We start from the raw sequence: 56779 nt of genomic DNA on the forward strand, positions 1-56779 counted from the left end.
TCTCACGGATGAGAGAGACAACCTCAATTTCGAGTTCGGCCGCCTGCAGCTCGAGCAGGCGACCGCAGCCGAGAACAATCGAATAGAACAGGTCGCCCGCGGGCGCCTCGGCATGGTCTCGCCGAGCGCCGCGGAGATGATCGTCAAGCGACATTGAAAACGGCAGTGAGGGGGAAACCCACAGCCATGAACGCAGGTCCGGCCGTACAGGCCGCGTCCGCGGCCCCGGTCCGACCGGGGCGTCGAAAAGCCTGCGCAGCCGCGCAGGCTTTCGCGTGCCCGCGCGCCGGAGTGACGCCATGAACACGCGCGGCAAGCCGGCCAACCTGCGCGGGCGCCTGTACGTCGTGCTGATGGTGCTCGCGCTGTCGTCGACGCTGCTCGCCGCGCGTGCGTTCGAGCTGCAGGTGGTCAGCAAGGAGTTCTACCAGGAGCAGGGCGACGCGCGTTACCTGCGCGACATCCCGATCCCGGTCTCGCGCGGCACGATCTTCGACCGCAACGGCGAGCCGCTCGCGGTGTCGACGCCGGTCGAGTCGATCTGGGGCAATCCCAAGGAGCTGCTCGCCAACCCGGATCGCCTGCCCGAGCTCGCCGAGGCGCTCGGCGTGACCACCGATGCGCTGACCGAGCGCCTCTTGCAGCGCAAGGACAAGGAGTTCCTCTACCTCAAGCGCCCTGTCGATCCGGATGCCGCGCAGCAGCTGCTCGCGCTGCAGATCCCCGGCGTGGCCAGCGAGCGTGCGTTCCGCCGCTACTACCCGAGCGGCGAGATCCTCGCCCACACGCTCGGCTTCACGAACATCGACGACCGCGGCCAGGAAGGCCTCGAGCTCGCGTTCGACGAATGGCTGGCCGGCAAGCCCGGCGTCAAGCGCGTGATCCGCGATCGCCTCGGCCACGTCATCGAGAACGTCGAGCTGCTGCGCGAGGCGCAGCCGGGCCGCGACCTCACGCTGTCGATCGACCGCCGCATCCAGTACCTCGCCTATCGCGAGCTCAAGGCCGCGATCCTCGAGCAGAAGGCCACCTCGGGCTCGATGGTGATCCTCGACGCGTCCAGTGGCGAAGTGCTCGCGATGGTCAACCAGCCGTCGTTCAATCCCAACTCGCGTGCGACCAGCGAGCCCGCTTACCGGCGCAACCGTGGCGTGACCGACGTCGTCGAGCCGGGCTCGACGATGAAGCCGTTCACGGTCGCGGCCGCGCTCGAGAGCGGCAAGTGGAAGCCCGAGACGCCGATCGACACGACGCCGGGCAAGATGATGCTGCCGGGCGGCTACACGATCGGCGACATCCGCAACTACGGCCTCATCGACGTCACCCACGTCATCACCAAGTCGAGCAACGTCGGCTCGGCCAAGATGGCGATGACGATGAGCGCCGACCACATGCGCGACGTGTTCCAGCGCTTCGGCCTCGGCGAGGTCACCGGCTGCGGCTTCCCTGGCGAATCGCCGGGCTACCTGCCGATCGCCAAGGCCTGGGGGCCGACCGAGAAGGCGACGATGTCGTACGGCTACGGCCTCAGCGTGACGCCGATGCAGCTCGCGCAGGCGTACTCGGTGTTCGCCAACCACGGCCGCCTGCGCCAGCCGACGTTCGTGAAGGGCGCGAGCAACCCCGACAGCGCGGTCATCGACCCGCAGATCGCCGACCAGGTCGTGAAGATGCTCGAGACCGTCGTGTCGCCGGGCGGCGGCGGCCTCAAGGCGGCGGTCGCCAACTACCGCGTCGCCGGCAAGACCGGCACCTCGCGCCGCGCCGTCGGCGGCGGCTACGAGAAGCGCTACGCTTCGCTGTTCGCGGGCATGGTGCCGGCGAGCAACCCGCGCCTGGTCGGCGTCGTCGTGATCCACGATCCGCACGGCGGTCACGGCGTGTACTACGGCGGCCTCATCGCCGCGCCGGTGTTCGGCAAGGTCATGGACGGCGCATTGCGCCTGCTCGACATCCCGCCCGACAACGTGCAGCGCTGGTACGCCGGCGCCGCCGCGGTGAACCAGGGCATCGGGCCGATGAGCCCGCCGCCGGACTATCCGCCGGACCAGCCGAACTACGAGGAGGCGATCCCCGAATGAGCGCCTCGATGCGCCTCGGCGACCTGCTCGACGGCCATGCCGACGCCGGCATGGCCGCGGACGTTCGCGTGCACGGCCTCGGCCTCGATTCGCGCGCGCTCGACGCGGGCGACGTGTTCGTCGCGCTGCGCGGCGGCAGCGACCACGGCATCCGCTTCGTGCCCGCCGCGGCCGCACGCGGCGCCGTCGCGGTGCTCGCAGAGGCGCCGGCGACGGATGCCGCGACGGCCTTGCCGACCGTGTGGGTCGACGGCCTGCGCGATCGCGTCGGCGCGATCGCGTCGCGTTTCCACGGCGATCCGTCGCGCACGCTGCGCGTGGTCGGCGTGACCGGCACCAACGGCAAGACCTCGACCGTGCAACTGCTCGCGCAGGCGCTCGAGACGCTCGGCCGTCGCGCCGCGACGATCGGCACGCTCGGCGCAGGCCTGCGCGGCGCGCTCGAATCCGGCGAGCGCACCACGCCCGATGCGATCAGCGTGCAGCGCCTGCTCGCGGCGTTCCGCGATGCCGGTGCGACCGATGTCGCGATGGAAGTGTCCTCGCACGCGCTCGAGCAGGGTCGCGTCAACGCGGTGCACTTCACGCTCGCGGTGTTCACCAACCTCACGCGCGACCACCTCGACTACCACGGCACGATGGAAGCCTACGGCGAGGCCAAGCGACGCCTGTTCGCATGGCCCGGACTCGACGTCGCCGTGGTCAATCGCGACGACGCGTTCGGCGACACCATCGCGCGCGGCCTCGCGCCCGGCGTGCGCCTGGTCGGCTACGGCGTCGACTCGGCCGATGCCGACGTGCGCGCGACGCGCATCGTGTCGCACGCGCGTGGTCTCGGTTTCCACCTGCACACGCCATGGGGCGAGGGCGAGGTCGAATCGCGACTGCTCGGCCGCTTCAACGTGTCCAACCTGCTCGCGGTCGCCGCGAGCCTCGGCGCCCTCGGCGCGGGCTTCGACGCGATCCGCGAGGCGCTCGCCGGCCTCGATCCCGTGGTCGGCCGCATGAGCCGCCTCGGTGGCGACGGCCACCAGCCGCTCGTGGTCGTCGACTACGCGCACACGCCCGACGCGCTCGAGCAGGCCCTTTCGAGCGTGCGTGCGCACTGTGCCGGCGTGCTCGTCTGCGTGTTCGGCTGCGGCGGCGAACGCGACGCCGGCAAGCGCCCGCAGATGGCCGCGATCGCCGAGCGCCTTGCCGACCACGTGATCGTCACCGACGACAACCCGCGTGGCGAGGACGGCGATGCGATCGTCGCCGACATCGTCGCGGGCTTCGAAGCGGTCGAGCACGTCACGATCGAACGTGACCGCGCGCGTGCGATCGCGCGCGCCGTGCGCGCCGCCGACGTCAACGACGTCGTGCTCGTCGCCGGCAAGGGCCACGAGGCCTATCAGGAGATCGCCGGCGTGCGCCATGCATTCGACGATCTCGCCGTGGCCGCCGCCGCGCTCTCGAGGCGCCCATGCTGAACCTGCGCCTCGACGACGTCGCACGCGCCACGGGCGGCCGCCGCGTCGGACCCGACGTGGCGATCGACAGCGTGTCGACCGACACCCGCGCGATCGCGTCGGGCGCGCTGTTCGTCGCGCTGCGCGGCGAGCGCCACGACGCCCATGATTTCGTGCCTGCGGCGCGCGATGCCGGCGCGGCCGCCGCGCTCGTCGCACGCGAGCTGCCGCTCGACCTGCCGCAAGTCGTCGTCGTCGACACCCAGGTCGCGCTCGGCGCGCTCGCGCGCGAGGTACGTACGCGCCGCGACGTGCGCGTGGCCGGCATCACGGGCAGCAACGGCAAGACCACGGTCAAGACGCTGCTCGCGGCCATCCTTTCGCGCCATGCGCCGACCCATGTCAACGCGGGCAACTTCAACAACGAGATCGGCCTGCCGCTGACCGTGCTCGCGATGCCGGCCTCGGCCGAGTTCGTCGTGCTCGAGATGGGTGCGGGCCAGCCCGGCGACATCGCCTGGCTCGCCGGCATCGGCCAGCCGCGCGTCGCCCTCGTCAACAACGTCGCGCCTGCGCATCTCGAGCGCATGGGCAGCCTCGAGGGTGTCGCCGAGACCAAGGGGGCGATCCACGCGGCGCTTCCGGTCGACGGCACGGCCGTGATCAATGCCGACGATGCCTTCGCCGACTACTTCGCGGGACTCGCCGCACCGCGCCGCGTGCTGCGTTTCGGTCTCGCCGCGGCGACGGTCGACGTCGGCGCGCGCGACGTCGAGACCACCGCGAACGGTTCGCGCTTCGTGCTCGTCACGCCCGCCGGCGAGGCCACCGTCACGCTCGGGCTGCCGGGCCGCCACAACGTGCTCAACGCGCTCGCCGCGGGCACGCTCGCGTTCGCGCTCGACGTGCCGCTCGCGACGATCGTCGCCGGTCTCGAGTCGGCCGATCCGGTCGCGGGCCGCAGCACGCGGCATCGCCTCGCCAACGGCGCGCGGCTCGTCGACGACAGCTACAACGCCAACCCGGGTTCGTTCGCCGCGGCGATCGCCGTGCTCGCGGCCGAGGCCGGCACGCGCATCCTCGTGATGGGCGACATGCGCGAGCTCGGCGCCGATGCCGAACGCCTTCACGCCGACACCGGCGCGCTCGCGCGCAAGGCCGGCATCGATCGCCTGTTCGCGGTCGGCGCGTTCAGCGCAGCCGCGGTGTGCGCGTTCGGCGACGGCGCCATCCACTTCAACGACCAGGCCGGTCTCGTCGAAGCGCTTCGCGCCTCGCTGCCGGCCGATGCGGTCGTGCTCGTCAAGGGTTCGCGCGGCTCCGCGATGGACCGTGTCGTGCGCGCGCTGCTCGGCACCTCCGACGCCTCGGGAGGGCGACATGCTGCTTGAACTCGCCGACCTGCTGCGCAGCTGGTACAGCGGCTTCCACCTGTTCCAGTACCTCACGTTCCGCACGATCATGAGCACGCTGACCGCGCTCGCGGTGTCGCTGCTGATCGGTCCCGCGGTGATCCGCAAGCTCGCCGACCTCAAGGCCGGCCAGGTCGTGCGCAGCGACGGCCCGCAGACGCATCTGGTCAAGGCCGGCACGCCGACCATGGGCGGCACGCTGATCCTGCTCGCGATCGTCATCGCCACCCTGTTGTGGATGGATCTGTCCAACCGCTACGTGTGGATGGTGCTCGGCGTGACGATGGCGTTCGGCGCGATCGGCTTCTACGACGACTACAAGAAGCTCGTGCTGCGCGACAGCCGCGGCCTCGCCGCGCGCTGGAAGTACTTCTGGCAGTCGGTGTTCGGCCTCGGCGTCGCGATCGGCCTCTACGTGACCGCCGACACGCCGGCCGAGACCGCGCTCTACCTGCCCGTGTTCAAGACGGTCGCGATCCCGCTCGGCATCCTGTTCGTGCCGCTCGCCTACTTCATGATCGTCGGCTTCTCGAATGCGGTGAACCTCACCGACGGCCTCGACGGTCTCGCGATCATGCCGAGCGTGCTCGTCGTGACCGCACTCGGCGCGTTCGCCTACCTCGCCGGCAACGCGGTGTTCTCGAACTACCTGCAGATCCCGTCGATCCCGGGCGCGGGCGAGCTTGCGATCTTCTGCGGCGCGATGGCCGGCGCGGGGCTCGGCTTCCTGTGGTTCAACACGTATCCCGCGCAGGTGTTCATGGGCGACATCGGCGCGCTCGCGATGGGCGCCGCGCTCGGCACGATCGCCGTCATCGTGCGCCAGGAAGTCGTGCTCATCATCATGGGCGGCGTGTTCGTCATGGAAACGGTGTCGGTGATGCTGCAGGTGGCGAGCTTCAAGCTCACCGGCCGGCGCATCTTCCGCATGGCGCCGATCCATCATCACTTCGAGCTCAAGGGCTGGCCGGAACCGCGCGTGATCGTGCGCTTCTGGATCATCTCGGTGGTGCTCGTCCTCGTCGGCCTCGCCACGCTGAAGGTGCGCTGATGTTCGGCATGACCTCCCAGGCCACGCGACGCACCGGACCCCAGGGGCGCTACGACCTCGGCATCGTGCTGGCCGCGTTCGCCTTGGTCAGCGTCGGCGTGATCATGGTCGCGTCGAGTTCGATCGCGGTGGCCGACAACCAGCGCATCGGTCCGTTCTACTACCTGTTCAGGCACCTCCTGTTCCTCGGCCTCGGCATCGGCCTCGCCGTGGTGATCGCGCGCATCGAGCTCGCCTGGATCGAGAAGCACGCCGTGCTGCTGCTGCTCGGCGGCATCGGCCTGCTGCTGCTCGTGTTCGTGCCCGGCATCGGCATGCGCGTGAATGGCGCGCGACGCTGGATCCACGTCGGCATCTCGGGCTTCCAGTCGGTCGAGGTCGTCAAGCTCGTGCTGATCACCTACCTCGCGAGCTACCTCGTGCGCCATCGCGACAGCGTGCAGAGCAGCCTCGTCGGCGTGATCAAGCCGCTCGGCATCGCCGGCCTGCTCGTGGGCCTGCTGCTGCTGCAGCCGGACTTCGGTAGCGCCGTGCTGCTCATGGCGGTCACGCTCGGCATGATCTGGCTCGGTGGCGCGCGCCTGCGCAATCTCGCGCTGCTCGGCTGTGTGGCGACGCCCGCTATCGCGTGGGCGGCGATCTTCGAGGAGTACCGCTTCAAGCGCCTCAAGACCTTCCTCGATCCGTGGGTCGATCCATTCAACGACGGCTTCCAGCTGACCCAGGCGCTCATCGCGATCGGCCGCGGCGAGTGGTTCGGCGTCGGCCTGGGCGCGAGCGTGCAGAAGATGTTCTACCTGCCCGAAGCACATACCGACTTCATCCTCGCGGTGATCGCCGAGGAACTCGGCTTCTTCGGCATCGTGATCGTGCTCGCGCTGTTCGCGTGGCTGGTCGGGCGCGGCCTGCGCACGGGCATGCGCGCGGTCGAGGGTGGCCAGCGCTTCGCGGGCTTCTGCGCATTCGGCGTGTCGCTGATGATCGCGCTGCAGGCGCTGGTGTCGATCGGCGTGAACCTCGGCGTGCTGCCGACCAAGGGCCTGACCCTGCCGCTGATCAGCTCGGGCGGTTCGAGCCTGCTCATGACCTGCGCGGCGGTCGGCCTGCTCGCGCGTGCGAGCTACGAGCTCTCGCGGGCCGAAAGTGCGGCCGCGCAGGCGATGCCGAACGTCCCCGCGGAGGCCGTGCGCGCATGACCGCGACATCCGCCAGCGCGCCGGTCGTGATCATGGCCGGCGGTACCGGAGGCCACATCTTCCCGGGCATCGCGGTCGCGCGAGAGCTCGTCGCGCGCGGCGTGCCGGTCGTGTGGCTCGGGGGCGCCGGCGGCCTCGAGGCGACGCTCGTGCCGAAGGCCGGTTTCCCGCTCGAGACGCTGGCATTCTCGGGCGTGCGCGGCAAGGGTGTCCTGACGCTGCTGCTCGCGCCGTGGCGCCTGCTGCGCGCGGTGTTCGCGGCGCGCGCGATCCTGCGCCGGACCGCGCCGCGCAGCGTGCTGTCGATGGGCGGCTACGCGGCCGCGCCGGGCGGACTCGCCGCGCGCATGCTCGCGTTGCCGCTGCTCGTGCACGAGCAGAACCGCGTCGCCGGTTTCACCAACCGCCTGCTTGCCCGCGTCGCGCGCGTCGTCCTCGGGGGTTTCGACGGCGTGCTGCCCGGTGCCGAGTGGGTCGGCAATCCGGTGCGTGCCGAGATCGCCGCACTCCCCGCGCCGCGCGAACGCATGAACGATCGCGAAGGTCCGCTGCGCATCCTCGTGCTCGGCGGCAGCCAGGGCGCGCTCGCACTCAACACGCAGCTGCCGCTCGTTTTCCAGCGCCGTGGCGACGCGGTCGGCTTCACGATCCGCCACCAGTGCGGCGCGCGTCATCTCGACAAGACCTTGGCCGCCTATGCCGCCGCCGACGTCGAGGCGAGCGTCGACGCGTTCATCGACGACATGGCCGGAGCCTATGCCTGGGCCGACCTCGTGATCTGCCGCGCCGGCGCGCTGACGCTCGCCGAGCTCTGCGCGGCCGGCGTCGGCGCGCTGCTTGTGCCCTATCCGGCCGCGGTGGACGACCACCAGACCCGCAACGCCGAGGTGCTCGTCGAGGCCGGCGCGGCACGCCTCGTCGCGCAGGGCGACGACTTCGTCAAGCGCGTCGGCGGCGAACTCGACGCGATCGGCCGCGAGCGCTTTCGCCTCGTGCAGATGGCGACCGCAGCGCGTGCGCTCGCGCGCCCCGACGCGGCGGCGCGCATCGCCGACCGTTGCCTGTCGGAGGCCGCATGACCCCGCAACGCCTGCCACGCCACGGCGACATCATGCAGGACTTCCGCCGCGTGCATTTCGTCGGCATCGGCGGCGTCGGCATGAGCGGCATCGCCGAAGTGCTGCACAATCTCGGCTACACGGTGTCGGGTTCGGACCGCAGCACGTCGGCGACGACACGCCGGCTCGAAGGCCTCGGCATCGAGGTGCGTCCCGGCCATGCCGCCGCGCACGTCGCCGACGTCGACGCGATCGTCGTCTCGAGCGCGATCCGCGAGGACAATCCCGAGCTCATGGCCGCGCGCGAGCGTCGCATCCCGGTCGTACCGCGCGCCGAGATGCTCGGCGAGCTCATGCGTTTCCGCCGCGGCATCGCCGTCGCCGGCACGCACGGCAAGACGACGACCACGAGCCTTACCGCGAGCGTGCTCGCCGAAGCCGGCCTCGATCCGACCTTCGTGATCGGCGGCCAGCTCACCGCGGCCGGTGCGAATGCGCGCCTGGGCACGGGCGAGTACCTCGTCGCCGAAGCCGACGAATCCGACGGCTCGTTCCTCATGCTGTCGCCGGTCGTCGCGATCGTCACCAACATCGACGCCGACCATCTCGAGAACTACGACGGCGACTTCGGCCGCGTGAAGAAGGCCTTCGAGGACTTCCTGCACCGCCTGCCGTTCTACGGCCTCGCCGTACTGTGCGTCGACGATGCCGAAGTCGCCGAGCTCGCCGCGGCGACGCCGCGCCGCGTGCTGACCTACGGCATCGACCAGCCGGCCGACCTGCGCGCGAGCAACGTGCGCCAGGATGGACCGCGCATGCACTTCGACCTGCACGTGCCCGACGACGACACCACGGTGCCGGTCACGCTGAACCTGCCGGGCCGCCACAACGTGCTCAACGCGCTCGCCGCGTGCGCGGTCGGCTGGCAGCTCGGCGTGCCCGCCTCTGCGATGCAGGCCGCACTGTCCGGTTTCCAGGGGGTCGGCCGCCGTTTCACGCTGCGTGGCGAACTCGCGCTCGACGAGGGCAGCGCACTGCTCGTCGACGACTACGGCCACCATCCGAGCGAACTCGCCGCGGTGTTCGCGGCCGCGCGCGGCGGCTGGCCCGAGCGCCGCCTCGTGGTCGCTTTCCAGCCGCACCGCTACTCGCGCACGCGCGATCTGCTCGACGACTTCGCGCGCGTGCTCGCCGACGTCGACGTGCTCGTGCTGACCGAGATCTACCCGGCAGGCGAGGCGCCGATCGCGAACGCCGACGGCCGTGCGCTCGCGCGTTCGGTGCGCGCGCGCGGCAAGGTCGATCCGGTCCTCGTCGACCATCCGCGCGAACTCGCCGGCGTGCTGCCGGCGCTGCTGCGCGACGGCGACCTTCTTCTGCTGCTCGGCGCCGGCGACATCGGCGCGGCCGCCAACGAGCTCGCCGCGCTCGGCGACCTCAGGAGTCCCGCATGACGTCCCGCACCACCGATCCGCGCCGCTTCGGCCGCGTCGCCGTCGCCCTCGGCGGCACCTCGGCCGAGCGCGAGGTCTCGCTCGATTCCGGCCGCAACGTGCTCGAGGCGCTGCGCGCGCGCGGCGTCGACGCGCATCCGGTCGACGGCATTCCCGCGCTGCTCGACGCGCTGCGCGCCGGCCATTACGCGCGCGTGTTCAACATCCTGCACGGTCGCGGTGGCGAGGACGGCATGCTGCAGGGCGCGCTCGACGCGCTGCGCGTGCCGTACACGGGCAGCGGCGTGCTCGGTTCCGCGCTGGCGATGGACAAGGTGCGCACCAAGCAGGTCTGGCAGGCGGTCGGCCTGCCGACGCCGCGCTACGCGAAGGTGTCGGCCGACGACGACATCGCCGCGGCGATCGCCGGCATCGGCTTCCCGGCGATCGTCAAGCCGTCGCACGAAGGCTCCAGCGTCGGCATCACGCGCGTGTTCGCGCAGGCCGACGTCGCCGCGGCCGTCGAGCATGCCGCGCGCTACGACGGCGAACTGCTGATCGAGCAGCTCATCGAGGGCGACGAGCTCACGGTCGGCGTGCTCGAGGGCGAGGCGCTGCCGTCGATCCGCATCGTGCCGAAGGGCGCGTTCTACGACTACCACGCCAAGTACGTCGCCGAGGACACGCAGTACCTGTGCCCGGGTCTCGACGGCGAAGCCGAAGCGGCGATCCGTGCGCTCGCGGTGAAGGCGTTCGAGGCGGCCGGATGCTCGGGCTGGGGTCGCGTCGACGTCATGCGCGACCGCTCGGGCGCGAACTTCCTGCTCGAGGTCAACACGACGCCGGGCATGACCAGCCATTCGCTGGTGCCGAAGGCCGCGCGTGCGGTCGGCATCGCGTTCGAGGACCTGTGCTGGCGCATCCTCGAGACGAGCTTCGCGCGCGAGGACGGCGCCGCATGAGGACGCCGCTGCCGCTCAAGCTGCTGGCCTGGGGCATCGCGCTGACGCTCGTCGCGCTGCCCATCGTCGGCGTGCTCAACGGCTGGTTCGCGTCGGACCGCTGGCCGGTGCGCAAGATCGAGTTGCGCGCCGAGTACAACCACGTCAGTGCGGAGCAGATCCGCGCGGCGGTGCAGGGCGAGCTCGGCACGGGCTTCTTCGCGATGGAGCTCGGCGAGGTCCAGCAGGCCGTCATGGGCCTGCCATGGGTCGAGCGCGTCGAGGCGCGCAAGCAGTGGCCCGACACCTTGCAGGTGACCGTCTACGAGCGCCAGCCGTATGCGCGCTGGGGCGAAAAGCGCCTCATCAGCCGCACCGGCGACATCTTCTCGGTGCCCGGCGCCGACGGCATGCAGGGTCTGCCCGCGCTGTCGGGTCCGGACGAGCGTCTCGCCGACGTGCTCGCGTTCTATGCCGAATGCCTGCGCGAGTTCGCCGGCAGCGGCCTCGGCGTGCGCGCGGTCGACCTCAGCGCGCGCGGCAGCTGGCGCCTCACGCTGGCCAGCGGTGCGCTGATCGAGCTCGGCCGCGTCGAGCCGCGCCAGCGCCTCAAGCGCTTCCTCGATGCGTGGCCGCAGCTCGCGTCCGGTGCTGCCGGGCCGCCCGTCTACGTCGACCTGCGCTACGAGAACGGCTTCGCGCTGCGCTGGGCGCTGCCGACGCCGGGCGCACCGAACACTCCTCCCGCGTCCCCGCATCCCACCCCCGGCACGACGCCGGCCGGACAGGCCTGACGATGAATCGCAAGTCGGAAAAGAACCTCATCGTCGGGCTCGACATCGGCACGTCGAAGATCGTCGCGATCGTCGGCGAGCACGAGCCCGGCCAGCCGGTCGAGATCATCGGCATCGGCTCGCACGCGTCGCACGGGCTCAAGCGCGGCGTCGTCGTCGACATCGAGTCGACCGTGCAGTCGATCCAGCGCGCGATCGAGGAGGCCGAGCTCATGGCCGGCTGCGAGATCCGCTCGGTCTACGCGGGCATCGCGGGCAGCCACATCCGCTGCCTCAACTCGCACGGCATCGTGCCGATCCGCGACCGCGAGGTGACCGAGGCCGATCGCGAGCACGTCATCGAGGCCGCTCGCGCGGTGGCGATCCCGGCCGACCAGGAGCGCCTCTACGTCGAGCCGCAGGATTACGTGATCGACGGCCAAGAAGGCATCCGCCATCCGATCGGCATGAGCGGCGTGCGCCTGGAGTCGCGCGTGCATCTCGTCACCGGCGCGATGAGCGCGGCGGCGAACATCCGCAAGTGCGTGTCGCGCTGCGGCCTGCGCGTCGACGACCTCGTGCCGCAGCAGATCGCGTCGAGCTTCGCGGTGCTGACCCAGGACGAGCGCGAGCTCGGCGTCTGCCTCGTCGACATCGGCGCGGGCACGACCGACATCGCGATCTTCACGCAGGGCGCGATCCGCCACACGGCATCGCTGCCGATCGCGGGCGACCAGGTCACCAACGACATCGCCGTCGCGCTGCGCACGCCGACCGCCCACGCGGAGGAGATCAAGGTCAAGTACGCCTGCGCGCTCGCCCAGCTCGCGCATGCCGAGGAGACGATCCAGGTGCCCAGCGTCGGCGACCGTGCGCCGCGCCGCCTCGCGCGTCAGACGCTGGCCGAGGTCGTGCAGCCGCGCTACGAGGAGCTGTTCTCGCTGGCCCAGGCCGAACTGCGCCGCTCGGGCTACGAGAGCCTCGTCGCGGCCGGCATCGTGCTGACCGGCGGCGCCGCGAAGATGGAAGGCGCGAGCGAACTCGCCGAGGAGATCTTCCACATGCCGGTGCGCCTCGGCACGCCGCAGCACGTGACCGGCCTCGCCGACGTGGTGTCCAACCAGGTGCACGCGACCGGCGTCGGTCTGCTGCTGTACGGCAGCCGCCAGCAGGCGCGCATGCCGGGCGGCCGCGGCGTCGAGGCGGTCGGCGGCATGTGGGACAAGGTTTCGAAGTGGTTCAAGGGCAATTTCTGAGCCGTGCAAGGGCACGGTGCGGGACGTTCCACGTTTCGCGCAGGACGCGCGGGACGGCGACCGAAACGGTCGCGAAGCGGGCGGCGCGCCAGCCGCCCGTCGGACGTTCGCCGGCCAGGAGGCCGCGCGGGTGGCAACACACACAAATCAAGTACGGCTCGAGCCGACGGAGGACGGGAACATGTTTGAACTGATCGAGAAGATGGCACCGAACGCGGTGATCAAGGTCATCGGCGTAGGCGGCGGCGGCGGCAATGCCGTCAGCCACATGGTCAATGCGCACGTCGACGGCGTGGAGTTCGTCTGCGCCAACACCGATGCGCAGGCGCTCAAGAACAGCGGTGCCAAGCACACGCTGCAGCTCGGTGCGAACGTGACCAAGGGTCTCGGCGCCGGTGCCAACCCCGAGGTCGGCCGCCAGGCCGCGCTCGAGGATCGCGAGCGCATCGTCGAGCTGCTCAACGGCGCCGACATGGCGTTCATCACCTGCGGCATGGGCGGCGGCACGGGTACCGGCGCCGCGCCGGTGGTCGCGCAGCTCGCCAAGGAGATGGGCATCCTCACTGTCGCGGTCGTGACCAAGCCGTTCCCGTTCGAAGGCCGCCGCCGCATGCAGGTCGCGCTCAAGGGCATCGAGGACCTGAGCCAGCACGTCGACTCGCTGATCACGGTGCCGAACGAGAAGCTGCTGACCGTGCTCGGCCGCGACGTCACCCTGCTCAGCGCGTTCAAGCAGGCCAACGACGTGCTGCTCGGCGCGGTGCAGGGCATCGCCGACCTCATCACGCGCCCGGGCCTGATCAACGTCGACTTCGCCGACGTGCGCACGGTCATGGCCGAGATGGGCATGGCGATGATGGGCAGCGGTTCGGCGCGTGGCGACGACCGTGCGGTCGCGGCAGCGGAAGCGGCGATCAACAACCCGCTGCTCGAGGACGTCAACCTCGCCGGCGCCTGCGGCATCCTCGTCAACGTGACGGCGGGCCAGAACCTCACGATGCGCGAGTTCGACGAGATCGGCCAGGTCATCCACGAGTTCGCGAGCGAGGATGCCACGGTCGTCGTCGGCACCGCGCTCGATCCAGAGCTGCAGGACGAGGTGCGCGTGACGGTCGTCGCGACGGGCCTCAACCGTGGCGCCGCGCGCCAGCCGGTGCGTGTGCCGGAGCGCGAGGTCATGACCGCGCCGCGTCCGCCGATGCGCGTCGTGCGCAACGCGACCACGGGCGAGATCGACTACGCGGGCATCCCGCGCATGAGCGCCTCGCGCGCCCAGGCGGCCCCGGAAGCGGCCGCCGTGCCCCAGGCGAGCAGTGCGGCAGACTCGCAGATCGACTACCTCGACATCCCGGCCTTCCTGCGCCGCCAGGCCGACTGAGGAGAGATCGAGGACTTTACGCCCGTCCCGAGGTCCACGCCCGCGCCGGACGCGCGGGCCGAGGGCTTTCGCACGACACCCGCCGATCCGGCGAGTGCCGTTGCGTCCCCGGAACACCGCCGCGTGGCGTCGCGGCGGTGACGTCCACGCACCGCGCCCGTCCGTCTCCGTCCGGACGGGCGCGGTGCGCCCCCGACCGTGGATCTCCCCATTTGTTGCACATTCGCAACAGGTGTTGGCTCGGCGCGTCGACTTAACTTCTACTGACTGGAACCGTGTGCTAGCATCGAGCGGCCAACGATGCTCCTGCCCCAAGGGACGCACACAAAAGAAATGATCAGACAACGCACGCTCAAGAACGTCATCCGGGCGACGGGCGTAGGTCTCCACACGGGCGACAAGGTCTACATGACGCTTCGCCCCGCCGCCGTCGACACGGGTATCGTGTTCCGGCGCGTGGACCTCCCCGAACCGGTCGAAATCCGCTCCTCCTGCGAAAACGTCGGCGACACGCGTCTCTCCACGACGCTGGTCAAGGACGATGTCCGCATCTCGACGATCGAGCACCTGCTCTCGGCGATCGCGGGCTTGGGCATCGACAATGCCTATGTCGACCTGTCGGCACCCGAAGTGCCGATCATGGACGGCAGCGCCGGTCCCTTCGTGTTCCTGCTGCAGTCGGCGGGCATCGAGGAGCAGGCCAAGGCCAAGCGCTTCGTGCGCATCAAGAAGTCCGTGACCGTGCGTGACGGCGACAAGTGGGCGCGATTCGAGCCGTTCGACGGCTTCAAGGTCGGCTTCTCGATCGACTTCGACCATCCGATGTTCGCCAAGCGCACCTCGACCAGCGAGATCGACTTCTCGACGACCTCGTTCGTCAAGGAAGTCAGCCGCGCGCGCACGTTCGGCTTCATGCGCGACATCGAGATGCTGCGCGAGCGCAACCTCGCGCTCGGCGGCTCGATGGACAACTCGATCGTGCTCGACGACTACCGAGTCCTCAACGAGGACGGCCTGCGTTACGAGGACGAGTTCGTCAAGCACAAGATCCTCGATGCGATCGGTGACCTGTACCTGCTCGGGCACAGCCTCATCGGCGCGTTCTACGGCTACAAGTCCGGTCACGCGCTCAACAACACACTGCTGCGCGCGTTGCTCGCGGACAAGACCGCGTGGGAAGAAGTGAGCTTCGAGGACGAGAGCAAGGCACCGATCTCGTACGCCCATCCGGCGCACGCGATCTGACCACGAGGTAGCAGTACGGACGCCCGGCCCCGGGCGTCCTGGGGAAAACTCCGCATGGGAACGAGAGGAGCCTTCAGGCTCCCGCGGGTGGATTGTCGTCGGCGAGGGACGCCAGATTGAGGCAGAGGGCCCGCAGTTCGGGGTCCGAGAGGTGTTGTGCCGCCGTCCGCAGATGCATCGCGGCGGTTGCGGAAAGAGGCTTCCGTCTTGCCGGTTCCCTGGGAACGGGCGGCAGGGCTGCCACTTTCACAACGACGTGCCCGACCGTGTCGCTGCAGGCGACGCGGGCTTCCGCCAGCAGCGCTGCCTGATGCAGCCGCAGGCGGGTCGCCCAGGCCGGGCTCGTCGCGAGAAAGACGAGGCGTCCGTCACGAAGGTCCGCGAGCCGACATTCGCGAGCCAGAGGGGCGGGCAACAGGTGGCGCAAGCGACCATCCAGCGCATCCAGTGCGCGCGCCCTCGCGGCGAGCGACTGGAGGTCGACGCACTGCGTGACGGGCACGGGCCCGCTGCGGGGTGCTCGGGAAGGTGGAATCTTGCGCTGCAAGGCGGAACCCCATCGGCAAAGACGGCATGAACATCATTCTAGTCGCGAAATCCCATTCGACCCCGCGCTGCCTCGACCTCGGCTGCCGCCGCGGCAAGCTCATCGCGATCGCCGCCGCAGGCGTCGCCTTCCTCGCCTGTGCGACCGTCGGCTTCGGCGCGGCGCTGCTGACGATCAACCCTCGCGATGCCGCGATGAGCGATCTCATGACGCTGCGCGAGGCGCTCGCAGACCAGCGCGCGGCGCTCGGTGTGGTCGAATCCGACTCGCGTCGCGACCTCGACGCGCTCGCCTTGCAGCTCGGCCAGCTGCGTGCGCAGGCCATGCGCCTCAACGCGCTCGGCGACCGCCTGACCCAGGTCGGCAAGCTCGAGGGCGGCGAGTTCGATTTCGCCGAGGAACCCGCGCTCGGCGGTCCCGAAGAACCTCTCGGCGCGACCACCGCGCCGCAGGCACTCGGTGCCGGCATCGACGGCCTGCGCGCGGAGTTCCTGCGCCAGGAGGCGCAGCTCGGCATGCTCGAGAACCTGCTGCTGGACCGCAAGGTCGAGAACGCGCTGCTGCCTGCGGGCATGCCGGTCGCTCAAGGCTACATGGTGTCCGGATTCGGTCGCCGCACCGATCCGATCAACGGCCGTCAGGCCCAGCACCTCGGCGTCGACTTCGACGTTCCCCTCGGCAGCGACATCCTCGCCGTCGCCGAAGGCGTGGTCACCTACTCGGGCGTGCGCTCGGGTTACGGCAATACGGTCGAGGTCGACCACGGCAACGGCTACATGACGCGCTACGCGCACAACCAGAGCAACCTCGTCGAGGTCGGCTCGCGCGTGCGCATCGGCGAGAAGATCGCCAAGGTCGGCTCGTCGGGACGTTCGACGGGCCCGCACTGCCATTTCGAGGTGTGGCTCAACGGCCGCCCCGTCAACCCGATGGTCTACGTGCGCCAGGCACGTACGACGCGTACCTGAGTACCACCCGCCCCGGCGCCGCGCGGCGTGGCCCCATGGCCCGCTGCATGGCTTGAATCCGCCGCGGCGGGACCCAGCTGCTTGGTGTTCCGCCGCCCGCCGCCGTATCATCGGCGGCTTTCGCTTTTCTGACGGACCCGCCGACGCGGTCCGGCACCTTCATACGGACGACCTCGACCGATGTTCCAGCGTTTCCTGACGGGCATTTTCGGCAGCCGCAACGAGCGCATCCTGCGCACGCTCAACAAGACCGTGGCGAAGATCAACGCGCTCGAGCCGCGCTTCGAGGCGCTCGACGACGACGCGCTCAAGGGCATGACGGTCGCGTTCCGCGAACGCATCGCCAAGGGCGAGTCGCTCGATGCGATCCTGCCCGAGGCGTTCGCGGTGGTGCGCGAGGCGGCCAAGCGCGTCATCGGCCTGCGCCACTACGACGAGCAGCTCATCGGCGGCATGGTGCTGCACTCGGGCAAGATCGCCGAGATGCGCACGGGTGAAGGCAAGACGCTGGTCGGCACGCTGCCGGTCTACCTCAACGCGCTCGCCGGCAAGGGCGTGCACGTGGTCACCGTCAACGACTACCTCGCGCGCCGCGACTCGGGCTGGATGGGCCGCGTCTACAATTTCCTCGGCATGAGCGTGGGTGTGGTCTACCCGGGCATGGACCACGGCGACAAGCGTGGCGCCTACGAGGCCGACATCACCTACGGCACCAACAACGAGTTCGGCTTCGACTACCTGCGCGACAACATGGCGCTCTCCAAGGAGCAGCGCTACCAGCGCCCGCTGTTCTTCGCGATCGTCGACGAGGTCGACTCGATCCTCATCGACGAGGCGCGTACGCCGCTCATCATCTCGGGCCCGGCCGACGATTCGCCGGCGCTCTACGTCAAGGTCAACCGCATCGTCCCGAAGCTCGACCGCCAGGCCAAGGAAGACGCCGAGGGCGACTACTGGGTCGACGAGAAGCAGAAGCAGGTCCACCTCTCCGAAGCCGGCATGGAGCACGCCGAAGAGCTGCTGCGCCGTGACGGCATCATCGGCGAGGGCGAGAGCCTCTACGATTCCAAGCACCTCGCGGTCGTGCACCACCTCAACGCCGCGCTGCGCGCCAATGCGCTGTACCAGCGCGACGTCGACTACATCGTGCGCGACGGCGAAGTCGTCATCGTCGACGAGTTCACGGGCCGCACGCTGCCGGGCCGCCGCTGGTCCGACGGCCTGCACCAGGCGGTCGAGGCCAAGGAGAACGTGCCGATCCAGCGCGAGAACCAGACCCTCGGCTCGATCACGTTCCAGAACTACTTCCGCCTCTACAAGAAGCTCGCCGGCATGACCGGCACGGCCGATACCGAGGCCTACGAGTTCCAGTCGATCTACGGCCTCGAGGTCGTCGTGATCCCGACGCACCGCCCGATGGTGCGCAAGGACGAGGCCGACGTCGTCTTCCTCAAGGCCAAGAACAAGTACGACGCGATCATCGACGACATCAAGGAGTGCTACGAACGCCGCCAGCCGGTGCTCGTCGGCACGACCTCGATCGAGACGTCGGAGTACCTGTCGAACCTGCTCAACCAGTCGAACGTGCCGCACGAGGTGCTCAACGCCAAGCAGCACGAGCGCGAGGCGATCATCGTCGCGCAGGCAGGCCGTCCGGGCGCGGTTACGATCGCGACGAACATGGCCGGCCGCGGTACCGACATCGTGCTCGGCGGCAACCTCGAGTCCGAGCTTTCGCTGCTGCCGGCCGACGCGCCAGCGGGCGAGCGCGAACGCGCCGAAACCGCGTGGAAGGCACGCCAGGACGAGGTCAAGGCCTCGGGCGGCCTGCGCATCATCGGCACCGAGCGCCACGAGTCGCGCCGCATCGACAACCAGCTGCGTGGCCGCTCGGGCCGCCAGGGCGATCCGGGTTCGAGCCGCTTCTACCTGTCGCTCGAGGACAACCTGCTGCGCATCTTCATGGGCGAGCGCGTCGCCGGCCTCATGCGCATGTTCGGCATGAAGGAAGAGGACGCGATCCAGGACCGCATGGTCAGCAAGCAGATCCTCAACGCGCAGCGCAAGGTCGAGGCGCAGAACTTCGACTACCGCAAGAACGTGCTCGAGTTCGACGACGTCGCCAACGACCAGCGCAAGGTGATCTACGACCAGCGCAACGAACTGCTCGAGAGCGAGGGCATCGGCGAGACCGTCGACGGCATCCGTCACGACGTGTTCGCCGAACTCGTGCGTCGCTTCGTGCCGCCGAACTCGATCGACGAGCAGTGGGACATCGCCGGCCTCGAGCGCGAGCTCGAAGCGGAGTACGGCCTGCAGCTCGACCTCAAGGGCTGGATCGCCGAACAGGAAGAGACCGACCCGACCGGCATCCAGCGCCGCGTCGACGAGGCGTCGGCGCGCCTGCTGCGCGAGAAGGAAGCGCTGCTCGGTACCGACACCATGCGCTCGCTCGAGAAGCACGTGATGCTCTCGGTCGTCGACAACTGCTGGAAGGAGCATCTTTCCAGCATGGATTACCTGCGCCAGGGCATCTACCTGCGCGGTTATGCGCAGAAGCAGCCCAAGCAGGAGTTCAAGCGCGAAGCGTTCCTGCTGTTCGAGCAGATGCTCGAGCGCATCAAGCACGAGGTCGTGCAGCTGCTCTCGCGCGTGCGCATCCGCAGCGAGGAAGAGGTCGCCGCACTCGAGGCGCAGCAGCGTGCGCAAGCCGAGGCACAGGCGCGCTCGATGCAGTTCCAGCACGCCGAGCCGGCCGGCTTCGGTGTCGATCCGGAAGGCCAGCCCGCGCAGCTTCCGGCCGTGCAGGCGACGGCCGCCACCGTGCAGCGCGACGCGCCCAAGGTCGGTCGCAACGATGCTTGCCCGTGCGGCTCGGGCAAGAAGTACAAGCACTGCCACGGCGCGCTGACCTGACCGGTCGCGCGCATGCCGGCACCCCGTGAGACGATCCACGTCGTCGCCGGCGTCCTGCGCGACGCACGCGGCCGCGTGCTGCTGACCGAACGCCCGCCCGGCAAGTCGCTGGCGGGCATGTGGGAGTTCCCCGGCGGCAAGGTCGAGCGTGGCGAGTCGGCCCGCGACGCGCTCGCGCGCGAGCTCGACGAGGAACTCGGCGTCGCGGTGCAGTCCGCACGCCCGCTGATCCAGGTTCCGAACGGTCGCATCGTGCTCGACGTGTGGGAGGTCGATGCCTGGGCCGGCACGCCGACCTCGCGCGAAGGACAGGCCCTGGCCTGGATCGACGCCGACGGCATCGATCCGTCGACGATGCCGCCGGCCGATCGACCCGTGGTCACCGCCTTGCGGCTGCCGGACCGTTACCTCGTGACGCCCGAGCCCACGGGCGCCGCCGACGACGTCCTGGTTTCGCGTGTCGAACGTGCGCTCGAACGCGGCGTGCGGCTCGTGCAGCTGCGCGCCAAGGCGCTGCCGCGGGCGGCCCTCGCGACGCTCGCGCGCCGCCTGCGCGAAACCTGCCATGCGCACGACGCACGCCTGCTGCTCAACGGCGACTGGGCGCTCGCCGAGGTGCTCGGTCTCGACGGCGTACACCTGCCCGCGGCAGTGGCCGCGACGCTCGCGCAGCGCCCCTTGCCGTCGCACCGCCTCGTCGTCGTGTCCTGCCACGACGAGGCCGAGCTCGTGCACGCCGAAAGGATCGGCGCCGACGCGGTCACGCTTTCACCCGTGCGCGATACGCCGAGCCATCCGGGCACGCACCCGCTCGGCTGGGCGCGCGCGGCCATGCTCGTCGCGCGTACGCCGTTGCCGGTCTACCTGCTCGGCGGCCTCGGTGCAGACGACCTCGCCCAGGCGCGCGAGAGCGGCGCGCAGGGCATCGCCGCGGTGCGCGCGTTCCTCGACTGACACCCCGCCCCAATGGGGTCAGGTTCATTTTCCCGACAGGGACACGAGCCTAGGGATGGTGCGCAGGAAAATGAACCTGACCCCATTCCACGAGATCATTCACGGGTAGGGCGGAACCGCCACAGGCGATTCCGCCGTGCATCGAGGCACCTTTTCGGCGTGCGCGCCACATGACGTCGATGCCCTATCTCGCAATGGGGGCAGGTTCATTTCCCGGCAGGGACACGAGCCTCGGGATGGTGTGCAAGAAAATGAACCTGACCCCATTGCACGCTCGCTTCGCGAGCGCGTGGATCGGTCAGCGGCTGGCGTTTGCCGCTGCGAGGTAACCCGCATGCAGCGCGTCGATGCGTGCATCGAGCGCCTCGAGCGGTCCGCTGTTGTCGACGACGTCGTCGGCGATCGCGAGGCGCTGCGCGCGCGTCGCCTGTGCGGCCACCATCGACTCGGCGAGCGCGGCGTCGATGCCGTCGCGCGCGACGAGGCGCCGGATCTGGATCTCGCGCGGCACGTCGACCACGAGCACGCGATCGGCCCACGCATAGTGGGCATGCGATTCGACCAGCAGCGGGATGTCGAGCACGACGTAAGGCGTGGTCGCGGCGAGCGCGCGTTCGCGCATCGTCGTGCGGATGCGAGGGTGCAGGATCGCTTCGAGGCGCACGCGCTCGGCCGGATCGGCGAACACGCGTGCGCGCAGCGCGGCACGGTCGAGGCGACCGTCGGTGCCGATCATGCCGCTGCCGAACGTCGCGGCGATCTCGGCGAGCGCGGGCATGCCGGGTTCGACGAGTTCGCGCGAGACGCGGTCGGCGTCGACGAGTGCCGCGCCGCGCGCGACGAAGCGGCGTGCGACCTCGCTCTTGCCCGAGGCGATGCCGCCGGTGAGTGCGACCGTGTACACGCCAGGCGTCGTCAGCGGAACGCGTTGATCGCGTCGCGCATGCGGATCGCCTCGGCGCGCGCGGCGGCGGCGTAGTCCTCGCCGCTGCTCGCGTAGAGGATCGCGCGCGACGAGCTGACGAGCAGACCCGTGCCGTCGGCGCTGCGGCCGTTGCGCACGACCGCCTCGACGTCGCCGCCCTGCGCGCCGATGCCGGGCACGAGCAGTGGCATGTCGCCGACGAGGCCGCGCACGGCGGCGAGCTCGGCGGGATAGGTGGCGCCGGTCACGAGCAGGCAGTTGCCGTTCGCGTTCCATTCCGAGGCCACGAGCGCGGCGACGTGCTGGTACAGCGGTCGGCCGCCGACGTCGAGGTCCTGCAGGTCGCGTGCGCCGGGATTCGACGTGCGGCACAGGATCACGACGCCCTTGTCGGCGCGGTCGAGGTAAGGCTGCGCCGAATCGCGGCCGAGGTAGGGGTTCACGGTGACCGCGTCGGCGCCGTAGCGCTCGAAGGCCTCGTGCGCGTAGTGCTGCGCGGTCGATCCGATGTCGCCGCGCTTGGCGTCGAGGATCACCGGCACGCCGGGCTGGTGCGCGTGGATGTGCGTGATGAGGCGCTCGAGTGCTTCTTCCGCGCCGATCGCGGCGAAATGCGCGATCTGCGGCTTGAAGCAGCAGGCGACATCGGCGGTCGCATCGACGATGTCGCGGCAGAACGCGAACACCGCGTCGGGATCGTCGCGGAAGGCCGCGGGGAAGCGTGCGGGTTCGGGATCGAGGCCGACGCAGACGAGCGAACCGCTGCGCTGCCAGGCCTGGTGCAGCGAGTGCATGAACGACATCGTGGTCTCCTCGCGCCGCAGGCGCGGGACCGGCGCGTGCCGGCCCCGCGCGGGCGTGGTCAGGCGAGCTTCTTGTAACGCAGGCGGTGCGGCTTGGAGGCTTCCTCGCCGAGGCGGCGCTTCTTGTCCTCCTCGTACTCGCGGTAGTTGCCCTGGAAGAACTCGACGTGCGAGTCGCCTTCGAACGCGAGGATGTGCGTCGCGATGCGGTCGAGGAACCAGCGGTCGTGCGAGATCACGAACGTGTTGCCCGGGAACTCGAGCAGTGCGTCCTCGAGCGCACGCAGGGTCTCGATGTCGAGGTCGTTCGAGGGCTCGTCGAGCAGCAGCACGTTGCCGCCCTGCAGCAGGGTCTTGGCGAGGTGAAGGCGGCCGCGTTCACCGCCCGACAGCGTGCCGACGAGCTTCTGCTGGTCCGGACCCTTGAAGTTGAAGCGGCCGATGTAGGCGCGCGACTGGATCTCGATGCCGTTGATGTTGAGGATGTCGGCGCCGCCCGAGACTTCCTGGAAGACGTTGTGGTTGCCTTCGAGCTTGTCGCGGCTCTGGTCGACGTAGGCGATGTTGACGGTCTGGCCCTTGTGGATCTCGCCCTTGTCCGGCGTTTCCTGGCCCGTGATCATCTTGAACAGCGTCGACTTGCCGGCGCCGTTCGGGCCGATGATGCCGACGATCGCGCCACCCGGGACGACGAAGCTGAGGTCGTCGATGAGCACGCGGTCGCCGAACGACTTGGTCACGTTGCGGAACTCGATGACCGAGTTGCCGAGGCGCTCGCCGGGCGGGATGAAGATCTCGTTGGTCTCCTGGCGGCGCTGGTAGTCGACCGACTGCAGCTCCTCGATGCGTGCGAGGCGCGCCTTGCCCTTGCTGCGGCCGCCCTTGGCGTTGCTGCGCGCCCACTCGAGCTCGCGCTGGATCGCCTTCTGGCGCGCCTTCTCCTGGTTCTCTTCCTGCTTGAGGCGCTCGTCCTTCTGCTCGAGCCAGGAGGAGTAGTTGCCCTTCCACGGGATGCCGCGGCCGCGGTCGAGCTCGAGGATCCACTCGGCGGCGTTGTCGAGGAAGTAGCGGTCATGGGTGACCGCGACGACCGTGCCCGGGAAGTCGGCGAGGAAGTTCTCGAGCCACTCGACCGATTCGGCATCGAGGTGGTTGGTCGGTTCGTCGAGCAGCAGCATGTCCGGCTTGGACAGCAGCAGGCGGCACAGCGCGACGCGGCGCTTCTCGCCACCCGACAGGTTGCCGACCTTCGCGTCCCACGGCGGCAGGCGCAGCGCGTCGGCGGCGACCTCGAGCTGGCGCTCGAGTGCGTGCGCATCGTTGGCGGCGAGCAGGTTCTCGAGACGCTGCTGTTCGGCGGCGAGCTTGTCGAAGTCCGCGCCTTCCTCGGCGTAGGCCGCGTAGACCTCGTCGAGGCGCTTCTGCGCGTTGATCACGTCGGACACGCCTTCCTCGACCGACTCGCGCACGGTCGCCTCGGGATCCAGGCGCGGCTCCTGCTCGAGGTAGCCGATCTTGGTGCCCGGGTTCGGACGCGCCTCGCCCTGGAAGTCGGTGTCGACGCCGGCCATGATGCGCAGCACGGTCGACTTGCCCGCGCCGTTGAGGCCGAGCAGGCCGATCTTGGCGCCCGGAAAGAAGGACAGCGAGATGTCCTTGATGATCTGGCGCTTCGGGGGGACGATCTTGCTGACCCCGATCATCGTGTAGATGTATTGCATCGCGAGCTCGAGCCGGTGGATTGGGAAGCCGGCGATTATCCCCGAGCGGCGCCACGGCGTCACGTTCGGGACGGGCGCAGACCGCTGTAGATTCGAGCGTCGACTGCGAGCCCGATCGCGGTGTCGTGGCGGGCGAGGGATTAGCCTTCCGGGCTTCCGGGGGGAAGCCGAGGGCCGTGCATCGTCACGGAGCGTGATCCCATGGAATCCGGAACCTTCCTTCGGCGCCCGTCGTGCGCCCTCGTCGTGCTGCTCGCCGCGGGTGCCGCTGCCCCGGTCGCCGCACAAGACCTGCCGCAGCGCCTCAACGACACCGGGCAGGTCACCTGCTACGCGGGCAGCGGGGGCGGCAGCACGCCGATCCCGTGCAACGGGTCGACGGTCGCCAGCGCGCAGGACGCGAACGCCGGACGCGACGATGCCGCTTCCGGCGGCACGCTGGTCAAGATCGGCGCGGGTGCGGCCGGCTTCGATTTCACGAAGCTCGCCGCGGATGGCGTGGTGCTGCCGGCCGGGGCGGAGGCGCCGCAATGGCGCTGCACCCGTGACAACGTGACGGGCCTGGTCTGGCGCGCCGACGTCGACCTCGTGGCCGGCTGGGAGGCCGCGCGTGCAGTCGCCTCGAGCTTCTCGGCAACGGCGCTGTGCGGGCGTCGGGACTGGCGCCTGCCGGACACCGCGGAGCTGCTCGGCCTGGTCCACTTCGACGAACAGGGGCCAGCCGTCGATACCGGCTACTTCCCCGCGACGCCGCCCGGCGCGCACTGGAGCGCGCAGCGCGATCGCCAACCGGAGGCGATCGCCACGCGTGCCTGGAGCGTCGACTTCGGCGCCGGGTTCGCGACGACGGCGCCCCGTTCGGGCACCGCTGCCGTGCGTGCAGTCGCCGGTGGTGGCGCCGGTGCGGTACTCGTCGATCACGGCGACGGCACCGTGAGCGATATGCAGCACGGGCTCATGTGGACTCGTTGTGCGCTCGGCCAGTCCGGAGCCGGTTGCGCGGGATCCGCCGAGAAGCATGGCTGGTCGCAGGCGATGGACGCTGCGCGGTCGCGCAACGCGGCGAACTGGCTCGGCCATGCGGACTGGCGCGTGCCGAACGCCAAGGAGCTGGCGACGCTCGTCGACCGCGCGCACGCCCAGCCGGCGATCGACGCGACGATGTTCCCGGGCACCGCGCCTGCCGCGCACTGGACGACGACGAGCTACGCCCCCGATGCCCACGCGGCCTGGGCGGTGTTCTTCGGCAGTGGCGACCTGCTCGCCTACGACAAGCGGGCTCCGGCGCGCGTGCGCCTGGTGCGTACCGTCCCGGCCGCCGCGACGGCGCTGCCGCGTGACGCGCTGTTCGAGGCGGGCTTCGACCTCCCTGCCGATCCCCCGCCGCCCGCGACGACGCTGCCGCAGGTCGTCATCGCGACCGATGGCGGCGTGCCGATCACGTCGACCGAGACCTACGTCAACGCCTCGATGACGATCACGCTCGCCGATGGGAGCGCGAGCTACGCCGGCACGCTGCGCATCCGCGGGCGCGGCAATTCGACCTGGGGCATGCCGAAAAAGCCGTACCGTCTCAAGCTGGACCAGCGCGCCGGCCTGCTCGGCATGCCGGCCCACAAGGACTGGAACCTGCTCGCCAACTACGCCGACAAGAGCCTGCTGCGCACCGCGACGGCGTTCCAGCTCGGCGAGCGGCTCGGCATGGCGTGGACGCCGCGCACGCGCATGGTCACGCTGCGGCTCAACGGCGACGAGGTCGGCACGTACCAGCTGGTCGAGAAGATCGAGGTCGATCCGGCGCGTGTGGCGATCGACGAACTCGACGATGACGACATCTCTCTGGAGGTCGTCAGCGGGGGCTACCTGCTCGAGATCGACAGCCGACGTGACTGCGAGGTGCTCTTCGAGACGCCGCGCGACGTTCCCGTCTGCGTGCAGGCCCCGGGACACGTGCCGGCGGTCCCGCAGCAGCTGGACTACATCGCGGGCTACCTGCGCGACACCGAGGACGCTATCCACTCGGCCACGTTCGCCGATCCTGCCACCGGCTATGCGGCGTGGATCGACGTCGACAGCTTCATCGACTGGTTCCTCGTCAACGAGTTGTTCCGCAATCAGGACGCGGCCTCGTTCTCGAGCATCTGGCAGTACAAGCCGCGCGGCGGGAAGCTCTTCCGCGGGCCGCTGTGGGACTTCGACCTGACTGCCGGCAACGTCGACTACGGCGTCGGTCCCGATCCGGAGGGCTGGCACGTCCGCAACGGCATCTGGTACGCGCGTCTTTTCCAGGATCCGGCGTTCGCGTCTCGCGTGCGCACGCGCTGGCAGGCCGTGCGCGCACAGCACGTCGATACGCTGCCGGCGTGGATCGAGGCATCCGCCGCGGGTCTCGGCAGCGCTCCGGATGCCAACTTCGCACGCTGGCCGATCCTCGACCGCTACGTCTGGCCGAACCCGGTGGTCGCGGGCTCTCACGCGGGCGAGGTCGGCTTCGTCAAGGACTGGCTGCGCCAGCGCATCGCCTGGCTCGACGCCAACCTGTGAGGCTGCCGCGGGTGGCTTTGGGGCCGCCCGCCCGAACGCGGTAACATGGGCGTCTTTCCCCTGTCGCAAGGCTGGTCACACGATGTTTCCGAGGGATTCGCGTATCGAAGGCTTCGACCCTGAACTGGCCGGCGCGATCGCCGCGGAGGCGCAGCGTCAGGAAGACCACGTCGAGCTCATCGCCTCGGAGAACTACTGCAGCCCGCGCGTGCTCGAGGCGCAGGGTAGCCAGCTCACCAACAAGTACGCCGAGGGCTATCCCGGCAAACGCTACTACGGCGGCTGCGAGTACGTCGACGTCGCCGAGCGCCTCGCCATCGAGCGCGTCAAGCAGCTCTACGGCGCCGACTACGCCAACGTGCAGCCGCACTCGGGTTCGCAGGCCAACCAGGCGGTCTACTTCGCGCTGCTGCAGCCCGGCGACACGATCCTCGGCATGAGCCTCGCCCACGGCGGCCATCTCACCCACGGCGCCAAGGTCAACGCCTCGGGCAAGCTGTTCAACGCGGTGCAGTACGGTGTCAACGGCGCCGGCCTGATCGACTACGACGAGGTCGAGCGCCTCGCCGTCGAGCACAAGCCCAAGATGGTCGTCGCGGGTTTCTCGGCGTATTCGCAGATCGTGGACTGGGCGCGCTTCCGCGCGATCGCCGACAAGGTCGGTGCCTACCTGTTCGTGGACATGGCGCACGTCGCCGGCCTCGTCGCCGCGGGCGTCTACCCGAACCCGGTGCCGCACGCGCACGTCGTCACCTCGACCACGCACAAGACGCTGCGCGGTCCGCGCGGCGGCATCATCGTCGCCAGGGGCGCCGGCGAGGAGATCGAGAAGAAGCTGCAGTCGATCGTGTTCCCGGGCATCCAGGGCGGTCCGCTCATGCACGTGATCGCGGCCAAGGCGGTCGCGTTCAAGGAGGCGCTGGAACCCGCGTTCACGACCTACCAGCAGCAGGTCGTCAAGAATGCGAAGGCGATGGCCAAGGTCATCATCGAGCGCGGCTACCGCATCGTCTCGGGCGGCACCGAGAACCACCTCATGCTGGTCGACATGATCGGCAAGGACGTCAGCGGCAAGGACGCGGAAGAGGCGCTCGGCAAGGCCCACATCACGGTCAACAAGAACTCGGTGCCGAACGATCCGCGCAAGCCGTTCGTGACTTCGGGCCTGCGCATCGGCACGCCGGCCGTCACCACGCGCGGCTACACCGAGGCCGACTGCACCGAGCTCGCGCAGTGGATCTGCGACGTGCTCGACGCGCCGAACGACGACGCGGTGATCGCCGACGTGCGCGCCAAGGTCACGGCGCAGTGCAAGCGTCATCCGGTGTATGGCTGATACGGTCGCCCGCGACCTCGACACTCCGTCGTCCGCGGTGACGCGGACGACCGCCGCAGCGGAGGCGGCACGCTGATGCATTGCCCGTTCTGCACGCACGAGGACACGCGCGTGATCGATTCGCGCGTCTCCGACGACGGCGCGACGATCCGCCGTCGCCGCGAGTGCCCGCAGTGCGGCGAGCGCTTCAACACGTTCGAGACGGCCGAGATCAAGCTGCCGGCCGTGGTCAAGACCGACGACCGCCGCGAGGCCTTCGACGAGCACAAGCTGCGCACGAGCTTCTACCGCGCGCTGCAGAAGCGCCCGGTCGCGAGCGACCGCGTCGATGTCGCGGTGCGCGCGGTGATCGACGACCTGCGCCGCAGCGGCGAACGCGAGGTGCCGTCGCTGCGCGTCGGCGAACTCGTCATGCGCGAGCTCAAGAAGCTCGACCAGGTCGCCTACGTGCGCTTCGCCTCGGTCTACCGCAGCTTCGAGGACGTGCAGGCGTTCCGCGAGGAGATCGAGCGCCTCGAGCGCGACCTGCCGGTCATCGAAGGCCTGCAGCTGCCGCTGCTTGCCGAAGCGGTCGCGGCGCGCAAGCGCAAGTCCTGAGCCGGCGATGGCGGGCCCGTTCTCCGCGCTCGACCACGCGCACATGGCGCATGCGCTTCGCCTCGCCGCACGCGGCCTGCATTCCACGGCTCCGAATCCGCGCGTCGGCTGCGTGATCGCGCACGCCGACATGGTCGTCGGCACGGGTTGGCACCGCCGCGCCGGCGAAGCGCATGCGGAAGTGCACGCGCTGCGCGACGCCGGTGAACGCGCGCGCGGCGCGACCGTGTACGTCACGCTCGAACCCTGCGGCTTGCACGGGCGCACGCCGCCGTGCGCCGACGCGCTGGTCGCCGCCGGCATCGCGCGCGTCGTCGTCGCCGCGCGCGATGCGTTCCAGCGCGAAGGCGGTGCGCTCGACCGCCTGCGCGCGGCCGGCATCGTCGTCGAGTACGGGCTAATGGAGCGCGAAGCACGCGAGCTCAACCGCGGCTTCTTCTCGCGTGTCGAGCGTGGTCGGCCGTGGGTGCGCGTCAAGCTCGGCGCGAGCCTCGATGCACGCACCGCACTCGCCGACGGCCGCTCGCAATGGATCACCGGCGAGGCCGCGCGTGCCGACGTGCAGCGCTGGCGCGCGCGCAGCTCGGTGCTGCTGACCGGTCGTGGGACCGTGCTCGCCGACGATCCGCGCCTGACCCTGCGCCTCGACGGCATCGACACGCCCGGCGTCGACGCCGCGGCCGGCACGGTCGCGCCGCTGCGCGTCGTGCTCGATGCCGACCTCGCCACGCCCGCCGGCGCACACGTGCTCGACGGCCACGCGCCGACGCTGTTCGTGCACCGCGACGGCCTCGCGGTCGACGGGCGTTTCGCCGCGGTCGAGCGCGCGACGGTTGAAATGCGCTCGGGCCGGCTCGATCTGCAGGCGGTCATGGCGCTGCTCGCGGCACGCGGCGCCAACGAGGTCCAGGTCGAGGCCGGTGCGACGCTGTCGGGCGCGCTGTTCGCAGCGGGCCTCGTCGACGAGGTGCTCGTCTACGTCGCGCCGGTGCTGCTCGGCGATACGGCGCGCGGCCTGCTCGCGCTGCCGGCGCTTGCCGACATGGCCGACCGTCCGCGCCTGCGCGTCGTCGACCGGCGCCAGGTCGGCCACGACGAACGCCTGCTGCTGCGCCCCGAGGAATGAGGTCCACCATGTTCACCGGCATCATCCAGGCCCTCGGCCACATCGCGATGAGCGAGCCGCGTGGCGGCGACCGCCGCCTCATCGTCGAGGCCGCGGCGCTCGGCCTCGACGACGTGCGCGAAGGCGACAGCATCGCGGTCGCCGGCGTCTGCCTGACCGCGCTCGACGTCACCGCGGCGACGTTCGCGGCCGACGTGTCGGTCGAGACGCTCGAGCACACGACGCTCGGCGCTCTGCAGGTCGGCGACACGGTCAACCTCGAGAAGGCGCTGCGGTTGAGCGACCGCCTCGGCGGGCACCTCGTCTCGGGCCACGTCGACGGCCTCGCGACGGTCGTCGCCGTGCACGACGACGCGCGCTCGCAGCGCTGGACCTTCGAGGTGCCGGCCGCACTTGCGCGCTACATCGCCGCGAAGGGTTCGGTCTGCCTCGACGGCGTCAGCCTCACGGTCAACGAAGTCGACGGTACGCGCTTCGGCGTCAACCTGATCCCGCACACGCAGGCCGTGACGACGTTCGGCGCACGCCGCGCCGGCGACCGCGTCAACCTCGAGGTCGACCTCATGGCGCGCTACGCCGAGCGCCTCGCCTCGATCCCCGCGGACACCCGCGACTGACCTTTCCGCGCGCCATGCATGGCGCGTCGCACCGGATGCCACGCATGAGCTTCGACACGATCCCCGACATCCTCGACGACATCCGCGCCGGGCGCATGGTCGTCATCCTCGACGACGAGGATCGCGAGAACGAGGGCGACCTCGTCATGGCCGCGGGCAAGGTGCGGCCCGAGGACATCAACTTCATGGTGCGCGAAGCGCGCGGCCTCGTCTGCCTGTCGCTGACCGCCGCACGCTGCCGCCAGCTCGGCCTCAAGCCGATGGTGCTCGACAACACCTCACCGCACCACACCAACTTCACCGTGTCGATCGAGGCCGCCGAAGGCGTCACCACGGGCATCTCGGCCTACGACCGCGCGCACACGATCCGCACAGCGGTCGCACCCGACGCACGTCCCGAGCATCTCTCGCAGCCCGGCCACATCTTCCCGCTCACCGCGCAGCCCGGTGGCGTGCTCGTGCGCGCGGGCCACACCGAGGCCGCCTGCGACCTCGCCGCGATGGCCGGCCTCGAGCCGGCCGGCGTGCTCGTCGAAGTGCTCGCCGAGGACGGCACGATGGCGCGACGTCCCGCGCTCGAGGCGTTCGCGAAGCGCCACGGCCTGCGCATCGGCACGATCGCCGACCTGATCCGCTACCGCCTGCAGACCGAGAAGACCGTCGAGCGCGTGCGCGATGCCGCGGTCGATACCGAGTTCGGCGCGTTCCGCCTCGTCGTCTACCGCGACGTCGTGCAGCGCACGCTGCATTTCGCGCTCGTGCGCGGCACGGTCGACGACGGCACGCCCGTGCTCACGCGCGTGCACGTGCGCAACACGCTGTCGGACGTGCTGCACGTGCAGCGCGACGATCTCGGCATGACCGTGACATCTGCCTTGCGCCGCGTCGCCGACGAAGGACGCGGCGTGGTCGTCGTGCTCAGCGAGGCGGGCGAGAGCGAGGCCCTGCTCGACGGCCTCGCCGGCATCGTGCCGACGGCGGCCGATCCGGCACGCGAATGGCGCCGCCACGGGCTCGGCGCGCAGATCCTCTGCGACCTCGGCGTGCGCCACCTGCGCGTGCTCGGTACGCCGCGCAAGCTGGTCGGCCTCGCCGGTTTCGATCTCGACGTGGTCGGTTACGAGGACGCGACGCTGCGCTGAGGCGGCGTGCCGCGGGGTCCGCGATAGGCCACGCGCAGGCTCGCGACGAGCATTGCGAGCGACAGCGCCGACCACAGCAGCGCCCACAGGATCGCCGGCAGGCCGCTCAGTTCGGCCAGCGTGCGTGCATCGGTGTGCACGCTCGCGTCGCCCGCGAGCATCACGAGATCGAGCAGGCTGTTGAAGCCGTCGAGCACGAGCTGCACGGCGAGCACGAGCAGGAACGCGTCGCGCCAGCCCGCGGCGAGCCGCCAGCCGGCGAGCACGAGCGCAGCAGCCAAGGCGAGCCCTGTCGCGAGTCCGAACGCGTTGCGCACGAACACGAGGCAGGCCAGCGCGAGCGCGAGGCCGATCACGACGAGCAGGCCGCGTGAGGACACGCGCCGCGCCGCGAGCACGATCAGCACGTTGCCCGCGAGCGCGCAGCCGACGTAGCCCGCGCTCGCGACGATCCAGCGGATGCCGCCGGCCGACCACGCCGTGCCCGAAAGGTCTGCATGCACGAGGAAGCGTTCGAAGCGCCCGCCCGTCGCGACCGCGGCGAGGCCATGCGAGAGCTCGTGCACGAACGTCGCGAACAGCCGGAACGGATACGCGACGACTTCGGCATAAGGCAGTCGCCACGCGACGAGGATCAGCACGCCGAGCGCGACCGTCGTCAGCAGCTCGCCCCAGCGCCAGCCGTGGGCGAAGTCACCGCGTGGGGCGTGCATGGCGGGTGCGAGGAGAGGCCGACAGAGCGGCTGTGGGCTGCATTGTCCCCGCGCACTGCGTCGCACCGTCAGCGGATCTTTCGCACGGTGTTTCCTGGCTCTCGCTGTCGCGCGACTTCACACGCGCGACGCGTCCTTCCGGCGTCGCATTGCGCTCGAGCCCCTCTCCCTCCGGGAGAGGGGTTGGGGAGAGGGTGCGGGATCGTGACGACGCCCGAGCATCGTCGCGATCCCGGACCCTCATCCGGCCCTGCGGGCCACCTTCTCCCGGAGGGAGAAGGGAACAACGCACGCGATGCCGTGTTGTCGCGAAACGCGTCGGCATCCGTGCACTCATCGTCCGAAGCCTGATGCGGTAGCACTTTCCGCTGCTCGCTTCGAACGTTCTGCGGACAGCGGTGGATGGGGAAGGACGCCGCAGCTCCACGTCACGGCACGCGGGCGTTCGTCAGCTGACGGGAGAGTCGAAGCGTGCGGCGCATGCTTCAGCGCACATCGCCGAGCGCGCGGCACGACTGTTGCGCGACGCGCGTCGATCACGTCTCTACTTCGCCGCGAGCTCGCCCGCGACCTCGCGCAGTGCATCGGTATTGCCGATGCGCGAGATCTGCTGGATGAGGTGGTCGGCGATGCCTTCCTCGATCGCGGCGAGCTCATCGGGCGAGGCGCCGATGGCCTTGGCGATGCCGGCGACCGCGTCGCGTTCGCCAGCCGTGTACCTGCCGTCGGCGTGCGCGAGCAGCACGCACGACTGCAGCAGCACGGCCTTGCGCTCGGCCGAATCGAACGCGCGTGCGGCGTCGTCATCGAACGGCGTCGCGACGAGATCCTCGAACGAGGCGAGCGCGCCGGCGTCCTGCTGGCAGCTCTCGTAGAAGCCGCGCAGCATGACGAGTTCGGTCGCGTGCACGCCGTCACTCTGGGCCACGGTGTGCATCGCGCGCACGATCGCCTGGACGTGGTGCAGCTCGATCGAAGGGGGCAGGGACGTCATCGCATTCTCCTCGTGTCGGGGTGGGCCGGCGCCGCGTGTGGCGGCGCGCCGGCGTCAGCGGATCCTGAGCTCGCGCTGCAGCTCGCGCAGGCGCGCGTGCAGCACGTCGGGGGTGACGTCGCGGAAGCGCACCGGCAGCATGCTCTTGCGCGAGGTCTCGAACACCGCGAGCGTCTCCATGTACTCGAGCATGGCCGCGTCGCGCGCGGGCACGTAATCCTCGACGGCACGTGCGAACGCGTCGGCGTCGACCGCGCGCGCGTCGCCCGCGAACTCGAGCGCGAGCAGGGTGACGGCCTCGAGGTCGGCATTCGAGTAGCCGACCAGGCGCGCCGAGGTGCGCTCGCGTTCGGCGTCCCAGTCGATCGCGTTGCCGAGCTTGTAGCGCGCGAACAGCGCCTTGAGCACGGCTTCGACGTCGGCGGCGTTGTCGGGATAGAAGAACGGGATCTTGCGGTCGATGCGGCCGGCGCGCTTGATGTCGATGTCGAGCTTGTCCGGGCGGTTCGTCATGAGGATGAAAAGCACGTTGCCGCGGTTGTCCGGATCGCTCATGAACTCCTTGAGGCGCGCGATCACGCGCGACGAGGTGCCGCCGTCGCCGTCGCCCGAATCGCCGCCGAAGCTGCGGTCGCCCTCGTCGATGATGAGGATGATCGGGCCGAGCGCGCGGACCATGCCGAGCACCTTCTCGAGGTTGGCCTCGGTCGAGCCGACCCACTTGGAGCGGAAGTTCTTGAGCGTGACCGCCGACAGGCCCGAGTCCTTGACGAAGCACTTGGCGACGAAGGTCTTGCCGGTGCCCATCGGGCCGACGAACAGCAGGCCCATCGGCACGCGGTTGCGGTCGCCGGCGCGGATCGCGCGCGCGATCTGCATGAGCTCGTCCTTGATCGGCGCGTTGCCGCCGACCGCCTCGAGGCCGAGGCGCGCGTCGACGAACTCGATCAGGCCCGCGCATTCCTTCTCGATGATCTCGCGCTTGCGGCGGTGCACGAGTTCGATGACTTCGGCGTACGGATCGCTGGCGTCGGTCCCGGGCAGCGGGTGCGCGGGATTGATGAGGCGGCGGATCTCGTCGGTGTCCATGCCGCGCGTGATCGCGGCGAACTTGGTCGCGCGCTCGGCCGCGTCGGCGCTGTCGCCGAGCAGACGGCGGATCAGCGCGAGGCGTTCGCCGTCGGCGAGGCCCGCGTTCGTGCGCGGCGTCAGCATCTGCGCGAGCTGCACGGCGCGCAGGCCGGCGCTGTGCTCGGCGAGGCGCTCGACATGCGCGGCGTCGATCGAGGCATCCGCGTGGCGGATCACCGCGGCGCGCGCCTCGCGGTCGGGCAGCGGCACCTCGACGGCGGCGACGCGCGGATTCGCGACGAGCCGCGGGTGCAGCTCGGGCAGCGACTCGACGAGCAGGAACACCACGTTGTCCTTGTTCGCGAGCTGCGTGCTCAGCGACCAGCGGTGCAGGCGGATCGCCGCGATGCGGTCGGGCAGCGACAGGAAGCTCTCGTCACCGGGCGGCGCGACGCTGCCCGCGTACGGGATGATCAGCGCCGCGCTGTTGCGGAGCAGGATCTCCTGCTCGATCGCCGCGAGCGCTTCCTCGGGCGGCTTGTTCGCGCCGAGCGGCTCGGCCCCGGCCGCGCTCGTGCGTTTCGCGTAGCGCACGCCGCTGGACGGGTCGTAGACGAGGATCGTGTCCTTGTTGTCGCGCAGCAGCACCTCGACGAGGAAGTCGACGAGCGTGTACGTGCGCCCGCCGTGCAGGATCTCGTCGAAGACGTTGTTGTGCAGCACGAACACGGTGGCCTCGCCACCGACGTACTTGCGGCGGACCGTCTCGGCCCAGCGTGGCAGCGGCGTCGCGTCGGTGGCGGCGTCCATCGTGCTCACATCTGGCGGTTGGCGGCCTGCGCCTGCGCGGCGCGCTGGCGCTTGAGTTCGTCGAGCTGCGCGCGTGCGGTGACGCTGCCGCTGCTCTGGCGCAGCTTGTCGAGGCGCACGTCGAGGTCGGAATCGCGCAGTTCCTTGCCGAGGTTGGCTTCGGCGATCGTCGTCTTGATGTGGTCGCGCACCTTGTCGAGCGCCTGCACGTCGGCCTCGACGCTGAGGCCGTCGAGCTGCGACTGGATCTGGATGCGCGCCTGCGCGCTCTGCATCTTGGCGAGCATGCGGTCGCGCTCGGCCTTGAGCTTGCCGATCTCGGTCTTGACCGAGAGCAGCGCGCTCTTGGCGTCGTCGGCGTCGACCTTGGCCTGCTCGGCCTCGACGCCGATCGCGGCGAGCTCGGCTTCGACCGCCGACTTCTTCTGCAGCAGGATCAGCGCGAGGTCGTCCTGGTTGGTGGCGAGCGCGGTCTCGAGGTCGGCGTTGACCTGCTCGAGCGCACGCGTCTCGCTGGCCACGCGCGCGTCGATGTCCTCGCGGCGGCGGATGATCGCCGCGGTGGCGCTCTTCAGGCGCGTGTACTTGCTGACCATGCTGTTGATCGCGTTCTCGTAGGCGATCTCGGGATGGTTCTTCTCGACGTCGGCGATCCACAGCGACACGAAGCCCTTCCAGAGGTTGCCGAGTCGCGCGAAGAAATTGATGCTGGCCATGGAGCTCTCCTGGGAAAACGGTGGCGGTGGCGCGCTCAGTCCTCGGACGCGTTGACGCGCTGGAAGAAGCGGCGGTGGTCGCGCGCGAAGGCCTCGAAGCCCTGCTGCAGCTGGCCGGTCAGGGCGGCATGGTGGGCCGGCGCGACGAAGCGGAACGCGAGGCGCGCGCCCTGCGTCGCCCATTCGAAATGATCGGCTTCCGCACCGCCGCCGTGGCCCGAATGGATCGCGATCCAGTAGTAGGCGATGTGGTCCTGGCCGGCGACGTTGACCGTCGTCGTGAGCAGGTGCTCGACGAGCTCGGGCGCCTCGGTGCGAAGCGTGGCGTCGATGATTGAGAACTCGGCGTCGGCGAGCAGCTCGGAGCCGAGGTGGTAGCCGATCGCCGAGAAGATCGGCGCGAGCTCGTCGGCGCTGCCGGCACCGTATCCGTGCGCGACCTTGGCGTTGAGCTCGGTCAGCCAGGCCGGGTCGTCGAGCAGCGTGTTGAGCGCGCGTGCGTCGGCCATGCCCTCGGCGCCGTGCGAAGCCTCGTAGTCGACCAGGCCCTTGAGCGTGGACTGGGCGAGGCAGCGATGGGTGTCGCGGTGCACGGTGTCGTGGTCGTCGAATTCGTCGCGCGCGGCGTCGAAGAAGTAGCTCGCGACATAGACGCTGCGGTCGGCGAGCGCACGAACCGGCTGCTCGGGATCGAGGAACAGGCCGCGCGAACGGCCGATCTTGCCGGCCAGCGTCGCGACGCCCGAGCCGAAGAAGCCGTTCCAGCTCGCGTAGCGGCCGAGGAAGCGCACGCGCTGGCGAGGGTCGGCGAGCGCCTGGCGCACGGCGTTCTCGACCATGGCCTGGTGTGCGGCGAAGTCGCAGAGTCCCTCGAGCATCTCGCGCGTGATCGTCGTCATCGTCGGTCCTTCAGTGGCGATTCGCGGCAAGCATACGGGATGCGGATTTCGGGACAAGTTCGCTGACCTCGCTGCCGTACGAGGACTCCAGTTCCTCCTCCAGGCGCAGGCGGTCGATCGCCTCCTGCAGGCGCGTGCCGCCCGAACCCGAGGCCGGCGTCGACACGACGGCCTGGTAGATCTCCTCGACCGTGTCGGGCAGCGACAGCAGTGCTGCCTCGACGGCGACGAGGCGGCTCGCGGTGCGGCGCTGGCGCAGCAGCAGTTCCTCGAGGTCGGCGCGCGCCTTGCGCAGGCTGCGCGCCTCGGGTGCGCCCGCGTCGATGCGCGCGCCGAGTTCGGCGATGCGCTTCTCGAGGCTCTTCTCGTCGACCGCCTTGAGGCGCTCGACCATCGACAGCTCGGCCAGCCAGAGGCCGAGGAAGTCGAGTCCGCTGTCCTCGACGCGCTCGATGTCGCGCTCGGTCAGCGAGTTGCGCGTGTGGCGACCCATCTCGCGCAGCGAGTCGACGCGCGCACGCATGCGCTTCCACGTGCGCCAGCGCGGATGGTCGGCGACCACGCGCCGCTCGATCTCGCCGAACAGGTGGGCCGCGGCGCGGTCGTTGCGCTTCTTGCGGTGGGCGCGGTCGACGCGGTTGCGGAACGTCGCCGACGACGGCACGAACATCGACGCGATCGCCTCGCCCGCGCCAAACGCGAGCAGCGGCAGCGCGATGCCGGGCAGGCCGAACGGGATCGCGAGCAGGGTGCCGAGCGCGACCGTGCCGAGGCCGAGGTTGATGTTGAGCGGACTCGTCAGCATCGCCCGCAGGTAGGACGGCGGGTCGTCGTCGCGTTCGGCGGGCGTGTTCACGCGCAGGCGGCCCTCAGATCGACACCGTCACGCTGCCGCGCCGCGAACTCTTGGCGTGCAGCTGATCGAGGATGCGCTCTTCCAGGCGCACGGCCTCGGTCGAACGCTGCCATGCCGACGAGCGCGGGCGCGGTTCGAGGATCGCGAAATCGTCGGCGATCTTGGCCGGCGCGGTCGACATGACGAGCACGCGGTCGCCGAGCGTCAGCGCCTCGGTGACGTCGTGGGTGACGAACACGATGAGGCAGGGGTTCTGCTCGTACAGCTGCACGAGCAGCGTCTGCATCTCGGCGCGCGTCTGCGCGTCGAGCGCGCCGAACGGTTCGTCCATGAGCAGCACGCGCGGACGCAGCACGAGCGCACGCGCGAGCGCGACGCGCTGGTTCTGGCCGCCCGACAGCTGCGAGGGCAGGTGGTTGCGGTGGCCGCCGAGGCCGACGGCGTCGATCATCGCGTCGATGCGCTGCTCGGCCTCGGCCTTCGGCACGCGCTCGCGCCAGCACTTCAGCCGGAACGGGAACGCGACATTCTCGCGCACGCTGAGGTCGGGGCGGTTCGCGTAGCGCTGGAACACCATCACGACGTCGTCGTGCGCGCCGTGGCAGGGCACGCCGTCGATGAGCACCTCGCCCTGCGTCGGCGTCTTCGTGCCGATCGGGCGCACGCCACCCATCATGTGCAGCAGGGTCGACTTGCCGCAGCCCGACGGACCCAGCAGCATGACGATGCCGGGGCGCTCGAGGTGCAGGCTGATGCCGTCGATCACGCGCACCGTGCCGGTGCCGTCGCGCTGCGGATATTCCTGGACGATGTCGCGCAGGTCGAGGCTGACCTGCGTGGCGTCGGTGGCGGTCATACGCGGGTCTCCCACGGATACAGGCGGCCCTTGATCCAGCGCATGAGGTGGTAGCTCAGGAGGGCGAACGCGATGATGACGATGATGCCGGCGAAGACCTGGTCCATCGCCGAGAAGCGACGCGCGTTCTGGATCAGCTGGCCGAGGCCTTCGCGCGCGTTCACGTACTCGGCCACGGTGATGTAGGTCCACATCACCGACACCGCGACGATGACCGCATCGGCGATGCGCGGCATCGCGAGCGGCAGCACGGCGAGGCGGATGCACTCCCATGGCGTCGCGCCGAGGTCGCGCGCGCTGATCCAGTAGGCCTGCGGTACCGCGCGCACGGCGTCGCGCACGAGCGGGATCAGGTACACCACCGCGCCGGCGTAGAGGAACAGGATCTTCATCCACTCGCCGATGCCGAACCACATGACCATGATCGGCAGCAGCGCGACGACCGGTGCCGAGCGGAACGGATCGACCAGCGGCGAGAGTGCGGCGTTGACGCGCGTCGACGCACCCATGAGCACGCCGACCGGGATGCCGATCGCGACGACGAGGACGCCGGCCGCGAACACGCGGCCCAGCGACCAGATCGTCGCGTTCCAGAGCAGGCTGCGCTGGTTCTCGCCGTCCCACACGAGGTAGGCGAACGCCTTGGCGACCTGCCACGGCGACGGCAGCTTGTTCGGGCTGACGAGGTCGAACCCGGTCAGCACGGCCCACAGCACGAGTACCGCGAGCACGGCGCCGACGCCGAGTGCACGCGCGGTCGACGCGGCCAGCGGCGCGTACGGGTTCCAGGTCGAGGAGGCGTCGCTCATCGTCGCCTCAGCGCGCCAGCACGGCCGCGCGCGTCGTGCGGTTGAGCGCGCGGCAGTCCTCGAGCGAGAGACCCTCGGCCTGTGCGTTGCCTTCCGCGCAGATCGGCTTGTCGGGGCCGTTGCCGACGATGCGGAAGCGCGCGCGCTCGAACTCCCACTGCGAGACGAGGTAGTCGACGACGGCCTGCGCGCGGGCGCGCGACAGGCGCATGTTGGTCTCGCGCGAGCCGGTCGAATCGGTGTTGCCCGAGATCTCGAAGTAGGCCGAGCCGTTGTTCTCGACGAACGGCACCATCTCGTCGTCGAGGGTCTTCTGGGCGCGCTTGGTGAGGTCGGCCGAGCCGGTCGAGAAGCTCACCGTGACCGGCTTGGTCACGCTGGCCTCGCGCGTCGCGGCCTGCTCGCGCTCGCCTTCGCTGAAGGTGAACTCGGGCTTGGCCGCTGCCTGCTGCGCGGCCTGGCTCTTGGCGAGCAGGTTGCGCACGAAGCGCGTGTCGACCGAATCCTGCGGCGCGATGACCGGGCTGTTCGGATTGGCGAGTGCGCCGGCGCGACGGTAGATGCCGTCGAAGCGGCGGTACACCCGCTCGTAGTGGTTGGTGCCGCCGACCAGGCCGAGGATGCGCGCGTTGTCTTCCAGGCCGGTCCAGACGAGGTTCTGGAACAGGCCCTTCACGAAGTCGCGGCCCTGGTCCTTGGCGAGCAGGGTGAAGAACTCCTCGGTGCGCACGAGCGCGTCGACCGCCTCGTCCGGCGCCTTGCGCGCGGCGTCGACGCCCTCGAGCCAGCCCGCGACGAAGCCCTGGAAGGCCTTCTCGTTGGCCGGTTCGGCGAGCGCGCGCTGGTCGCAGACGATGACGTCGTAGATGAGGTTGGTCGCGGTCTTGGTCGAGTAGACGACATGCGCACCCGGCGTCGACTTGAGCGCGAGCGAGAGGTCCGGATCCCACAGCGCGGCGGCGTCGACGTTGCCCGCACTGAACGCGGCGCGCACGCCGGCGGTGCCTTCCTCGGCGTTGATGTAGACGTAGCGCACCGAGCTCTTGGCGCGCGCGGTCATGCTCGAGTTCTCGATCGCGTCGATCGTCATGCCGTCCGACGGCGTGAATTGCAGCAGCGCGATGCTGCGGCCGCCGAGGTCCTCGACGCGCTGGATCTTCGGGTCGCGCGCGATGATCGCGTCGCCGCCCTGCGTGTTGTCGACGATCATGATCGCGCGGCCGTCATGGCCCGAGTTGCGCAGGTTCGGCTGCTCCTGCGCCCAGAAGTCCGAGGTACGCCATGCGCACTGCGCGGTCTTCGATTCGAAGATCGTCGTCAGCGTCGGGATGTCGTCCTGGATCACGAACTCCACGTGCACGCCGTTGCGCTCGAAGATCGAGCCCGGCGCGGTCTTGAGCGACTTGCCGTTGGCGAGCAGCGCCGGCGCGTAGCCGTGGAAGCTCACGATGCTGACCTTGAGCGGGTTGCCGGCGCTGCCGAGCGCGCCGCCTCGCGGCGCCGAAGCCGCAGGCGTGGCGGCGGGCATCGTCGATGCCGAAGGCTGCGCAGGCGCGCCCGGCGTCGCGGCCGGGGCCGTCGGCGTGTTGGTCGCCGTCGACGAACCCGTGCCCTTGCCCTGCACCATGTCCTTGACGCCGAGGTGCCACGCCGCGGCGGCGGTGCCGCCGAGGATGATGAGGGTCACGAGGCCCTTCGCGAGAGGGGTCAGCTTGGCCATGTCGGCTCCTGTGAGTCGAGAGGGAAGATCAGGGCGACGCCGGCGTCGTGCCGGTGCCGGTTCCGAAGATCGCGGCGATGCGCGCGAGGCGTCCACGTTCGTCGTCGAGGCGGGCGCTCTCGCGCTGGCAGGCGTCCTTGGTCGCACGCGCCTCGGCCTCGAGACCGGATTTCTCCTCGGTCGAGCGTGTCACTTCACGCTCGAGCAGCGCCTCGAGGTCGCCGATCTGCTGGCGGATGCGCGCGACGGCCTCCTGCTGGCGCTGGTCGCGCGCCTGGATCGCCTCGCGGGCGAGCTGCAGCTGGTCGCGTGCGTGCGCCTCGAGCTGGCGCTTGGCCATGTCGAGCGCGCGCGTCTTGCGTTCGGCGTCGAGCAGCACGTCCTCGATCGCCCAGGTGTCGTCGGCGGCATCGAGCGCGAGCACGGCGGCCTTGCGCGCGGCGGGATCGAGCGCGGCGAGGCCGTCGAGCACGCGCAGCAGCTTCTCGGCCGAGAACGGCACGGCCGCCACGTTCTGTTCGGCATAGATCTCCTCGAGCGCGCGCTGCTCGACGATGCCGCCCGACGGAGCGACGATCTCGGGCACAGGCTCGGATTCGGCAACAGGCGCCGGCTCGGGCTCGGCGACGGTGACGGGCTCGGCCACCGGCGCGGAGACCGGGCGCGGCGGATCGTCGGTTTCGACGAGCCCCACCTTCTCCAGCACGCGCAGCAGCTTGCTCATCGTCGTCCCTCCGCACCGTCGGCCGGAGAGTGTAGAAGATTCGCGTGACGAGTGGCGTGCGTGCGCGGCGTGGCCCTCGCAGCGTCGACAATCCGTGGTGATCCGCGACGGCGTCGCCGCGCCGTCACGGAGGATGCTGCACGGGTCAGGCGTGTTCGCGTCGGCGCAAGCGCAGCGCGGCCGCCATCGCCACGAGTGCGGCGAGCAGCGCGCCGGCGACACCGCCGCCGACCGGCAGCGTCGCGACCGTGGGTGCACCGCCGCCGACGACGATCGGGAACTCGGCGAGCACGGTCGGGTTGGCGTCGAGTGTCGTGACGATGCGGACGCGATGCGGACCGGCCGACAGCGCGGGCAGGACCAGCGGCGACGCGTACACCACGTCGGGGCCGGGCGGGCACAGGAAGCCGCAGCCGAGATCGTAGAGGACGTCGATCCCGTCGGTCGTCACGTGATGCATGGACGGAGCGCCCGGTGTGGGGCTGTAGAAACCGAGCGAGGCGGAGTTGCCGAGCCGGTAGAGGATCGCGTCGAAGGCCTGGTCGGCCGGTGGCGGATCCGGGGTGAGCACGAGGCGGGCGCCGGAGACCGGATCGTCGACGGCGGCGACCTGTGGCGCGAAGGCCAGGGCGAACACGATGAGTGCGGCGCGCGCCGCGTGCTGGAACACCCTCGACGGCAAGGACATGGCGGACTCCCTTTTCCGGTGGCCGCCACCCTGGCGGCACGCTGCGTCGCATCCGGCGGACGTGACGGGGCGCAGCGTACTCCCGAAGCGGAGGAGCCTGCCACGCCGGGGAGGAACGGCTCCCTGGCGTGGCTGAACGCCCCGTCCCGCCTGCTCAGGTGGCCTTGGCGAGGTCGTCCAGCATCGCCTTGAGGAAGCGAGCAGCCTCGCCGCCGGTCGCGGCGCGGTGGTCGAAGGTGAGCGACAGCGGGATGATCTTGTGCGCCTCGAAACCGCCCATGACCGGCGTCATCTGGTGGCGGCCCTTGCCCGCGGCGACGATCGCGACGGTCGGCGGCACCACGACCGGTGTCGCATAGCGGCCCGCGAACACGCCGAAGTTCGACAGCGAGATCGTGTAGCCCTTGAGCTCGTCGGCCGGGATGCTGCGGTCGATGACCTGGTCGCGCAGGCGGTTGATGGCCTGGCGCAGGCCTGCGGCGTCGAGCACGTCGGCGTTGCGCAGCGCGGGCACGAACAGGCCGTCGTCGGTGTCGACCGCGATGCCGATGTCGACGTGCGGGTGCAGCGTGCGTGTCAGCGTGTCGCCGTCGAACCATGCGTTGAGCGCGGGTACGGTCTTGCACGCCTTCACGAGCGCGCGCACGAGGCGCACGGTGATGTCGTTGCCCGGCACCCAGGCGTGGATGTCGGCATCGTCGCAGAGCGTGGTCGGCACGACCTTCGCGTGTGCATCGGCCATGACGCGCGCCATGTTGCGGCGTACGCCCTTGAGCGGTTCGGGCTGACCCGTCGCGGACTGCGTCGGCGGTGCCGTGCGCATCGGTCGGCCCGACGCCGAGACCGGCGTGCGCGCGGGTTCGGCGACCGGTGCCGGCGCCTGCGGTGCACGCGCGGCGGGTGCGGGTGTGGAAACGTCCGCCGCGCGCGCGGGTGCAGGTGCCGCGGCACCGATGCGCGCGCTGCCGTCGGCCGCGGCCTGCTTGACGTCCTTGAGCGTGACGACGCCGCCGTCGCCGGTCGGGTTGACGCGGGCGAGGTCGACGCCGAGCTTCTTCGCGAGCGCGCGCACGGCCGGCACGGCACGCACGCCGCCGATGCTCGCGGCCTGTTCGGCGTGGACGCGGTCGCCCGCTTCCATCGCGCCGACGACGGTGCCCGAGTCGGGACGCGCTGCGGCGCCGCCCGCGCGGATCTCGCCGCCTTCGTCGGAGGCCACGACCTTGCCCGGCGCCGCCGGCGTGGGCGTCGCGGTCGCAGGCTTGGCCGGTGCAGCGTGGGTCGGGCCGTGATGGTGGCCGGTGTCCTCGGCGTCGGCGCGCTGCGGCAGGTTCGGATCGAGCGCGATCTCGACGAGCGCCGTGCCCGTCACGATGATGTCGCCTGCGCCGCCGTACTGCTTCATGACGGTGCCCGAGAACGGCGAAGGCACTTCGACGACGGCCTTGGCCGTCTCCATCGAGACGAGCGGTTCGTCGAGGCGGATCACGTCGCCGGGCTTGACGAACCACTCGACGATCGTCGCGTCGGGCAGGCCCTCGCCGAGGTCGGGCAGGAGGAAGGTCTTGGTCTCGCTCATGGTCGTTCGGTCCTGTGCTCAGCTCGCCGCGAGCGTGCGTTTGGCGGCCTCGACGATCGTCGACACCGCGGGCAGGTACTTCATCTCGAGACGGAACAGCGGGATGTGCGTGTCGTAGCCGGTCACGCGCTCGACCGGCGCGACGAGGTCGTACATCGCGTGCTCGGCGAGGCGCGCGGCGATCTCGGCGCCGAAGCCCGCGGTGCGCGGTGCCTCGTGCACGATCACGCAGCGGCCGGTCTTGCGCACCGATTCGTGGATCGTGTCGAAATCCAGCGGCTTGAGCGTGGCGACGTCGATGACCTCGGCGCTGATGCCTTCGGCGGCGAGCGCGTCGGCGGCCTCGAGCGTCTCCTTGACCTGGGCGCCCCAGGTCACCAGCGTGACGTCGCTGCCGTCGCGCAGCACGAAGCACACGTCGAGCGGCAGGGCCTCGCCGTCGTCGGGCACTTCTTCCTTGTACTGGCGGTAGATGCGCTTGGGCTCGAAGAAGATCACCGGATCGGGATCGCGGATCGAGGCCAGCAGCAGGCCGTAGGCGCGCGCGGGCGACGACGGCAGCACGACGCGCAGGCCCGGCACGTTGGTGAACAGCGCCTCGTTGGCCTCGGAGTGGTGCTCGGGGGCGCGGATGCCGCCGCCCCACGGTGCGCGCCACACGGCCGGCACCGTCATGCGGCCGCGCGTGCGGTTACGTAGGCGCGCGGCGTGGCAGATGATCTGCTCGAGCATCGCGTAGATGAAGCCTTCGAACTGCGCCTCGGCGACCGGCTTCATGCCTTGCGCGGCGAGGCCGACGGTGAGGCCGGCGATGGTGGTTTCATCGAGCGGCGTGTCGATGACGCGATCGGCGCCGAACGTGTCGATGAGGCCGAGCGTCGCGCGGAACACGCCGCCGTTGACGCCGACGTCCTCGCCGAGCACGACGACGCTCGGATCGTGTTTCATTTCCCAGGCGAGGGCCTGGGTGACGGCTTCGATGAGGGTGATCTGGGCCATGGGAATTCCGGGAATGAGGGCGGAGGAGCGGCGCGTCAGGCGCGCTTTTCGCGGGCGACGGCTTCGGCGCGCTGGGCGACGAGGTCGGGCGGCAGGTCCGCGTAGGTGTAGTCGAACATCGCCTCGACCGGCTGCGCGCGCGTCTCGAGATAGGCGTTGACCTCGGCGTCGACGTACTTCGTGCACGTCTCCTTCCACGCGGTCTCTTCCTCCTCGCTCCACGCATTGAGCGACTGCAGGTAGGCCTTCATGCGGCGCAGCGGCTCGCGCTGCCACGCGTCCTTGACCTCCTGCTCGGGGCGGTAGCGGCGCGCGTCGTCGGCGGTGGTGTGGTCGGACAGGCGGTAGGTGACCGCCTCGATGCACATGCCGCCGTGGCCGTGGCGCGCGCGCTTGATCGCGTGGTCGAGCACGTGGCGCATCGCGATGAAGTCGTTGCCGTCGACCTGCACGCATTCCAGGCCCGCGGCGATGCCCTTCTGCGCGAGCGTCTTCGCGCCGGTCTGCGCACCGCGCGGCACCGAGATCGCCCACTGGTTGTTGACGATGATCGAGACCAGCGGCAGCGTCATCGCGCCGGCCACGTTGAGCGCGCTGTTGAAGTCGGCCTTCGAGGAGCCGCCGTCGCCGATCGTGCAGACCGCGACGCGCGCCTCCTTGCGGATCTTGAACGCGAGCGCCGAGCCGGCTGCGTGGAGGCATTGCGTGCCGATCGGCACGCACCAGGCGAAGTCGTGCGCCGGTCCCGAGAAGTCGTTGCCGCGCTCGTCGCCGCCCCAGTACATGAGCAGCTCGCGCGGTTTCACGCCGCGGTGGAACTGCGCGCCGTACTCGCGGTAGCTCACGGCGAGCACGTCGTCGGCCTGCATCGCGCTGCCGATGGCGAGGTAGGTGGCCTCGTGGCCGAGGCAGGGCGCGTACGTGCCGAGCTTGCCGGTACGTTGCAGCGCGATGGCCTTGGCGTCGAACACGCGCGCCATGACCATTTCCTGGTAGAGCTTGACGAGCTGCTTGGTGTCGCGCGCGAACGCGGGCAGATCGTTGCGGACGAGCTGTCCCTCGGCGTCGAGGAACTGGATGTAGTCGATTTCGAACGTGGCGGCTGTCGGCACGGCGGGTCTCCGGGGTGCACGCGTCGTCAAGGGAGCGTGCCGGCCATCGTCATGGCCTGGGGTGTGCCCGTCGCGACGCTCCGCCGCGCGGGGCGGAATGCTGGGAACGGCGCGAAGGCGGCGCGCGGAGTCCGGATCCAGTGCCGGGGCGCGGGGCTGCGCCGAGCGTGGCCCTGCGCCACGACGGTCCGCGATAGATAACAAGTGAAACCGTCCGGCGCAAGGATCGGCGCAGCAAGGCGAGGCCTGCCGCCGACCCGCGGGATGTGGCCCAGACGAGGTTCCCGTCCGGCGCGCGCCTGGCCATCGGGGCGCGTGGCAGTGGCGATCGCGTGGCTGCTCGGGTAGCGTGCGCGGTCCCCCGAACGGTCCTCGCCCTGCATGGACAACCGCCGCGACATCGAGCAGGGGGTCGAGATCGACCTCCGCGACCGCCTGACATACTCGGGCTACCTGCAGCTCGACACGCTGCTGTCGGCGCAGAAGCCGCTCAGCGATCCGCCGCACCACGACGAGATGCTGTTCATCACCCAGCACCACGTCTCGGAGCTGTGGATGAAGCTCGTCATCCATGAACTGCGCGCGGCGCTGGCCAACCTTTCGCGCGACGAGGTCGACACGACGCTCAAGATCCTCGCGCGGGTCAAGCAGATCCAGCGCCAGCTGTTCGAGCAGTGGGCCGTGCTCGAGACGCTCACGCCGAGCGAGTACCTCGAGTTCCGTGACGTGCTCGGCCCGGCCTCGGGCTTCCAGTCCTACCAGTACCGCATGATCGAGTTCCTGCTCGGCAACAAGAACGCCGACATGCTCGCGGTGTTCGCCCACGACCTGCCGATCCAGGCCGAACTGCGCGTCGCGCTCGAATCGCCGAGCCTCTACGACGAGTTCCTGCGCCACCTCGCGCGGCTCGGCCACGCGGTGCCGGCGACGTCGGTGGAGCGCGACTGGACCCAGCCGTACCGGCGCGACGCGCAGCTCGTCAACGTGTTCAAGCACATCTACGAGCACGCCGACGAGTGCTGGGCCGCGTACAACCTCTGCGAGAAGCTCGTCGACATCGAGGAGAGCTTCCAGCTCTGGCGCTTCCGCCACATGAAGACGGTCGAGCGCATCATCGGCTTCCGCCGCGGCACGGGCGGATCGTCGGGCGTCGGCTTCCTTCGCAAGGCGCTGGACCTGACGTTCTTCCCCGAGCTGTTCGAGGTGCGCACGGTGATCGGCAGCGGCATGGCGGTGCCCACGACGCCGCCCTGAACGGCCCACGCCACGGCGTCCGGGCGTTGACGCCCCCGTGACAAGTCGGTGATCCTCGGCCGGTTAGCCACTGCCACCAGGGGAGCACCGCATGAGCGGCAAGCCGATTCCTTCGCCGGACGTACCACCCGTGCCCGATTTTTCGACCGTCATGGGCCATCCGCGTCCGTTGTGGATGCTGTTCATGACCGAGTTCTGGGAGCGCTTCGCGTTCTACGGCATGCGCTGGGCGCTCGCGCTTTACATCGTGGCCCAGTTCTACGCCGGCGAAGCCGGCGGTGAGGCACCGGCCAGCCGGCTCTATGGCGCCTACCTCGCGCTGGTCTACGCTGCGGCGCTCTTTGGCGGCTACGTGGCCGATCGCGTCATCGGCTACCAGCGCTCGATCCTGCTCGGTGCCGTGATCATGGCCGCGGGACTGTTCCTCATCATGGTTCCGAACGAGGAACTGTTCAAACTCGGCCTGGCGACCGTCATCGTCGGCAATGGCTTGTTCAAACCGAACATCTCGACGATGGTCGGCAAGTTGTACGCACCGGGTGACGGGCGGCGGGATTCGGGCTTCACGCTGTTCTACATGGGCATCAACCTCGGTGCGATGATCGCGCCATGGCTCACCGGCATCCTCGCCGAGCGCATCATGGGCGGTTCGCCCGAAATGCCCGCGTACAAGGTGGTCTTCCTCGCCTCCGGCATCGGCATGCTGATCAGCCTCGTCTGGTTCTGGTTCGGCCGCGCGCAGCTGCGTGGCATCGGCCAGCCGCTCCCGGGCGCCGAAGGTACGGGGCGTGTTCTCGTGACGGGTGTCTGCGCGATCGTCGCGATTCCGGTCTTCTATTTCCTGCTCTCGATCGGCGCCGGTGCGCTGCAATGGATCCTCTCGGCACTGTTCGTCGGCCTGTGCGTGCTGATCCTCAAGGAAGGCTTCAAGGACGGCGCGATCCGGCGTGACATGGCCGTCGCCATGCTGATCATCTTCGTGTTCAACGTGCTGTTCTGGTGCTTCTTCGAGCAGGCCGGAAGCTCGTTCAACTTCCTCGCGCAGAACATCGTCGACCGCGATTTCAGCGGCTGGATCTTCCCGGTCGGCTGGTTCCAGTCGGTCAACTCGCTCGCGATCATCACGCTCGCGCCGGTGCTCGCCTGGCTGTGGGTCAAGATGGGCAGCGCGAATCCGTCGATCCCGCGCAAGTTCGGTCTCGGCCTGATCTTCAACGGTCTCGCGTTCCTGCTGCTGATGTTCGCGCTGTCGAGCCTGGTCGATCCGCAGACGCTCAAGATCCCGTTCTGGACGCTCTTCATGGTCTACGTGATCCAGTCCGTCGGCGAGCTCTGCCTGTCGCCGATCGGCTTGTCGATGGTGACCAAGCTCGCGCCGGTGCGCCTCGTCGGCTTCGGCATGGGCGGCTGGTTCCTCTCGACGGCGATCGGCAACAACCTGTCGGGCATCTTCGCGAGCCACGTCAGCGGCGAAGCCGGCATGAACGTGCAGTCCGCGCTCAGCGGCTACACGTTCGGCTTCTGGGCCCTCGTGATTCCGGGCGTGCTGCTGTTCCTGATCGCGCCGCTGATCCAGAAGCTCATGCACGGCGTGAAGTGACGCCGGCGATGCACGCGATGTGATCCACGCGACGGCGGCCTCCGGGCCGCCGTCGTCGTTTGCGGGGCCGCGCGCGTCGCCGCCACGCGGGAGTTCGAACGATGACCGCCACGACCGTGCCCTCCCCGATGCCGACCACGGCGCAGCGCTGGATCGTGCTGCTGCTGGTCAGCCTCGCGATGTTCGGCAACTACTACGCCTACGACGCGCTCAATCCGGTCGTCGACCTGCTGCGCGAGCAGAACGGATTCACCTATGGCCAGATCGGCGTGCTGTCGACCGCGTACAACATCGCCGCGCTGCTCGTGCTGCTCGCCGGCGGCTACGTCATCGACCGCTGGGGCACGCGCCTCGCGATCCCCGTGTTCGCGGCGATCTGCGTCGCCGCCGCGGCGCTGACTGCGGCCACCTCGCACTACGAGACCATCCTCGCCGGGCGCTTCCTGCTCGGCATCGGCGCCGAACCGCTCATCGTCGCCGCGACGACCGTGCTCGCGAAGTGGTTCAGCGGGCGCGAGCTCGGCTTCGCGTTCGGCCTCAACCTGTCGGTGTCGCGGCTCGGTTCGGCCTCGACCGACTGGTCGACCTCGTTCGCCGAGCCGCTGTACGCGAACTGGCAGGACCCGCTGTGGCTCGCGACCGGCGTCGCCGCCGCGGGACTCGCCGCGGCGGTGCTCTACGCGATGCTCGAGCGGCGTGCGCAAGGGCAGGGCGTGCCGGCCGCCGAAGCGCCTGGCGATCGCCTCGAACTGCGCCGCCTCTACGTGTTCGGCCGCGCGTACTGGTACATCGTCGCGCTGTGCGTGGTGTTCTACGCGACGATCTTCCCGTTCCGCACGTTCGCGATCGACTACTTCCAGCAGGCCCACGGCCTCGATCGCGGCACCGCGGGCATGCTCAGCAGCCTGCTGCCGATGTCGGCGATCGTGCTCACGCCGCTGTTCGGACTGTGGGCCGATCGCGTCGGCCACCGCGGCCTGTTCATGCTGGTCGGCACCGCGATCATGCTGCCGCTGTTCCTCGCGGTGACCTACCTGCCGCCGGGCGCGCCCGTGCCGATGCCGTTCGGCGGCCCTGCGATCCCGCTCACGCTGCTCGTCGTCGCGGTGCTGCTCGGTGCGGTGTTCTCGCTGATCCCGGCCGTGCTGTGGCCGGCGGTCGCGACGCTCGTCGACGAGAAGCGCCTCGGCTCGGCGTATGCGCTCATGACGTTCGTCCAGCAGATCGGCTGGGCCGCGGTGCCGGCCGTGGTCGGCCTGCTCAACGACCGCGCCGGTGCCGGTCCCGAGAACCCGGCCGGCTATGCGGGCGGCATGTGGTTCTACACGGCGCTCGTCGCGCTCGGGTTGTTCTTCGCGTGGCGGTTGTGGCGGCTCGAGCGCGGCAGCGCGGTCATCACGCGCTGAGCGACGGCACGCGGGAGCTCGATCGCGTCATGACCGGCAGGTACCGGGGATAGCGTAAAGACGCAGGAATTCCGCCTTCGCGGGAAGGACGTGACACCCGAGGATGCGCCGCTGCCCGCGCCCGCAGTCAGCGCCGCGATTCGACGAGTTCGGCGTTCCAGAGCGTGTCGAGGATGCGCGCGAGCCACTCGCGCTCGTCGGTGCTCAGGTGCGAGAGCAGGCGCTGCTCGTGCTCGAGCGCGAGCGGCGCCACCTGGTCGTAGATTTCCCAGCCTTTTTCCGAGAGGCGCAGCACCGAGCGGCGCTTGTCGTTCGCGGCGGTGCCGCGCTCGATGAGGCCCTTCTCGAGCAGGCGCGCGAGCGCGCGGCTCACCGCGACCTTGTCCATCGCCGTGCGCTCGGCGACCTCGCGGCCCGACAGGTCGGCGCGGTGGCCGAGCACGGCCATCGTGCGCCATTCGGTGATCGAGAGGCCGAAGCGTTTCTCGTAGACGCGCGCGATCGCCTGGCTCAGCGTGTTCGACAGCACGCTCAGCCGGTACGGCAGGAAGGTTTCGAGCTCGAGCAGTGCGCGACCCGACATCGGGCAGGTTCCCCTTGCGGCTGGTTTCAATTGTAACTATAAAGCACGCATGCCGCGAATCCGCGGCCCCTGCCAGGAGTCGCCATGAACGCCCAGCCCGAGAACCCGCATGCCGGCATGCAGGTTACGACGTTCGACAACCCGATGGGTATCGACGGTTTCGAGTTCGTCGAGTTCGCCGCGCCGCAGGGCCAGGCGCACCACCTGCACGACTATTTCCGCAAGCTCGGCTTCGTCCAGGTCGCGCGCCACAAGACGCGCCCGATCAGCACGTACCGGCAAGGTGACTGCACGTTCCTGATCAACGAGGATCCGGACTCGTTCGCGGCGCGCTTCGCGGCCGAGCACGGCCCGAGCGCGTGCGGTTTCGCGATCCGCGTCAACAAGCTCGCGGAGTGGGCGCGCGTGCAGGCGCTGCGCAACGGCGCGGAATCGTTCGACCAGCGCGACGAGCTGAGCAAGGCGGCCGCGGCGCCCGTGATCAAGGGCATCGGCGGCTGCATGCTCTACATCGTCGACCGCTACGACCAGCAGGGTACGATCCACGACCCCGACTACGAGTACCTGCCCGGCGTCGATCTCATGCCGAAGGGTTTCGGGCTCACCTTCATCGACCACCTGACCCACAACCTCTACCACGGCAACATGGCCAAGTGGGCCGACTACTACGAGCGCCTGTTCAATTTCCGCGAGATCCGCTACTTCGACATCAAGGGTGCCAAGACCGGCCTGCTGTCGAAGGCGATGACCGCGCCGGACGGCATGGTGCGCATCCCGCTCAACGAGTCGAGCGACCCGAAGAGCCAGATCAACGAGTACCTGGACGCCTACAAGGGCGAGGGCATCCAGCACATCGCCTGCTTCACCGACGACATCTACGTGACCGTCGAGAAGATGCGCGAGGCCGGCGTCGACTTCCTCGACACGCCGGACAGCTACTTCGAGGTCATCGACGCGCGCATCCCGGACCACAACGAGGACGTCGCGCGCCTGACCCGCAACAAGATCCTCATCGACGCCGACCCCGAGACCAAGCAGCGCAAGCTGCTGCAGATCTTCACCCAGAACGCGCTCGGCCCGATCTTCTTCGAGATCATCCAGCGCAAGGGCAACGAAGGCTTCGGCGAGGGCAACTTCCAGGCGCTGTTCGAGAGCATCGAGCGCGACCAGATGCGCCGCGGCGTGCTCTGACCCGCGCGAGGCAACCTCGGGTATCGTGTCGGCGCCGCGCGATCCGCGGCGCACGGCACGCGTGACCGCCGCGCGGTCGTCGGCGATGGCAGGAGATCGGGCATGACCGCTTCCGCGGGGTACATGAGCGGCTTCGCGAACGAGTTCGCGAGCGAAGCCTTGCCGGGCGCGCTGCCCGAAGGACGCAACTCGCCGCAGCGGGTCGCCTATGGCCTTTACGCCGAACAGCTGTCGGGCACCGCGTTCACGGCACCGCGCCACGCGAACCGGCGCAGCTGGCTGTACCGCATGCGTCCGGCCGCGATGCACGGTGCGTTCACGCCGTATGCGCAGCCGGCGTTCCACAACGCGTTCGGTGACGGCCCGGTCACGCCCGACCAGCTGCGCTGGGATCCGCTGCCGTCGCCCCACGCGCCGACCGACTTCATCGACGGCCTGTTCACGATGGCCGGCAACGGCAGTCCGGCGGCGCAGACCGGCGTCGGCATCCATCTCTACGCCGCCAACCGCGACATGCAGGGACGCTGGTTCCACGATGCGGACGGCGAGCTGCTGATCGTGCCGCAGTCCGGACGCCTGCGCCTGGAGACCGAGTTCGGCGTGATCGAGATCGCGCCGCAGCAGATCGCGGTGATCCCGCGCGGCGTGCGTTTCCGCGTCGTGCTGCCCGACGGCGAGGCGCGCGGCTACGTCTGCGAGAACTTCGGCGCGCTGCTCAAACTGCCCGACCTCGGCCCGATCGGCAGCAATGGTTTGGCCAATCCGCGCGATTTCGAGACGCCGGTGGCCGCCTACGAGGACGTCGAGGGCGATTTCGAGCTCGTCGTGAAGTTCCAGGGCCACCTGTGGCGTGCCGACCTCGGCCATTCGCCGAACGACGTCGTCGCCTGGCACGGCAACTACGCGCCGTACCGCTACGACCTGCGCCGTCACAACACGATCGGCTCGATCAGCTACGACCACCCGGATCCGTCGATCTTCCTCGTGCTGCATTCGGCCAGCGACACCGAGGGCGTCGGCAACCTCGATTTCGTGATCTTCCCGCCGCGCTGGCTGGTCGCGCAGGACACGTTCCGCCCGCCGTGGTTCCACCGCAACGTCGCGAGCGAGTTCATGGGCCTCGTGCACGGCGCCTACGACGCCAAGGCCGGCGGTTTCGTGCCGGGCGGTTCGTCGCTGCACAACAGCTTCACGGGCCACGGTCCGGACGCGGCGACATTCGAGAAGGCCTCGGCCGCGGACCTCTCGAAACCCGACGAGATCACCGGCACGATGGCCTTCATGTTCGAGACGCGCGCGGTGATCCGTCCGACCGCGCAGGCGCTCGAGGCCGCGCATCGCCAGCGCGACTACCAGGCCTGCTGGCAAGGCCTGCGCAAGCATTTCGATCCGGCGCGACGCACGCCCGGCGCGTGACGCGCGCAGGACACGGCACTACGCGAAGGCACCCCATCCCCGCATGAGAGACACGCACGCATGAAACTGGGTTCACTGAAGGAAGGCGGCCGCGACGGCACGCTCGTCGTGGTCGACCGCGCGCTGCAGCGCGCCGTGCGCGCGACCGGCATCGCGCCGACGCTGCAGCGCGCACTCGAGGACTGGGACACCGTCGCGCCGCGCCTACAGGCGCTGTCGAAGGCACTGGAGGAAGGTACTGCCGCCGATGCGTTCGCGCTCGACGTCGCCGCACTCGCCTCGCCGTTGCCGCGTGCCTACGAGTTCGTCGACGGCAGTGCCTACCTGCCGCACGTCGAGCGCGTGCGCCGCGCGCGTGGCGCCGAGGTGCCCGAGAGCTTCTATACCGATCCGCTCATGTACCAGGCGACGAGCGCGGGCTTCCTCGCGCCGCGCGATCCGATCCTCGCCTCGAGCGAGGACTGGGGCATCGACCTCGAGGCCGAGGTGGTCGTCGTGACCGCCGACGTGCCGATGGGCGCGACACCGGCCGAAGCCTCGAAGGCGATCCGCCTCGTCGGCCTCGTCAACGACGTCTCGCTGCGCGGCCTGATCCCGGGCGAGCTCGCCAAGGGTTTCGGCTTCCTGCAGTCCAAGCCGCGTTCGGCGCTGTCGCCCGTGTTCGTGACACCCGACGAGCTCGGCGACGCGTGGCGCGACGACAAGCTGCACCTCGCGATGCGCACCTGGATCAACGGCGCGTGGTTCGGCGCGGCCGAGGCCGGCGTTGACATGCAGTTCAGCTTCGCCCAGCTCGTCGCGCACGTCGCGAAGACGCGCCCGGTATCGGCCGGCACGATCGTCGGCTCGGGCACGATCGCCAACGCCGACACGAGCCTCGGCGCCTCGTGCCTGGCCGAGCAGCGCACGGTCGAGACGCTGCGCGACGGCAAGCCGACCACGCCGTTCCTGCGCTTCGGCGACCGCGTGCGCATCGAGATGCTCGACGCGGAAGGCCGCAGCGTGTTCGGCGCGATCGAGCAGACCGTCGAACGCCTCGCAACGCGCTAAGCTAGGCACCGTGCGGCCGCCCCTCGGCGGCCGTCCGGGGGGAACGGCATGGCCGGCACGTTGAAGCTCTACAGCTACTGGCGCTCGAGCGCCGCCTACCGCGTGCGCGTCGCGCTCAACCTCAAGCAGCTGCCGCACGAGATCATCCCGGTGCATCTCGTGCGCGACGGCGGCGAGCAGCATGCTGCGGCATACCGCGGCATCAACCCGCAGGAACTCGTGCCGACGCTGCTCGACGGCGCGCGCGTGTTCCGCCAGTCGATGGCGATCATCGAATACCTCGACGAGGCCTACGCCGGCGCGATGGCGCTGCTGCCGTCGACTGCGCGCGAACGCGCCCGCGTGCGCGCGCTCGCCCAGCTCGTCGCCTGCGACATCCATCCGCTCAACAACCTGCGCGTCATGCAGTTCCTCGAGCGCGACTTCGGCACGCCGCAGGTCGAGCGCGACCGCTGGACGCGGCACTGGATCGAGGAAGGCTTCCGCGCGTTCGAGGAGCTGCTCGCGGGCAATTCCTCGACTGGCCTGTTCTGCGACGGCGACACACCGACGCTGGCCGACGCCTGCCTCGTGCCGCAGGTCTACAACGCGCGGCGTTTCGGCGTCGACATGAGCGCGTTCCCGTCCATCGCGCGCATCGACGCCGAGTGCCTCGCGCTGCCGGCCTTCGACGCGGCGCGCCCCGAGAACCAGCCCGACGCGCCGGGCCCGGCCTGAGCCGTCCGGTCAGCCCGCGATGTAGCGCTGCAGCTGCTCGATCCGCTCGCTCTGCTCGCTGATCACCGCGGCGACGAGGTCGCCGATCGACAGCACGCCGATCACCTTCGTGCCCGCGACGACGGGCAGGTGGCGGATGCGCCTGTCGGTGCACACGCGCATGCAATGGTCGATCGTGTCGTCGGGCGACACCGTGACGACCTGCGCGGTCATGATCTCGCGCACCGGCGTGTCCGACGACGAGCGTCCCTTGAGCACGACCTTGCGCGCGTAGTCGCGCTCCGAGACGATGCCTTCGAGCGTGTCGCCGCGCATGACGAGCAGGGCGCCGACGTGGTGTTCGGCCATCGCGCGTATCGCGTCGATGACGGGCGCGTCGGACGTCGTCGCGACGATCGCGCTGCCCTTGCCTTCGAGAAGGTGCTTGACCTGGAGCATGGCGGTCCTCCGGCGGGTGGCGCGGCCAGTCTAGCGCGGCCGTGCCGGCGCCGCCCGCCGCGGCGCGTCAGCGCGGTGTCGGCGGGTGGTACTCGTCGACCAGGTAGAGCGGGCGCTGCTTGGCCTCGACGTAGAGGCGGCCGAGGTATTCGCCGATCACGCCGAGCGCGATCAGCTGCACGCCGCCTAGGAACAGGATCGTCACCATGATGGTCGGGTAGCCCTGCACGGGATCGCCGAGCAGCAGCGCCTTGATCGCGATCCAGATGCCGAACACGAACGCGAGCATCGCGACCCCGACGCCGAGGTAGGTCGCGATCTTTAGCGGAGCGCCCGAGAACGAGGTGATGCCGTCGATCGCGAAGTTCCACAGCTTCCAGTAGTTCCACTTGGTCTCGCCCGCGAAGCGCGGGTCGCGCGGATAGACGACGGCCTTCTGGCGGTAGCCGACCCACGCGAACAGGCCTTTCATGAAGCGCTGGCGTTCGCGCACGGTCTTGAGCGCATCGAGCGCGCGTCGCGAGAGCAGGCGGAAATCGCCCGTGTCGCGTGGCACCGGCGTCTGGCTCAGGCGGCCCATGACGCGGTAGAACGTCGAGGCCGTGAACTTCTTGAAGCGCGTCTCGCCGGCGCGTGATTCGCGCGTGCCGTAGACCACGTCGAAGCCTTCGCGCCAGTGCGCGACGAAGGTCGGGATCAGTTCGGGCGGATCCTGCAGGTCGGCGTCGATGACGACGACCGCGTCCGCATCGGCGTGGTCGAGGCCGGCGGTGAGCGCGAGTTCCTTGCCGAAGTTGCGTGACAGCCGCAGCGTGGCCACGCGCGTGTCGGCGTCGCGCAGCGAGCACATCACGGCGTAGGTGTCGTCGCGGCTGCCGTCGTCGACGTAGAGCACCGAGCAGGCGAGGTCGAGCTGGTCGAACACCGCGGCGAGGCGCGCGTGGAACTCGCGCAGGCCTTCGCTCTCGTTGTAGGCCGGGACGACGACGGTGAGGCTCTGCATGGCGCGGGGGTCCTGGGTGGAACCGGGATGCTAGCGGAAAGCCCGTGACGCGCGCATGCGCGCGGCGTTCAGCGCTCGACGTAGGCGGGGCCGCCGAGTTGGCG

51 protein-coding genes (2 of these 51 running past the window's edge) are annotated in these 56779 nt (G+C 69.9%); 29 read left to right on the plus strand and 22 right to left on the minus strand.

Features of this window, described 5'->3' with window-relative positions; all coding sequences use genetic code 11:
• From ftsL to lpxC, 13 genes are all read left to right on the plus strand, one after another.
• A protein-coding gene (gene ftsL / locus ACQQ2N_RS09780) for a cell division protein FtsL (RefSeq protein WP_440225525.1) crosses the window boundary here: on the plus strand, positions 1-157 show its 3' portion. 116 nt of this gene lie to the left of the window's left edge; the window shows 157 of its 273 coding nt (coding positions 117-273); its start codon lies beyond the left edge, outside the window; the stop codon is at positions 155-157.
• 142 nt (positions 158-299) lie between these two features.
• The gene (locus ACQQ2N_RS09785) at positions 300-2081 is read left to right on the plus strand and encodes a peptidoglycan D,D-transpeptidase FtsI family protein (protein ID WP_440225526.1); all 1782 of its coding nucleotides are present in this window, start codon (positions 300-302) and stop codon (positions 2079-2081) included.
• Positions 2078-3553, plus strand: coding sequence for a UDP-N-acetylmuramoyl-L-alanyl-D-glutamate--2,6-diaminopimelate ligase (locus ACQQ2N_RS09790; RefSeq protein WP_440225527.1), 1476 nt, complete (start codon positions 2078-2080; stop codon positions 3551-3553). Before ACQQ2N_RS09785 ends, ACQQ2N_RS09790 begins: the two co-directional genes overlap by 4 nt.
• Positions 3547-4923 (plus strand): UDP-N-acetylmuramoyl-tripeptide--D-alanyl-D-alanine ligase, encoded by a 1377-nt coding sequence (locus ACQQ2N_RS09795; protein WP_440225528.1) that lies wholly within the window; start codon positions 3547-3549, stop codon positions 4921-4923. The genes ACQQ2N_RS09790 and ACQQ2N_RS09795 overlap by 7 nt, the downstream gene beginning before the upstream one ends.
• The gene (mraY, locus tag ACQQ2N_RS09800) at positions 4913-5995 is read left to right on the plus strand and encodes a phospho-N-acetylmuramoyl-pentapeptide-transferase (RefSeq protein WP_440225529.1); all 1083 of its coding nucleotides are present in this window, start codon (positions 4913-4915) and stop codon (positions 5993-5995) included. The genes ACQQ2N_RS09795 and mraY overlap by 11 nt, the downstream gene beginning before the upstream one ends.
• A complete protein-coding gene (gene ftsW, locus ACQQ2N_RS09805) occupies positions 5995-7191 on the plus strand; it encodes a putative lipid II flippase FtsW (RefSeq protein ID WP_440225530.1) in 1197 nt (398 codons plus the stop codon). The genes mraY and ftsW overlap by 1 nt, the downstream gene beginning before the upstream one ends.
• A complete protein-coding gene (gene murG, locus ACQQ2N_RS09810; protein WP_440225531.1) occupies positions 7188-8270 on the plus strand; it encodes an undecaprenyldiphospho-muramoylpentapeptide beta-N-acetylglucosaminyltransferase in 1083 nt (360 codons plus the stop codon). Before ftsW ends, murG begins: the two co-directional genes overlap by 4 nt.
• Complete coding sequence (murC, locus tag ACQQ2N_RS09815) at positions 8267-9703, plus strand: UDP-N-acetylmuramate--L-alanine ligase (RefSeq protein ID WP_440225532.1); 1437 nt, start codon at positions 8267-8269, stop codon at positions 9701-9703. Before murG ends, murC begins: the two co-directional genes overlap by 4 nt.
• Positions 9700-10644, plus strand: a complete 945-nt coding sequence (locus ACQQ2N_RS09820) for a D-alanine--D-alanine ligase (protein WP_440225533.1) — start codon at positions 9700-9702, stop codon at positions 10642-10644. Before murC ends, ACQQ2N_RS09820 begins: the two co-directional genes overlap by 4 nt.
• The gene (locus tag ACQQ2N_RS09825) at positions 10641-11417 is read left to right on the plus strand and encodes a cell division protein FtsQ/DivIB (RefSeq protein WP_440225534.1); all 777 of its coding nucleotides are present in this window, start codon (positions 10641-10643) and stop codon (positions 11415-11417) included. The genes ACQQ2N_RS09820 and ACQQ2N_RS09825 overlap by 4 nt, the downstream gene beginning before the upstream one ends.
• A gap of 2 nt (positions 11418-11419) precedes the next feature.
• Positions 11420-12652: a cell division protein FtsA gene (gene ftsA, locus ACQQ2N_RS09830; protein ID WP_440225535.1), complete on the plus strand. Its 1233-nt coding sequence runs from the start codon at positions 11420-11422 to the stop codon at positions 12650-12652.
• A 181-nt stretch (positions 12653-12833) separates the two neighbouring features.
• Entirely contained in the window at positions 12834-14030 is a 1197-nt protein-coding gene (gene ftsZ, locus ACQQ2N_RS09835; RefSeq protein ID WP_440225536.1) for a cell division protein FtsZ, read from the plus strand.
• A 333-nt stretch (positions 14031-14363) separates the two neighbouring features.
• Complete coding sequence (gene lpxC, locus ACQQ2N_RS09840; RefSeq protein ID WP_440225537.1) at positions 14364-15275, plus strand: UDP-3-O-acyl-N-acetylglucosamine deacetylase; 912 nt, start codon at positions 14364-14366, stop codon at positions 15273-15275.
• Positions 15276-15348: 73 nt separating this feature from the next.
• Here the strand turns inward: lpxC and ACQQ2N_RS09845 are convergent, their stop codons facing one another.
• The gene (locus ACQQ2N_RS09845) at positions 15349-15777 is read right to left on the minus strand and encodes a DciA family protein (protein ID WP_440225538.1); all 429 of its coding nucleotides are present in this window, start codon (positions 15775-15777) and stop codon (positions 15349-15351) included.
• Between the two features lie 71 nt (positions 15778-15848).
• On the opposite strand from ACQQ2N_RS09845, the gene ACQQ2N_RS09850 reads away from it, so the two are divergent.
• From ACQQ2N_RS09850 to ACQQ2N_RS09860, 3 genes are all read left to right on the plus strand, one after another.
• Positions 15849-16790, plus strand: coding sequence for a M23 family metallopeptidase (locus tag ACQQ2N_RS09850; protein WP_440225539.1), 942 nt, complete (start codon positions 15849-15851; stop codon positions 16788-16790).
• Between the two features lie 180 nt (positions 16791-16970).
• Complete coding sequence (gene secA / locus ACQQ2N_RS09855) at positions 16971-19706, plus strand: preprotein translocase subunit SecA (RefSeq protein ID WP_440225540.1); 2736 nt, start codon at positions 16971-16973, stop codon at positions 19704-19706.
• A gap of 12 nt (positions 19707-19718) precedes the next feature.
• A complete protein-coding gene (locus ACQQ2N_RS09860; RefSeq protein WP_440225541.1) occupies positions 19719-20660 on the plus strand; it encodes a Nudix family hydrolase in 942 nt (313 codons plus the stop codon).
• 298 nt (positions 20661-20958) lie between these two features.
• On the opposite strand, the gene coaE is transcribed toward ACQQ2N_RS09860, so the two are convergent.
• From coaE to ettA, 3 genes are read right to left on the minus strand one after another with little or no spacing between them, the layout of a single operon-like run.
• On the minus strand, positions 20959-21564 hold the full coding sequence (gene coaE, locus ACQQ2N_RS09865) for a dephospho-CoA kinase (protein ID WP_440225542.1): 606 nt from the start codon (positions 21562-21564) through the stop codon (positions 20959-20961).
• Between the two features lie 11 nt (positions 21565-21575).
• Positions 21576-22388: an orotidine-5'-phosphate decarboxylase gene (pyrF, locus tag ACQQ2N_RS09870; protein ID WP_440225543.1), complete on the minus strand. Its 813-nt coding sequence runs from the start codon at positions 22386-22388 to the stop codon at positions 21576-21578.
• Between the two features lie 59 nt (positions 22389-22447).
• Complete coding sequence (ettA, locus tag ACQQ2N_RS09875; protein WP_440225544.1) at positions 22448-24109, minus strand: energy-dependent translational throttle protein EttA; 1662 nt, start codon at positions 24107-24109, stop codon at positions 22448-22450.
• 201 nt (positions 24110-24310) lie between these two features.
• Between ettA and ACQQ2N_RS09880 the strand changes: the two genes are divergently transcribed.
• The 6 genes from ACQQ2N_RS09880 to ribB all read left to right on the plus strand — a co-directional run bounded on the left by ACQQ2N_RS09880 (position 24311) and on the right by ribB (position 31471).
• Positions 24311-26653 (plus strand): Lcl domain-containing protein, encoded by a 2343-nt coding sequence (locus ACQQ2N_RS09880; RefSeq protein WP_440225545.1) that lies wholly within the window; start codon positions 24311-24313, stop codon positions 26651-26653.
• A gap of 82 nt (positions 26654-26735) precedes the next feature.
• Positions 26736-27989, plus strand: coding sequence for a serine hydroxymethyltransferase (gene glyA, locus ACQQ2N_RS09885; RefSeq protein ID WP_440225546.1), 1254 nt, complete (start codon positions 26736-26738; stop codon positions 27987-27989).
• Positions 27990-28064: 75 nt separating this feature from the next.
• The gene (gene nrdR / locus ACQQ2N_RS09890) at positions 28065-28586 is read left to right on the plus strand and encodes a transcriptional regulator NrdR (RefSeq protein ID WP_440225547.1); all 522 of its coding nucleotides are present in this window, start codon (positions 28065-28067) and stop codon (positions 28584-28586) included.
• 7 nt (positions 28587-28593) lie between these two features.
• Positions 28594-29712 (plus strand): bifunctional diaminohydroxyphosphoribosylaminopyrimidine deaminase/5-amino-6-(5-phosphoribosylamino)uracil reductase RibD, encoded by a 1119-nt coding sequence (gene ribD / locus ACQQ2N_RS09895; RefSeq protein WP_440225548.1) that lies wholly within the window; start codon positions 28594-28596, stop codon positions 29710-29712.
• An 8-nt stretch (positions 29713-29720) separates the two neighbouring features.
• Positions 29721-30329, plus strand: coding sequence for a riboflavin synthase (locus ACQQ2N_RS09900; protein WP_440225549.1), 609 nt, complete (start codon positions 29721-29723; stop codon positions 30327-30329).
• Between the two features lie 44 nt (positions 30330-30373).
• Positions 30374-31471 (plus strand): 3,4-dihydroxy-2-butanone-4-phosphate synthase, encoded by a 1098-nt coding sequence (gene ribB / locus ACQQ2N_RS09905; RefSeq protein WP_440225550.1) that lies wholly within the window; start codon positions 30374-30376, stop codon positions 31469-31471.
• Here the strand turns inward: ribB and ACQQ2N_RS09910 are convergent.
• The 14 genes from ACQQ2N_RS09910 to pdhA form a co-directional block, all read right to left on the minus strand.
• The gene (locus tag ACQQ2N_RS09910; protein WP_440225551.1) at positions 31447-32184 is read right to left on the minus strand and encodes a M50 family metallopeptidase; all 738 of its coding nucleotides are present in this window, start codon (positions 32182-32184) and stop codon (positions 31447-31449) included. The genes ribB and ACQQ2N_RS09910 overlap by 25 nt on opposite strands.
• 544 nt (positions 32185-32728) lie before the next feature.
• On the minus strand, positions 32729-33178 hold the full coding sequence (locus tag ACQQ2N_RS09915; RefSeq protein ID WP_440225552.1) for a hypothetical protein: 450 nt from the start codon (positions 33176-33178) through the stop codon (positions 32729-32731).
• A gap of 54 nt (positions 33179-33232) precedes the next feature.
• Positions 33233-35059: an ATP-binding protein gene (locus ACQQ2N_RS09920; RefSeq protein WP_440225553.1), complete on the minus strand. Its 1827-nt coding sequence runs from the start codon at positions 35057-35059 to the stop codon at positions 33233-33235.
• A gap of 5 nt (positions 35060-35064) precedes the next feature.
• Positions 35065-35775: a PspA/IM30 family protein gene (locus tag ACQQ2N_RS09925; RefSeq protein ID WP_440225554.1), complete on the minus strand. Its 711-nt coding sequence runs from the start codon at positions 35773-35775 to the stop codon at positions 35065-35067.
• 35 nt (positions 35776-35810) lie between these two features.
• A complete protein-coding gene (locus tag ACQQ2N_RS09930) occupies positions 35811-36674 on the minus strand; it encodes a hypothetical protein (protein ID WP_440225555.1) in 864 nt (287 codons plus the stop codon).
• Positions 36675-36684: 10 nt separating this feature from the next.
• Positions 36685-37530 carry a hypothetical protein gene (locus ACQQ2N_RS09935; RefSeq protein ID WP_440225556.1) on the minus strand — a complete coding sequence of 282 codons (846 nt, stop codon included), beginning with the start codon at positions 37528-37530 and terminating at the stop codon, positions 36685-36687.
• A gap of 13 nt (positions 37531-37543) precedes the next feature.
• Positions 37544-38386, minus strand: coding sequence for an ABC transporter ATP-binding protein (locus ACQQ2N_RS09940; protein ID WP_440225557.1), 843 nt, complete (start codon positions 38384-38386; stop codon positions 37544-37546).
• On the minus strand, positions 38383-39195 hold the full coding sequence (locus ACQQ2N_RS09945) for an ABC transporter permease (RefSeq protein ID WP_440225558.1): 813 nt from the start codon (positions 39193-39195) through the stop codon (positions 38383-38385). Before ACQQ2N_RS09945 ends, ACQQ2N_RS09940 begins: the two co-directional genes overlap by 4 nt.
• Before the next feature lie 7 nt (positions 39196-39202).
• Entirely contained in the window at positions 39203-40915 is a 1713-nt protein-coding gene (locus ACQQ2N_RS09950; protein ID WP_440225559.1) for an OmpA family protein, read from the minus strand.
• Positions 40916-40943: 28 nt separating this feature from the next.
• On the minus strand, positions 40944-41639 hold the full coding sequence (locus ACQQ2N_RS09955; RefSeq protein ID WP_440225560.1) for a hypothetical protein: 696 nt from the start codon (positions 41637-41639) through the stop codon (positions 40944-40946).
• Positions 41640-41784: 145 nt separating this feature from the next.
• On the minus strand, positions 41785-42327 hold the full coding sequence (locus tag ACQQ2N_RS09960; protein WP_440225561.1) for a hypothetical protein: 543 nt from the start codon (positions 42325-42327) through the stop codon (positions 41785-41787).
• A 154-nt stretch (positions 42328-42481) separates the two neighbouring features.
• Entirely contained in the window at positions 42482-43906 is a 1425-nt protein-coding gene (locus tag ACQQ2N_RS09965; protein ID WP_440225562.1) for a dihydrolipoamide acetyltransferase family protein, read from the minus strand.
• 18 nt (positions 43907-43924) lie between these two features.
• Positions 43925-44905, minus strand: a complete 981-nt coding sequence (locus tag ACQQ2N_RS09970; protein WP_440225563.1) for an alpha-ketoacid dehydrogenase subunit beta — start codon at positions 44903-44905, stop codon at positions 43925-43927.
• Between the two features lie 35 nt (positions 44906-44940).
• A complete protein-coding gene (gene pdhA, locus ACQQ2N_RS09975; RefSeq protein WP_440225564.1) occupies positions 44941-46017 on the minus strand; it encodes a pyruvate dehydrogenase (acetyl-transferring) E1 component subunit alpha in 1077 nt (358 codons plus the stop codon).
• A gap of 381 nt (positions 46018-46398) precedes the next feature.
• Here pdhA and ACQQ2N_RS09980 point away from each other — a divergent pair, with 381 nt between their 5' ends.
• The 3 genes from ACQQ2N_RS09980 to ACQQ2N_RS09990 all read left to right on the plus strand — a co-directional run bounded on the left by ACQQ2N_RS09980 (position 46399) and on the right by ACQQ2N_RS09990 (position 50277).
• Positions 46399-47271: a tryptophan 2,3-dioxygenase gene (locus tag ACQQ2N_RS09980; RefSeq protein WP_440225565.1), complete on the plus strand. Its 873-nt coding sequence runs from the start codon at positions 46399-46401 to the stop codon at positions 47269-47271.
• Positions 47272-47362: 91 nt separating this feature from the next.
• Positions 47363-48871: a peptide MFS transporter gene (locus ACQQ2N_RS09985; RefSeq protein WP_440225566.1), complete on the plus strand. Its 1509-nt coding sequence runs from the start codon at positions 47363-47365 to the stop codon at positions 48869-48871.
• A gap of 101 nt (positions 48872-48972) precedes the next feature.
• Positions 48973-50277 carry an MFS transporter gene (locus ACQQ2N_RS09990; protein ID WP_440225567.1) on the plus strand — a complete coding sequence of 435 codons (1305 nt, stop codon included), beginning with the start codon at positions 48973-48975 and terminating at the stop codon, positions 50275-50277.
• A gap of 127 nt (positions 50278-50404) precedes the next feature.
• Here ACQQ2N_RS09990 and ACQQ2N_RS09995 read toward each other — a convergent pair whose 3' ends face one another.
• Complete coding sequence (locus ACQQ2N_RS09995) at positions 50405-50860, minus strand: MarR family winged helix-turn-helix transcriptional regulator (RefSeq protein WP_440225568.1); 456 nt, start codon at positions 50858-50860, stop codon at positions 50405-50407.
• Positions 50861-50944: 84 nt separating this feature from the next.
• Here ACQQ2N_RS09995 and hppD point away from each other — a divergent pair, with 84 nt between their 5' ends.
• The 4 genes from hppD (at position 50945) to maiA (ending at position 55234) form a co-directional block, all read left to right on the plus strand.
• Positions 50945-52051, plus strand: a complete 1107-nt coding sequence (gene hppD / locus ACQQ2N_RS10000; protein ID WP_440225569.1) for a 4-hydroxyphenylpyruvate dioxygenase — start codon at positions 50945-50947, stop codon at positions 52049-52051.
• Positions 52052-52153: 102 nt separating this feature from the next.
• Positions 52154-53467 carry a homogentisate 1,2-dioxygenase gene (gene hmgA, locus ACQQ2N_RS10005; protein WP_440225570.1) on the plus strand — a complete coding sequence of 438 codons (1314 nt, stop codon included), beginning with the start codon at positions 52154-52156 and terminating at the stop codon, positions 53465-53467.
• 60 nt (positions 53468-53527) lie between these two features.
• Entirely contained in the window at positions 53528-54517 is a 990-nt protein-coding gene (locus ACQQ2N_RS10010) for a fumarylacetoacetate hydrolase family protein (protein WP_440225571.1), read from the plus strand.
• Positions 54518-54565: 48 nt separating this feature from the next.
• Positions 54566-55234: a maleylacetoacetate isomerase gene (gene maiA / locus ACQQ2N_RS10015; RefSeq protein WP_440225572.1), complete on the plus strand. Its 669-nt coding sequence runs from the start codon at positions 54566-54568 to the stop codon at positions 55232-55234.
• A gap of 9 nt (positions 55235-55243) precedes the next feature.
• Here maiA and ACQQ2N_RS10020 read toward each other — a convergent pair whose 3' ends face one another.
• The 3 genes from ACQQ2N_RS10020 to mtgA form a co-directional block, all read right to left on the minus strand.
• Positions 55244-55672 (minus strand): CBS domain-containing protein, encoded by a 429-nt coding sequence (locus ACQQ2N_RS10020; protein ID WP_440225573.1) that lies wholly within the window; start codon positions 55670-55672, stop codon positions 55244-55246.
• Between the two features lie 67 nt (positions 55673-55739).
• Positions 55740-56675 (minus strand): glycosyltransferase family 2 protein, encoded by a 936-nt coding sequence (locus ACQQ2N_RS10025; protein WP_440225574.1) that lies wholly within the window; start codon positions 56673-56675, stop codon positions 55740-55742.
• Between the two features lie 68 nt (positions 56676-56743).
• A protein-coding gene (mtgA, locus tag ACQQ2N_RS10030) for a monofunctional biosynthetic peptidoglycan transglycosylase (RefSeq protein ID WP_440225575.1) crosses the window boundary here: on the minus strand, positions 56744-56779 show its end. The gene runs 678 nt beyond the window's last position; 36 of the gene's 714 nt are visible here — the last part of the coding sequence; its start codon lies off the right edge, out of view — the gene reads right to left on this strand; it ends in the stop codon at positions 56744-56746.

The organism is Dokdonella aquatica, assembly GCF_051987395.1.
Classification (GTDB): Bacteria; Pseudomonadota; Gammaproteobacteria; order Xanthomonadales; family Rhodanobacteraceae; genus Dokdonella.

Coding starts and splice junctions, on each gene's coding strand:
- ACQQ2N_RS09985 (WP_440225566.1), top strand. CDS start 47,363: ATGAGCGGCAAGCCGATTCCTTCGCCGGACGTACCACCCGTGCCCGAT.
- hppD (WP_440225569.1), top strand. CDS start 50,945: ATGAACGCCCAGCCCGAGAACCCGCATGCCGGCATGCAGGTTACGACG.
- ACQQ2N_RS10025 (WP_440225574.1), bottom strand. CDS start 56,675: ATGCAGAGCCTCACCGTCGTCGTCCCGGCCTACAACGAGAGCGAAGGC.
- murG (WP_440225531.1), top strand. CDS start 7,188: ATGACCGCGACATCCGCCAGCGCGCCGGTCGTGATCATGGCCGGCGGT.
- ACQQ2N_RS09970 (WP_440225563.1), bottom strand. CDS start 44,905: ATGGCCCAGATCACCCTCATCGAAGCCGTCACCCAGGCCCTCGCCTGG.
- glyA (WP_440225546.1), top strand. CDS start 26,736: ATGTTTCCGAGGGATTCGCGTATCGAAGGCTTCGACCCTGAACTGGCC.
- ftsA (WP_440225535.1), top strand. CDS start 11,420: ATGAATCGCAAGTCGGAAAAGAACCTCATCGTCGGGCTCGACATCGGC.
- ACQQ2N_RS09910 (WP_440225551.1), bottom strand. CDS start 32,184: ATGCACGCCCCACGCGGTGACTTCGCCCACGGCTGGCGCTGGGGCGAG.
- ribB (WP_440225550.1), top strand. CDS start 30,374: ATGAGCTTCGACACGATCCCCGACATCCTCGACGACATCCGCGCCGGG.
- ACQQ2N_RS09850 (WP_440225539.1), top strand. CDS start 15,849: ATGAACATCATTCTAGTCGCGAAATCCCATTCGACCCCGCGCTGCCTC.
- ettA (WP_440225544.1), bottom strand. CDS start 24,109: ATGCAATACATCTACACGATGATCGGGGTCAGCAAGATCGTCCCCCCG.
- nrdR (WP_440225547.1), top strand. CDS start 28,065: ATGCATTGCCCGTTCTGCACGCACGAGGACACGCGCGTGATCGATTCG.
- ACQQ2N_RS09990 (WP_440225567.1), top strand. CDS start 48,973: ATGACCGCCACGACCGTGCCCTCCCCGATGCCGACCACGGCGCAGCGC.
- ACQQ2N_RS09960 (WP_440225561.1), bottom strand. CDS start 42,327: ATGTCCTTGCCGTCGAGGGTGTTCCAGCACGCGGCGCGCGCCGCACTC.
- ACQQ2N_RS09790 (WP_440225527.1), top strand. CDS start 2,078: ATGAGCGCCTCGATGCGCCTCGGCGACCTGCTCGACGGCCATGCCGAC.
- ftsZ (WP_440225536.1), top strand. CDS start 12,834: ATGTTTGAACTGATCGAGAAGATGGCACCGAACGCGGTGATCAAGGTC.
- ACQQ2N_RS09795 (WP_440225528.1), top strand. CDS start 3,547: ATGCTGAACCTGCGCCTCGACGACGTCGCACGCGCCACGGGCGGCCGC.
- ACQQ2N_RS09955 (WP_440225560.1), bottom strand. CDS start 41,639: ATGAGCAAGCTGCTGCGCGTGCTGGAGAAGGTGGGGCTCGTCGAAACC.
- ACQQ2N_RS10020 (WP_440225573.1), bottom strand. CDS start 55,672: ATGCTCCAGGTCAAGCACCTTCTCGAAGGCAAGGGCAGCGCGATCGTC.
- ACQQ2N_RS09940 (WP_440225557.1), bottom strand. CDS start 38,386: ATGACCGCCACCGACGCCACGCAGGTCAGCCTCGACCTGCGCGACATC.
- ftsW (WP_440225530.1), top strand. CDS start 5,995: ATGTTCGGCATGACCTCCCAGGCCACGCGACGCACCGGACCCCAGGGG.
- mraY (WP_440225529.1), top strand. CDS start 4,913: ATGCTGCTTGAACTCGCCGACCTGCTGCGCAGCTGGTACAGCGGCTTC.
- ACQQ2N_RS10010 (WP_440225571.1), top strand. CDS start 53,528: ATGAAACTGGGTTCACTGAAGGAAGGCGGCCGCGACGGCACGCTCGTC.
- ACQQ2N_RS09880 (WP_440225545.1), top strand. CDS start 24,311: ATGGAATCCGGAACCTTCCTTCGGCGCCCGTCGTGCGCCCTCGTCGTG.
- ACQQ2N_RS09920 (WP_440225553.1), bottom strand. CDS start 35,059: ATGGACGCCGCCACCGACGCGACGCCGCTGCCACGCTGGGCCGAGACG.
- ACQQ2N_RS09945 (WP_440225558.1), bottom strand. CDS start 39,195: ATGAGCGACGCCTCCTCGACCTGGAACCCGTACGCGCCGCTGGCCGCG.
- ACQQ2N_RS09825 (WP_440225534.1), top strand. CDS start 10,641: ATGAGGACGCCGCTGCCGCTCAAGCTGCTGGCCTGGGGCATCGCGCTG.
- ACQQ2N_RS09950 (WP_440225559.1), bottom strand. CDS start 40,915: ATGGCCAAGCTGACCCCTCTCGCGAAGGGCCTCGTGACCCTCATCATC.
- secA (WP_440225540.1), top strand. CDS start 16,971: ATGTTCCAGCGTTTCCTGACGGGCATTTTCGGCAGCCGCAACGAGCGC.
- murC (WP_440225532.1), top strand. CDS start 8,267: ATGACCCCGCAACGCCTGCCACGCCACGGCGACATCATGCAGGACTTC.
- maiA (WP_440225572.1), top strand. CDS start 54,566: ATGGCCGGCACGTTGAAGCTCTACAGCTACTGGCGCTCGAGCGCCGCC.
- ACQQ2N_RS09785 (WP_440225526.1), top strand. CDS start 300: ATGAACACGCGCGGCAAGCCGGCCAACCTGCGCGGGCGCCTGTACGTC.
- pyrF (WP_440225543.1), bottom strand. CDS start 22,388: ATGTCGTTCATGCACTCGCTGCACCAGGCCTGGCAGCGCAGCGGTTCG.
- ribD (WP_440225548.1), top strand. CDS start 28,594: ATGGCGGGCCCGTTCTCCGCGCTCGACCACGCGCACATGGCGCATGCG.
- ACQQ2N_RS09820 (WP_440225533.1), top strand. CDS start 9,700: ATGACGTCCCGCACCACCGATCCGCGCCGCTTCGGCCGCGTCGCCGTC.
- ACQQ2N_RS09930 (WP_440225555.1), bottom strand. CDS start 36,674: ATGACGACGATCACGCGCGAGATGCTCGAGGGACTCTGCGACTTCGCC.
- ACQQ2N_RS09860 (WP_440225541.1), top strand. CDS start 19,719: ATGCCGGCACCCCGTGAGACGATCCACGTCGTCGCCGGCGTCCTGCGC.
- ACQQ2N_RS09980 (WP_440225565.1), top strand. CDS start 46,399: ATGGACAACCGCCGCGACATCGAGCAGGGGGTCGAGATCGACCTCCGC.
- lpxC (WP_440225537.1), top strand. CDS start 14,364: ATGATCAGACAACGCACGCTCAAGAACGTCATCCGGGCGACGGGCGTA.
- ACQQ2N_RS09995 (WP_440225568.1), bottom strand. CDS start 50,860: ATGTCGGGTCGCGCACTGCTCGAGCTCGAAACCTTCCTGCCGTACCGG.
- hmgA (WP_440225570.1), top strand. CDS start 52,154: ATGACCGCTTCCGCGGGGTACATGAGCGGCTTCGCGAACGAGTTCGCG.
- ACQQ2N_RS09900 (WP_440225549.1), top strand. CDS start 29,721: ATGTTCACCGGCATCATCCAGGCCCTCGGCCACATCGCGATGAGCGAG.
- ACQQ2N_RS09915 (WP_440225552.1), bottom strand. CDS start 33,178: ATGACGTCCCTGCCCCCTTCGATCGAGCTGCACCACGTCCAGGCGATC.
- ACQQ2N_RS09925 (WP_440225554.1), bottom strand. CDS start 35,775: ATGGCCAGCATCAATTTCTTCGCGCGACTCGGCAACCTCTGGAAGGGC.
- ACQQ2N_RS09965 (WP_440225562.1), bottom strand. CDS start 43,906: ATGAGCGAGACCAAGACCTTCCTCCTGCCCGACCTCGGCGAGGGCCTG.